The following is a 55,968-nucleotide window of genomic DNA, read 5'->3' as shown; positions in this document are numbered from 1 at the left end:
GCGACATGAAGCATGCCCGGAAGCACCACGTCATCCACGAACTGACCGCGCCCGGTCAGCAGGCGCGGGTCCTCCTTGCGGGGCACGCGCTTGCCGATCCAGCGACTGGCACCCAGACCATGGCCGGAGATCTCGGCGTTCATGCTTCCGTCCCTTGCCCGGAACCAACGGTTCTCTCCGCCAGGGCCTTCGCCGCCCGGCGGATCCCCTGATATCCGGTACAGCGACATATATGCCCGGACATGGCGGCGATCATTGCCTGCTCGTCCGCCCTTGCCGCGTCCGACGAGAGGGCGGCGAACGTCATCAGCACCCCCGGCGTACAGAACCCGCACTGCACGCCGTGCGCCTCTCGCATGGCCTGTTGAACGGTGTGAAGGGTACCGTCCGGCGCCGCGAGACCTTCCACCGTGGTAACGCATGCGCCGTCTGCCTGAACGGCCAGCATCAGACATGAGCGCACGGCCCTGCCATCGACGATCACCGTGCAGGCTCCGCATACGCCGTGCTCGCAACCGAGGTGGACGCCGGTGCAGCCAACCTCCAGCCTGAGGTGATCGGCCAGACTGGTTCGCGCCTCGACCCGGTCTCGGCGCGGGTGGGCGTTGACGGTCCATGCGATGGCATGTTCGCTCATACCGCCTCCTTCAGGCCGAGAGCCTCACGCAAGGTGCGGCGGAAAATGCGGTGACCGACCGTACGGCGATATTCCGCACTGACATGATGGTCATCGAATGGCGCAGCGTCTGCCACCGCCAGCCGGGCGACGGTGTCTGGATCGATATCGGTCAATGCTTGGCCCAGAAGCGCATTCTCGGCCTGCACCATGCGGATCGGCGTCGGCCCCATTCCGAACCAGGCCAGGCCGATCCGCGCCACGGCGCCGTCCTCCAGAACCGCCGCACCGGTCATCCCCAGCAGCGCGAAGTCCCCCGGCCGCCGCGCGACCTCACGGAACAGGACCAGATGCCCCTCGGGCCAGTGCGGATAGATCACACCGGTCAGAAGCTCATCCGGTTCGAGTGCCGTCATGTAAGGGCCGAGATAGAAATCGGCAGCGGCAACCTGACGGATACCGCGCAGGGAGGCGATTTCCATCGTTGCTCCCAAGGCGACTGCAGTGGCCGGCATTTCGGCAGCGGGTTCTCCCAGCGCGATGGAGCCGCCCACGGTCCCGCGATTGCGCGTCTGATGGTGGCCGACATGCTCCAGCGCCATGACCATCGCTGGAAGCCGGGCCGCAAGCAAGGCGTCGGTCAAGCCGTCGGCCTGCCGCGTCATCGCGCCGACCCGCAGCCCACCCGGCACGGCCGAAACGCCCTGAATGTCCTCAATTCCTGCAATGTCCACCAGAATGAACGGCTGGCTCATCCGCAAGTTCAGCAAGGGCATCAGCGTCTGCCCCCCGGCGATCACCGTAGCGCCGCCGCCCGCTTCGGCCAGAATGCCGCACGCTTCCCGCACGCTGGCAGGACGAACATAATCGAAAGGCGCGGGCTTCAACGCGATGCTCCGTCTCGAAGGCCCCGCGCCCCAAGACATTGCCGTCTTCCTGCCTCGAATGCCGCCGCTGCCGTCACGATCAGAAGGACCCCAACCGCTAGCATTTCCGTCTGCAATCCGCGCGCGCCGAGCAGGAAACCCGCTATCAACGCCATGACCAGCGCGGCCACCCAACCCCAGATACCTTGCGTTGATGCGACTTTGGGCAAGGCCGGCGCAACCGGTGCTGCGGAAGCGGCATGACCGGCGCCGGCTGCGTGCTCCCCCGCAACAACCGGCGCCGGGCCGTCCCCCGTGACGACCTCTCCGAACCGCATGAAGAACTTGCCAGCCAGATTTCGGGCCGTCGCATCGATGATCGGCCCGCCAAGCTGCGCCATGCGGCCGCCCACTTCCGCTTCGACCTCGTAGGCGACGAGCGTGCCGCCCTCGCTATCCTTGAGGCGCACTTTCGCACCGCCCTTGGCATTGCCGGCAATACCGCCATTGCCGGAACCGGTGATGGTGTAACCGTTGGGCGCGTCCAGTTCGGACAGTTGCACCTGCCCTTTGAAACGCGCGCCGATCGGGCCAATCCTGACCTCGGCCACGGCAACGAAGCGATCGTCTGCGGCCCTGTCGAGACTCTGGCAGCCGGGAATGCACTGCGCGAGAACCGCCGGATCGTTCAGGGCATCCCACACCTTTCGGCGCGGCGCCGCGACATGCTGCTCTCCCGTCATCAGCATTCCCGTTCTCCCGCCTGCCCGCCGTCGTGATCACGGCTCGCACAGCGAAGATGGAACGACGACGACGCGCAATGCAAGCACTATGAGCGACACTGTATCTTATTCCCCTGGGCGATGAGTCCGCTCAAGGGTAGCGGCTGGGCGGCGCTCCGGTTACCAACTCGCGGAATGCCGGATCACGGCACCTGAAGGAGAGGTCATGAGCGCCACCGTCATCGTCACGGGAGCGGCCGGAGGCATGGGCCGACCCGTCGCCGCCCGCTTCGCCGCGCAGGATCGCCCGCTGCTGCTTTGCGACGTGAATGCCGAGAGGCTGGAGGACATGGCCACCGAACTACGCGAAGGCGGCACGCGGGTCTCCACCCTTGCAGGCGATATCGCTGCACCCGAGTTTACCCGGCAACTGCTTGATTCGCTGGGCGACGCCCCGCTCTTCGCGCTGATCCACACCGCCGGTCTCTCGCCCACGATGGCCGAGGCGCAGCGCATTCTCGAGGTCAATTATTTCGCCACAGAACGGCTGGTTGCGGCCTTGTTGCCTCGGTTCGAGGAGGGCGGCTGCGCGGTGCTGGTTTCGTCCATGTCGGCCTATCTCATTCCCGACCCGGCGATGATTGCCGCCGTCGGCGATCTCGTCGCTGGCAAGGGCCGCGACGGAGTTGACCGGTTCGCGACCGATCCAGGCATGGGCTATACCCTGTCGAAGCGCGCCGTGATCGGGCTGGTCGGCCGTGAAGCCGCTGCATTCGGTGCGCGGGGCCTGCGCATCGTCTCGATTGCTCCCGGCTTCATCGACACCGAAATGAGCCGCGCCGAAGCCAAGGCAAGCGAGCAGATGGTGCGAATGATGGGCATGACGCCGCTAGGACGTCAGGGCACGGGCGACGAGATCGCCTCGGTCGCCGAATTCCTCTGCTCGCCGGGGGCATCCTATGTCAGCGGCTGCGACATCAAGGTGGATGGGGGAATTTTGGGGCGTCTCGCGCTCGGCTAAGTTCGCCGCGAGCCTGCTTGAAACCCGGCGCCCCGACACGCCGAAAAGGCGGGTGCCGGGGCGGTAAGGTCGCGAAACGGCAGGCTACCGTTCCACCGATGATGCAGGCTTGATTACTCCGCTTCGCTGAACTTGGCGGCGCTGGCGTCATTCGCCGGTGCATGCACTGGCGCGGCCACAGGTCCGGGCACTTGCACCGCACCCTGGACGAGACTGGCAAGCGAGGCTCCGTCCAGGCCAAGTTCCTTCATCAGCCCGTCGATCACCGGCGCCTGCGCGCGGTAAGCCAGTGCCGCGCTGACGGCGTCGTTGGCGAGATTGCCCGAACCGCCCCCGGAACCGCCCACCGACGCCGAAGCGGCCGAGCCGCCTTTCTGGGTAAGGCCGTCCACCTGCACGATCTTGATCGAGTCGATCGCTTCGAGCGGCCGAACGCTTTCGCGCACGACTTCCGGCAGCACCTTGAGCAGCGCCATCTTCATCTGGAGCGAGATCTGGTCGGACGAAAGCAGGTTCGCCGCTTCGTTGATCGCGCGCTGACCGGCGGCTTCCACCTCGAAGCGGACGCGCGCGGCTTCGGCGCGCAGCTTCTCTGCCTCGGCCTCGCCTTCGGCCTCCAGACGGGCGGCCTCGGCGCGGTTCGATGCCGCTTCCTTTTCCGCTTCGGCCTGCACCTTGACCGAAATAGCCTGCCGCTCGGCTTCCTTGGTGGCCTCGATCAGTTCGATACGCTTGGCGCGTTCGGCAATCTCGGTTTCGCGGCTAGTGACGACCTGTTCCTCGGCGGCGACGGCCTTGGCGCGGGCCTCGTCCGCCTCGGCCTTGGCCTGGCTTTCCTCGCGGCTCTTGTTCTGGATCGCGATCTGCTGGCCCTGACGTGCCAGTTCGACCGCCTGCGCCTGCGCGATCTTGGCCTGCTGGATAGTGCGGTCCGCCTCGATCTGCTGGGAATCGACCTGCTGCTTGGCGACGATCCGCGCTTCCTCCGCCTCGCGGCCGCGCAGCGCCTGTTCCCGCGCGACTTCGGCGGCCTGCTCGGCGCGGCGCATTTCCACTTCGCGCTCCTGGTCGAGGCGGGCGAACTCGTTCTCGCGCTGGATCGAAAGCGATTGGCGATCCGCTTCGAGGTTCTTTTGCTCGATCTGGACGCGGGTGTCCTGCTCGATGTCGTTGCGCGCCTTCTTGCGCAGTTCTATCTGCTCGGTCAGCTTGGTAAGGCCTTCGGCGTCGAAAGCGTTGTTGGCGTTGAAGTGCTCGATAGACGTCTGGTCGAGACCGGTCAGCGAAACCGATTCCAGCTCAAGCCCGTTCATCGCGAGGTCGGACGAGGAAACCTGCTGCACCTTCTGCACGAAATCCGCGCGCTGTTCGTGAAGCTGGTTCATGGTCATGCCCGCCGCAACCGAGCGCAGCGCGTCCACGAACTTGCCTTCGACCAGTTCCTTGAGCGCTTCCGGGTGCATGGTACGCGCGCCGAGCGTCTGGGCCGCCATGGCGATGGCGCCGGCATCGGGCCGGACGCGGACGTAGAATTCAGCCTTCACGTCGATGCGCAGACGGTCGAGCGTGATCAGCGCGTCCTGGTTCTTGCGCTCCACGGCAAGGCGCACGGTATTCATGTTCACCGGCATCGTTTCATGGAACACGGGCAGGACCAGCGCGCCGCCGTTCATCACCACCTTTTCGCCCCCGAATCCGGTACGGACGAAGCCGATTTCCTTCGATGCCCGCTTGTAGAGACGCGCCAGCATGAGCCCGAGCGCCAGAAACAGAACGAGTGCAATGCCGGCCAGTGTCGCAATACCGACGAGGTCTTGCATGTAGAAATACTCCCCCTTGCGCCGCGCGGTTTCCGCCGCTCGCAGACGCGTTCAAACCTGCCGGGGACGCTATCAGAACCGGCCGCATTCTCCCACAAAAACCGGCTCCAACCGCACCGATTTCAGAGCTTTAACCGCCTTTGTCACATGCCGATGGCGCCGGCTCTCAATCGAGCCGCGGCAGATAGTGGTCGCCCCTGGCGATAGCCTTAAAGAGCTCGCCCTCGCGCCGCACCAACAGGACCCTTTCGCCTTGTACGAAGCGCTGATCGGCCATGTCCGGCTCCACCATGACGTTATGGGGCTGCCCGTAATGGTCGAAGACGCGTCCCCGCGCCGGATTGCCTGCCGTCGCCGTCCCGACCAGGATTTCCGCCTCGCGCCCGACCAGGATCGCCACATCGATCGCGCTCGTCTCGTCCTGCGGGATGATCCGACCAAGCCCACGCGAAAGCGCGCCCGTGATCGGCAATGCCGCGAAACCGACGACAGGCGCCACCAGCCAGGCACTCCAGGTCTGTCCGGTCAGGGCCAGCAGCAGTTCCTGGACGGAAATGCCCAGAAGGCCGAACACGGTGAGCAGCACCATCAGCCACATCAGGAAGGGTACGCGGCCTATGCCAAGGATCGAAAGCAAACCGGCATCGACACTGGCATCGGCATGAACCCCGCCATGCACGTCCACATCGGCATCGCCGCCGAGGAAATCCCCCGCGCCCACGATCTGGAGCAGCGCGAACATCAGCATCAGCGCCAGAGCGACCGAAAAAGGCAGGCTTCCCGCCCGCGTCAGCAGCTCAAGCATCGTCGCGGGAATCGACGTACTTGGTTTCGAGGAAGCGCCCGCGCGTTGCCAGGGCATCGAGGTCGCCGCGCGAAAGGTCGTGGCTCATCGCCTCGATCTGCCCGGCGATCACGTCCAGTCCCTCGACCAGTTGCTGCGAAGGCGTGGTGCCGCCCGCGTGGGGCCGGTTGCGCAGTTCGGCGGGAATGCGGGTATAGCTGTCCACCAGCGAAGGGAGGTGCTCCGACAGCAGCTTGCGCACCTCGCGCGCGGCGGCGCCGGTTTCTTGCAGGGCGGCGAGTTGCGGCGCGATCTGCTCCAGCCGCACCCCGATCATGTCCACCGCATCGACGGCCGCGCTGGGCAGCGCGCGGCGGCGGCTTTCAAGCCAGAGCTCGGTCGATCCCGCCAGTTCCGGCAGAGTGGCATCGCCGAGCTGCTCGGCGCGCAGCTTCGGTGTGGACGGGTAGATCGAAAGCACGATGAATACCGCGAAGGCGAGCAGCGTGGTCAATACTGTCGTGGTGAACGACAGGCCGCCCAGGACCAGTCCGGCGGTCAGCGCCGCGATGAAGATGCCGAACAGCGCCAGGAACGCCCGGCGCAGACGCCGCCAGCGGAAGCTCCAGCGCTCCTTGCGAGCGTTGTAGAGCCGTGCCGCGCGCTGTCGGCGTGCGGCACGAATAATCTCCTGGTTCACGGCACTACGATTCCGGGGCGTAACGGGATTGGCCATCGGTCAGTCGAGCGCCTCCAGAAGCGCCTTGGCCGCCTTTCCATCGCCGGACGACGCGCCTTCGGCCTGCCCCTGCGCGCGGGCAATATAGGCCTTGGACTTTGTGACTTCGCCTTCCAGCGACTGCACCGTCTGCTTCATCGAATCGAGCGCCTGCATCTTGAAGGTGTCGATCGAATCCATCGTATCGTAGATGTTCTGGAACGCGCGGCTGAGCGTTTCGAGCGGGATCGTGGAGTTCGCCGCCTGCTCGTGAATGCGCGCGGTATTGTCCTTCAGCATCTGGCCGGTGCCGTCGATGATCCGCGCGGTGGTGGTGTTGAGCGCAGTGATCTGGTCCAGCACCAGCTTCTGGTTGGCCATCGCCTGCGCCACGGTCACCGCCGTGCGCAGCGCACCGACGGTAGTGGTGGAGGCGCGATCGACGCCCTTGATCAGTTCGACGTTGTTCTTCTTGACCAGATCGAGCGCGAGGTAGCCTTGCACCGAAACCGCCATCTGCGTCAGCAGGTCCTGCGTGCGCTGGCGCACGTAGAACAGCGCGCTTTCACGCACAGCTTTGGCCTTGGCCGGATCGACATGGTCGAGGTCGGCGGCCTTCTGCTCAAGCGTCTCGTCCAGCGCCTTCGACATGAAGATCATCTGTTCGAGCTTGCCCATCGCCGCCCAAAGGTTCTGGCGCTCCACGTCGATGGCGGCATTGTCCATCAGCAGCTCGTCCTTGCCGCCCTGCAGGCGGGCGAGGATCGCGCTGATGTGGCCCTGCGCGCTGGAGTAGCTGTCGAAGTAGTTGCGCAGCTTGCTGCCCATCGGGATGATCCCGAAGATCTTGCGGCGCGAGAGCAGGTCGCCCTTGGTCGAGGGGTCGAGGTCCTCCACCGTGCGGCGCAGTTCGGCAAGGTCGGCGCCGACACCAGCGTCCTTGTCCATCGCGCGCACCGGGCGGTCGAGGAAGCGGTTGGACTGGCCCGAGGCCTCGGCGATTTCCTTGCGGCCCATGTTGGTGATCTGGTCGACCCGGCGGCCGAATTCGGGCGAGTTCACGTCCTGCGTGACAAGATCGTCGACGAATTCATCAACGCGCACCTGCAACTTGGACTTCTGCTCATCGCCCACCGGCACGAGACCGGCGGCCCTTTCAGGCTGCACCACCGGCACCGGATCGGGAGGCGTCAGCTTCAGTTCACCTGAGGTCGCCTGATCGGTCGTCGTAGCCATCTAGGAAAATCCCGTCCTTCGAATGTAGTCGTCTCAGCCAAATCTAGGTCAGGCCGAAAAAACTACAAGCGAAACAGGAATGGCCGGGTTTACGGTTCGACGAGCGGCGTGGCTCTTTCGTCGGAAGGCTGGGTATCGCCCACCACCAACATGGCATCGTCGCGCGCCACGACGCAGAGCGAGAGGCCCGCCGCCCGCGCGCGCCTCACGGCAAGATCGGTGGGGGCGGAGATCGTCACCAATAGCGGAATACCCGCCCGCACGGTCTTCTCGACCAATTCGTAGGAACAGCGCGAGGTCATGACGACGAAGCCCTGCGCCGGGTCGATGCCGCCCCGAGCCCCACTGCGCGCCAGGGCGCCGATCAGCTTGTCGAGCGCGTTGTGGCGGCCGACATCCTCACGGATCGCCAGCAATTCCCCGTCCTCGTTGCAGAAAGCGGCGGCGTGAGTCGCGCGGGTTTCGCGGCCCAATAGCTGCATGCCGCCCATGGCATCGAGACCGCGCCGGATCGCCTCGGGGCTGGCCCCGCTTCGGCGTGATAGGGGCGGCAGGCGGCGCAAGGCGGCTTCCACGCCCTCGATGCCGCAAATGCCGCAGGAACTGTCGCCCGTGCGCCTGCGCGCGCGTTCGACGATCAGCGAGAGGCGTTCGGGCGGAAGGTTGACGCGCGCGACATAGCCCCTGCCCCATTCGCCATTCTCGACCGAATGGACGACCACTTCTCCGACCTCGTCCGCCGCCGCCAGCCCTTCGGACATGAGGAAGCCGGTTACGAAATCCTCGATCTCGACGGGCGTGGCCATCATTACGGCATAAGCGATACCGTTGGTCTCTATGGCCACGGGAGCCTCGACCGGCACGGCAAGCGTTTCGCCTGCATCCCGGCCCATGCCGTAATGGCTGCGGGAAACGGGGATGAGTTCGGCGCCGTCCATGCTTCCGATCTAGCCTAAGCCGTCCCCCAGGTCATTCAGATTTCGCCCTTGATCTGCGCATAGGCCAATAGCGCGAAAAGGCCGGTCCCGCCCACCACATTGCCGACAAGCGTGGGCAGTAGATGCGTCCCGAAGACCTCGCCCATCGCCATTTCGCCGTGGAACGCCAACAGGAACATCTCGGTGGACCCGGCCACGACATGGGTGAAGCCACCCGCCGCGATCAGCCAGGTGAATAGCGCGACGACGAAGATCTCGAAGCCTTTCGAACTGGGTAGCATCCAGACGAAGGCGGCAATGAAGAAGCCCGCCGGAATGCCGTCCAGCAGGGCCGCCGTACCGCTCGCCTCCGCCGCTTTGCGCGACACGGCGAGCATCCCGGCCAGCGTGGGATGCGCGGGATCGACCAGAACGTCAATCAGCAGTGCCGTCAGGAACGTGCCGAAGAGATTGGCCGCCAGCACCACCGCCCATAAGCGTGCCGTGCGCCATAGCCGCTCTCCGTTCGGCCCGGCGAGCAGCGGCAGTACCGCCGTCAGCGTATTCTCGGTGAAGAGTTGCAGGCGGGAAAGCACCACCAGCACGAAGCCCATGGCATAGCCGAAGGCGGCGATAAGCTCCCGGTGCGGATGCGTTTCGAAGGCGTTATGGAGCAGCCCTTGCGCAAAGACCGAGGTGGAAATGCCGATCCCGGCGGCCATGCCCGACCACCAGAGCGACATCGCCGGGCGGTGCAGTTCCTCCTCGCCCTCCCGCCGGATGACCGAGAAGACAGTGCGGGCGGAGAGCCGCAGGTTGTCCTTGATCTGCCCGCGTTCGTGGCGGGTAAGACCGGCCTCGTCCCGCTCGATCTCGCGGTCGCTTTCCTGGCGCTCGGGATCGTCGTGGGCCAGTTCCTCGGAAGGCTCGGGGTCGGTCGGGGCATCGTCCATGCCCTCAGAACCGACCCCGGAACCCTTGGTTCCGTCACCGCCTCAAACGTAGTCCTCAGTGTCGATGGTCGGCTTGATCATGTCCGGGTAACGATGACCGGCGATGGTCTGCTGGTTCATCAGTTCGCCCGCCTGCTCCAGAATGCCCGCGTCGATTTCCAGCGCGGCAGCGACGTGGTTGTCGTCGAAGTGGGCAATCGAGCGGGTACCGGGGATGGCATGGACATGCTCGGCCTGCGCGAGAACCCATGCCAACGCCAACTGCGCCGGGGTGACGCGGATCGACGAGGCGAGTGCGTTGAACTCCTCGATCAGCGCGAGGTTGTGCGCCCAGTTCTCGCCCATGAAGCGCGGGAATGCGCGGCGCAGGTCCTTTTCGGTGAGCGTGTTCACGTCAGTCAGTTCACCGCCCAGCGCCCCGCGCGCGACGGGCGAGAAGGCGACGAGCGCAATCCCGAGGTCTCGCGTGGCATCCAGCACGCCCAGCTCCACGTTGCGGGTCCAGAGCGAATATTCGGTCTGCACCGCCGCCACCGGATGCACCGCGTGGGCCTCGCGGATATGCGCGGTGGACCATTCGGACACGCCATAAGCGCCGATCTTGCCCGCCTCGATCGCGCGCACCATGGCGCCCACCGAGTCGGCAATCGGCACCTTCGGGTCGAAACGGTGCATGTAGAACAGATCGATGTGATCGGTGCCGAGCCGCTTCAGGCTGGCGTCGAGCGAGGCGGTGATGCTCTCCGGCGCGCAGTCGATGCCGCGGCGGGCGCCGTCGATCAGGATGCCGGTCTTGGAGGCCAGCACGAACTCGCCGCGCCGGTCCATGATCGCTTCGCCGAGGATCTCCTCGCTCAGCCCCATGCCATAGATATTGGCGGTGTCGAAGTGATCGCAGCCCGCGTCCAGCGCATGGCGGAACAGCGCGACCGCCTCCTCGCGAGACGGCGGATTGCCGTAGGCCCAGGCCACATTCATGCAACCGAGACCGACGGAGTGGACCGGACGGCCCGCGAGGAGGCGCTTTTCCATGATCAGGACCAGCCGTCCTGCGCTTCGAGGCTCTCGGCCAGTTCGCCGATCACGCGGTAGCAATCGAGCACCTTGCCGACCGACGAGTTGGGCTCACGCCCTTCGCGGATGGCGGCGACGAATTCGCGGTCCTGCAGTTCGATGCCGTTGTTCGACACGGTCACGCCGGTGAGGTCGATCGGCTCTTCACGGCCGTTCACCAGATCGTCGTAGCGCGCGATGTAGGTCTCGCTGTCGCCGATGTAGCGGAAGAAGGTGCCGAGCGGGCCGTTGTTGTTGAACGAGAGCGAGAGCGTGCAGATCGCGCCGGTCTCAGCCTTGAGCTGGATCGACATGTCCATGGCGATGCCCAGTTCCGGGTGCTTCGGGCCCTGCAGCACATTGGCGGCGACGATCTTGCCCGACTGGTAGGCGAAGAGGTCGATCGTGTGCGCGGCGTGATGCCACAGCAGGTGGTCCGTCCACGAGCGCGGCTGGCCCTTGGCGTTCATGTTCTTGCGGCGGAAGAAGTAGGTCTGCACGTCCATCTGCTGGACGTTGAACTCACCCGCGGTGATCTTGTTGTGCACGTACTGGTGCGAAGGATTGAAGCGGCGGGTGTGGCCGACCATGCAGACCAGGCCGGTTTCCTGCTGCTTCGCCACCACGGCTTCGGCATCGGCCCAGCTGTCCGACAGCGGAATCTCGACCTGGACATGCTTGCCGGCGTTCATGCAGGCGATGGCCTGTTCGGCGTGCATCTGCGTGGGGGTGCAGAGGATCACGGCATCGACATCGGGCATGGCCAGCACTTCGGCCAGATCGGTGCCGGAGTGCGGCGCGCCGTACTTGGCGGCGACTTCGGCAGCCTGCTCGGCATTGCGCGAAATGACCGAGGCGATCTCTACGCCGTCGATGTTCTTGAGGCCGTCGAGGTGCTTTTCACCGAAAGCGCCGGCGCCTACGAGGGCAATACGCATGGGAATCTCCTTGGGGTGTCTGTCAAAGACAAAGGGCGTGCCGGCGTCAACCACCGGCACGCGGAATCGATCAGTCGATCTGTTCTTGAGTGGCCGCGCCTTCGACCGTGGCCGAGGGCGGCACGTCACCGTTCACCGGCTCCAGCACGATATGGCCGACCGCCGTGTTGCTGGCGGGCACGTGGTAGAAACGCAGCAGTTCGCGCGTTTCCTTGCCCAGCGCGCCGCGCATGATCAGCCACATGACCATCTCGATGCCTTCGCTGCCGGTTTCGCGCAGGTATTCGATATGCGGAATGCACCGCAGTTCCTGCGTGTCGCCCGAAAGCTTGTCGAGGAACATGTTGTCCCACTCGGCATTGATCAGGCCCGCGCGCGGACCCTGAAGCTGATGGCTCATGCCGCCGGTGCCCCAGACCTGCACGTTAAGGTCTTCCGGGAAGCTTTCGACGGCGCGCGCGATCGCCTCGCCCAGTGCCCAGCAGCGGTTGCCCGACGGCGGCGGGTAGGTGACGACATTGACCGCCAGCGGGATCACCTTCACCGGCCACTTTGCCGGCTTGCCGAACATCATCGACAGGGGAACGGTAAGGCCGTGATCGACATCCATCTCATTGATGATGGTCATGTCGAATTCGTCGAGGATCAGACTCTGGGCGATGTGCCAGGCAAGATCCGGGTGGCCTTCCACGTCGGGCACTTCGCGCGGGCCCCAGCCCTCGTCCGCCGGCTTGTAGCTTTCGCCGCAGCCGATCGCGAAGGTCGGGATGATCTTCATGTCGAAAGCCGAGGCGTGATCGTTGTAGACCAGGATCACGACGTCCGGCAGGTTCTCCGCTTCCCACTTCTGGGTGGGCGCGAAGCCTTGCTGGATCGGCTTCCAGTAGGGATCTTCCCACTTGTCGAAGTCGGACGCGACGCCCAGCGCCGGGATGTGGCTGCAGGCGATGCCGTGCGTAATGCGGGCCATCTTAGCGGTGCTCCTTGATCGACCGCTGGCCCTCGGGCGAGCGGCCCCCGGCGATCATCATCGCCTGATAGTCTTCCAGCTTCATGCCGGTCATCGTCGAGACGGCCTGAAGGAAGCTCAGGCCATCGGTCGAGAAGACCTTGGCGAGGAAGTAGATGTTGCCGCCCAGATCAAGCAGGCGGTTGTAGTCGCGGGCGAGAACGCCCTGCTTCTGCTCCTCGGTCATCGGCCATTCGTCGAGATAGGCCCGCTCGTCCGCCTTCCAGCGCTCGCGGTTTTCGGCCTTCATCAGGCTCATCGCGAACTGGTTCAGGTGATAGCCCTGCCGCGCGCGCTTCGCCGTGTAGACGCGCGTGCCGGGAATATCGTCGAACTCACCGAGATAGGCATGGATGTCGATGGGTCCACCCGCGTTCTCGCAAGGGTTCTTGTCGGTCACAGGCCACGTTCCTTGAGCTTGGCGTCAAGGCGCGGGAAGACCTTGCGCACGTTGCCTTCGAAGATCGCGTGGCGCTCCTCATCGGAGATGTCGAGCGCGTCGACATAGCGCTTGGTATCGTCGAAGTAGAAGCCGGTCTGCGGGTCGATCCCGCGCACCGCGCCGACCATTTCGGAGCCGAACAGGATGTTCTTGTTGTCGATCACGTCGGCCAGCAGGTTCACGCCCGGCTGGTGGTAGACGCAAGTGTCGAAGAACACGTTGTTCATGATGTATTCGTCAAGCGAAGGCTTCTTCAGCATGTCCGCCAGACCGCGATAGCGGCCCCAGTGGTACGGCACCGCGCCGCCGCCGTGCGGGATGATGAAGCGCAGCTTGGGGAACCGGGCGAAGAGATCGCCCTGCATCAGCTGCATGAAGGCCACGGTGTCCGCCGCGATGTAGAAGCCGCCGGTGGCATGCATCGCCGGGTTGCACGATCCGGAAACGTGGATCATCGCCGGAACGTCCAGCTCGCTCATCGCCTCGTAGATCGGGAACCAGTATTCGTCGGTCAGCGGCGGATGCTCGAAGTGGCCGCCGCCCGGATCGGGATTGAGGTTGCAGCCGATGAAGCCCAGTTCCTCGACGCAGCGGCGCAGCTCCTTCACCGAGGCGGACAGGTCCGCCTTGGGGCTCTGCGGTAGCATGCATACGCCCACGAACGTCTCGGGGAACATGTTCACCACGCGGGCGATAAGATTGTTGCAGTGAACCGCCCAGGCCACTGACATGGCCTGATCGCCGACATGGTGCGCCATGGCGCTGGCGCGCGGGCTGAACACGGTAAGATCGGCGCCGCGCTCCTTGATGAGGCGAAGCTGGTTGTCCTCGATGGTCTGGCGGATCTCCGCGTCGGAAATCTCGGGGTACGGCGGCGCTTCCTCACCGGCCTTGAAAGCCGCGATCTGCGCCTCGCGCCAGGCGTCGTGCGCCTTGGGCAGGACGGTATAATGTCCGTGACAGTCGATGATGAGCGACATGCTCAATTCTCTCCCTTGAGTACGCCCGCCGCGACGGCTGCCGTCAGCTTGGCTTCGAATCCTTCGGGCGGCGGCGCAATGCCCAGCGCACCCAGCGCCTGCTGCCAGGCGACGGTATTTTCGGTCATGAGCGGCGGAATGCCCAGCGAACGGAGCATTTCCGCAGCCTCGTCCATCTCGGCGGCGCGGCGGCGGCCGTGGACCAGCATGCGGTCGAGATTGTAGTCCGCTCGCTCCGTCCAGGAAATGGCCTTCTCGCTGGCGTCGAGCGAGGCTAGCACTTCGTCCGCCACGCCTTCGGCATGGGCGGCCATCATCATCTCGGCGGTCAGCGCCTCAAGCCCCTTGACCATGACCGAGCGCACCAGCTTAATCGCCGAAGCCCGGCCAACATCGGCGCCCACGGTGCGGACATTGGTGAAGCCCACTGCCTCCAGCGCGGCTTGCGCCTCGGCGGCATCGGCGCCGGAAACCAGCAGCGGCACCTTCATCCGCGCGGGATTGACCGGGGCGAGCACGGCCACGTCCACATATCGCCCCTTGCCGGCAGCAATAGCCTTGGCGGCGGCCCGCTTGGTGCCCGGCGCAACGGAGTTCATGTCGCAGAACAGCGCGCCCTCGCCCAGGAGCGGCGCAACCTCTTCCGCCACCAGCGGCGCGGCATCTGCGGTAACGAGCGAAAGCACCAGCGAGGCGCCCGCAAGCGCTTGCTCCGCGCTGCCGCAGACGGTGATGCCGAGTTCGGCCATGACCTCGCGGCGCGCGGGAAGAATGTCGAAGGCGCGGGCTTGCCCGGCCCAGTCTACAGCTCCCGCGAACGTCGACCCGGCCTCTCCGAACCCGATAAGGGCGATCGATCTATCCATGCGGGCATCCTGCCCGCATCGCCGGGAATGCGCCAATCGGAACCGGCTTTTGGCTATAAGCTGAAGGTAATCGAGCAGAACGTCCGCGCCCCCGGCATCGATGGCCGGAGGCGCGGAAGACGCAGACTCAGAGCGTGGCGTTATCGATCACGAAGCGGTACTTTACGTCGCTGTTCTGCATGCGATCGTAGGCCTCGTTGATGTCCTTGATGTCGATCATCTCGATATCCGCGACGACACCCTTTTCCGCGCAGAAGTCGAGCATTTCCTGCGTTTCGGCGATCCCGCCGATCAGCGAACCGGCGATCGACCGGCGACGGAAGATCAGGGCCCCGACATTGGGCGAGGGATGCGGGTGCTCGGGCACGCCCACCAGGGTCATGGTCCCGTCCCGCTTCAACAGCGCGGTGAAGGCATCGAGATCGTGGCTAGCGGCCACGGTATTCAGGATGAAATCGAAGCTGTTGGCATGTGCCGCCATCTCGTCCGCGCTGCGCGACACGACCACTTCGTCGGCGCCCAGTGCCAGCGCGGCTTCGCGCTTGCTTTCCGAAGTCGTGAAGGCAACGACATGCGCGCCCAGCGCGTGCGCCAGCTTTACGCCCATATGGCCGAGACCACCGATGCCGACGATGCCGACCTTCTTGCCCGGACCCGCATTCCAGTGGCGCAGCGGCGACCAGGTGGTGATGCCCGCGCAGAGCAGCGGCGCCACCGCGGCAAGCTGCTCGGCGGAATGATTGATCTTCAGCACGAACTTGTCGTTGACGACGATGCCCTGGGAATAGCCGCCCAGAGTGTGGCCCGGCGCATCGGCGGTGGTGCCGTTGTAGGTGCCGACGAAGCCGTTGTCGCAATATTGCTCAAGCCCCTCGTCGCAGGCAGCGCAGTGCTGGCAGCTGTCGACCATGCAGCCGACGCCGACGGTGTCACCCACCTTGAAGGCCGTGACGTCGCTGCCGACCGCGCTGACGTGGCCGACGATCTCGTGCCCGGGAACGCAGGGATAGAGCGTACCGGCCCACTCGCCGCGCGCCTGGTGCAAGTCGGAGTGGCACACGCCGCAGAACGCGATGTCGATCGCAACGTCGTGCGCACCGGGCGCCCGGCGTTCGATGTCGAGCGCCACCAGCGGTGTCTTCTCGGTGACGGCACCGAAAGCTTTGGTCATGGTTGCTAATTCCCAAATTCTGAAAGGAGATGGCGAAAATTCGCCACGGACAGCAAATTAGGCGGCAATCGAATGCATATCACCCCCGCGCGCGTCGAACGCAGCGATGAGTGGAATTCATCATCGACCACAGGCCCTATAGCCCGAGCGGCCGAATCTCGCGAATGAGGTCCACCAGCAGGCGAAGGCCGGAGGGTACCTGTCTGCGGCTGGAATAATAGACATGAAACGCACCGCCCATGGAACCCCATTCGGACAGGACGACCCGAAGTTCCCCCGCTTCGACTTGGGCCGCGATCGATGGCTCCGCGGCATAGATCAGCGCCGCGCCGCTGAGCGCCATGTGCAGGCCGATCCGCGAATTGCCGATCGTGACGGGGCCGGGAACCGCGATCACGGCGGATTCCTCGCCCTTCTCGAATTCCCAGTGATAGATGCGGTCGTTGCCAAGCCTGATTTTCATGCAACGATGGCGCATCAGGTCCTCCGGCCTTTCCGGCACGCCGAAGCGTTCGAAATAGGCAGGCGAACCGGCCACGACCCAGCGCATCGGGGGGGACAGACGCTGGACGATCATGTCTTCCGGCACCGTACCACCATATCGAATCCCGGCATCGAAACCCTGTTCGATCACGTCGACCATGCGGTTGTCGATGGAGAGGTCGATCTCGATATCGGGATAGCGCTCGATGAAGACGGGCAGGACCGGCGCCAGCAGGAGTTCGGCGGCATCCTCGGGCACGTTCAGGCGGATTCTGCCGGCCGGCGCGTCCCGAAAGCGGTTCAGCACTTCGGCGGCGTGATCGATGGCGTCGAAATGCTCGGAGATCGCGTCCCGGAACGCCTCACCGGCTGCCGTCAGCGTGACGCTGCGGTTCGTGCGGTTGAGCAGGCGAACGCCGTGACGATCCTCCAGCCCCTTGATCGCATGGCTGAGAGCCGAAGCGCTTATGCCCAGTTCCAGACTGGCGCGGCGGAAACTGCGATTGCGCGCGATCGCCAGGAAATAGGCGAAATCCGCGAGATCGGATCGGCTGAATTTCATGATGTCCGTCTTTGGCGCCGGTTTCCGGCATGTCCAGCCCCTTCACCGGGGAGCGGGGCACCCAAGGACGGAAAAATGCCTGCCGGACCTGGGCGAACCGGAGTTCGCCGCAGGCCCGGCATCGGCTTCAGTTCTGCGGCGAAGGAGCCGCTGCCGCGCTTTGCGGATCGCCAAGCCCACCGCCCAGCGAACGGTAAAGCTCCACCAGATTGCTCGACTGCGAGAGGCGCGTGGTGACGAGCTGCTGTTCTGCGGCATAGGCTGTGCGCTGGGCATCGAGCGAGGTCAGGAACGAATCCACCCCGGCCTTGAAACGCGCATCGGAAAGCCGCGCGGCGACTTGCGCCGACTCCGCCCGGTTGGTCTGCGCGCGGATCTGGTCGCCGATCTTGCCGCGCTGGGCCAGAGCGTCCGACACTTCGCGGAAGGCCGTCTGGATGGCCTTTTCGTAAGTGGCCACCGCCGCCGCCTGCGATGCCTTGGCATAGGCCAGGTCACCCGAGCGCTGGCCGCCGTCGAACAGCGGAAGCGTGGCACCGGGCGAGCCGGTGTAAGTGAACGTGCCGCTCTTGAAGAGGCCCGACAGCGCCGTGCTGATCGTGCCGATCGTACCGGTAAGCGAGATCGTCGGGAAGAACGCGGCGCGCGCGGCGCCGATGTTCGCGTTTTCGGCGATCAGCTTGTGCTCGGCCTCCAGCACGTCGGGACGGCGCAGAAGGACATCGGAAGAGACGTCCGACGGCAGCGCATCGCGCGTGACGGGATCGGCGGACAGCCCGGCGGGAAGCTGCTCCTGCGGCACGGTGGTGCCGACCAGCAGGTTGAGCGCGTTCTGGTCCAGCGCGACACTGGCTTCGAGCGCGGCGATGTCGTTCACGGCGGCCTGATAGTTGGTGTCGGCCTGCCGCACCTCAAGCTCCGAACCCACGCCGATGCGGAACTGCTCACGGGTGAGCCGCAGGGTTTCCTCGAAGGTCTTCAGCGTTTCGCGCGAAAGCCGAAGCTGCTCGTTGTCCGAAGCCATGGTCAGCCAGGCCGTCGCGATTTCCGCGATCAGGCTGATCCTGGTGGAACGCTGCGCTTCCTCGCTGGCGAAGAACTGTTCCTGCGCCGCGCGGGTCAGGTTGCGGATACGACCGAAGAGATCGAGTTCGAAAGCCGAGACGCCGGCCGTTACCGAGTAGATCTCGACGTCCTGCCCGCCGACCACGCCAGCTCCGGTTCCGCCCGTGCCGCCGGTGGCGCCGGCGATATTGTTGGTGAAGGTCCCCGTCCCCCCCGCATTCACGGTGGGGAAGAGCGACGAACGCTGGACCTTCAGCTGCGCACGGGCCTGGAGCACATTGGCCGCCGCGATCCGAAGATCGCGGTTGTTGGCAAGGCCGGTCTCGATCACCTGACGCAGGCGCGGATCGAGGAAGAAGTCTTGCCAGCCGATACGGCTGACGTCGACGACGTCTGTGGCGGCCGCCGGGTAGACCCCGCCTTGCGGCAGAGCCGCCGGGACGGCGCCGACGGGCCGCTCATAACGCGGCGCGAGGTTGCACCCTGCCAGCATCGTCGTGCCGGCGATCAGGGCGATAAGGGACTTTTTCATGTTCAGATTCCCTGCGGCTCGGTGCCGTCGGAGGAGCGGGGACCGGCTTCGGTCTCGACATGGGCTTCTTCTTCATCATGCCGGTCGGTCTGGCCGTGCTTGAACAGGCGGCTGATCACCACGAAGAACATCGGGACCAGGAAGATCGCGAAGACCGTGGCGGAGAGCATGCCGCCCACGACCGCGCGGCCGATGGCGTTCTGCCCGCCCGCGCCCGCGCCGGTCGATACCGCCAGCGGCAGCACGCCGAACACGAAGGCCAGCGAGGTCATGAGGATCGGACGAAGGCGCAGCTTCGCCGCCTCGATGGCCGCACTGAAGGCATTCATGCCGGACTGGACGCGTTCCTCGGCGAATTCGACGATGAGGATCGCATTCTTGGCGGACACACCGATCGTCGTGATCAGGCCGACCTGGAGGTAGATGTCGTTATTGAGGCCCGTCAGCTTGGCGGCCAGCACCGCGCCGATGACGCCGAGCGGAACCACCAGAAGAACCGCGATCGGAACCGACCAGCTTTCGTAGAGCGCTGCAAGGCACAGGAACACCACGAAGAGCGAGAGGGCATAGAGCGCAGGAGCCTGGCCGCCCGAGAGGCGTTCCTCATAGGACAGACCGGTCCATTCCAGCGCGGTTCCCGGCGGCAGCTTCTGCTGCATCTCGGTAATGGCTTCCATCGCCGCACCGGTGCTGACGCCCTGGCCCGGCGCACCCTGAAGCTGCACGGCGGGACGGCCGTTGTAGCGGGTGAGGATCACCGGAGCCGTCTTCCACGACAGGGTCGAGAAAGCACCGAAGGGCGCCATCTGGCCGTCGCTGCCACGCACGAAGAAGTTCTCGATCCCCTCGGGAGAGGAACGATAGGGTTCGTCCGCCTGGATGTAGACGCGCTTGGTGCGTCCGCGATCGAGGAAGTCGTTGACGTAGGCACTGCCCCAGGCGGTCGATATCTCGCTGTTCACCGAACTGAGGTCGAGACCCAGCGCGCCGGCCTTGTCCTGATCGATCTGGACGTCGAGCTGAGGCGCGTCGTCCAGGCTGACCGGACGGACCTGCGCCACGCGCTGGTCCTGCGCGGCAAGGCCCAGGAGCTGGTTGCGCGCGGCGATCAGCTTGTCGTGGCCGATATTGTTCTGGTCCACCAGCCACAAGTCGAAGCCGGTGGCATTGCCCAGTTCCTGCACGGCCGGGGGAACCAGCGCGAAGATCGTGGCATCGCGATACTGCGAGAACTTCGCCATCGCCCGCCCGACCAGTGCCGGAGCGCGGTTTTCGGCGCCGCTACGGTCTTTCCAGTCCTTGAGCTTGACGAAGGCCATGCCCGCGTTCTGGCCCTGGCCGTTGAACGAGAAGCCGCTGATGGTGAAGACGGACGCGACGTTCGCCTTCTCGTCCTTGAGGAAGTGATCGCGCACGACATCAAGTCCGCGCTGGGTGCGCGGCAGCGTGGCACCCGGAGGCGCCTGGACCAGCGCGATCATGGTGCCCTGATCTTCGTCAGGAAGGAAGCCGCTGGGGAGACGCCAGAAGATCAGCGCCATGGCCCCCACGATCAGCAGGTAGACCAGGCCCGAACGCTTCCAGTTGCGCGCCGAACTGCGCACGCCCTTCTCGTACTTCTCCGTTCCGAGGTCGAACTTTTCGTTGAACCAGCGGAAGAAGCGGGCGAGCAGGCCCTTGCCTTCGTTCTTGCTGGGATCGTGCGGCTTGAGGATCGTGGCGCAGAGCGCCGGGGTCAGGATCAGCGCGACCATCACCGAGAGGGCCATCGACGACACGATCGTGATCGAGAACTGGCGGTAGATGACGCCGGTGGAGCCGCCGAAGAAAGCCATCGGCAGGAACACCGCGGAGAGCACCATGCCGATGCCGATCAGCGCGCCGCTGATCTCGTCCATCGACTTGCGCGCCGCTTCCTTGGGTTTCAGGTGCTCCGTCTGGATCAATCGTTCGACGTTTTCGACCACGACGATGGCGTCATCGACCAGCAGGCCGATCGCCAGCACCATGCCGAACAGGGTTAGCGTGTTGATGGAGTATCCAAGCGCCTGCATGACCCCGAAGGTGCCGAGCAGAACGACCGGAACCGCGATCGTCGGGATGATCGTCGCGCGCCAGTTCTGGAGGAACAGGAACATGACGAGGAAGACGAGCACGACCGCTTCGAACAGGGTGTGGACCACCTGCTCGACCGAGAGGCGAACGAAGGGCGTGGAATCGTAAGGGTACGAAACCTTCACGTCCTGTGGGAAGTTCTTGGCGATCCGTTCGACTTCGGCCTTCACGAGGTCGACTGTATCGAGCGCGTTCGCACCCGAAGCCAGCTTGACGCCGAAGCCGGATGCCGGCTTGCCGTTGTACTGGGTGTCGAAGCCGTAGATTTCCGCGCCGAGTTCGACCCGCGCAACGTCGCGCAGGCGCACGACGGCACCGTTCTGACCCTGGCGCAGGCGGATATTGCCGAACTGCTCGGGCGTCTGGAGGCGCGACTGTACGGAGACGGTGGCGTTGAGCTGCTGCTCCTTGGAGGCGGGAAGCTGGCCGATCTGACCGGCCGAAACCTGAGCGTTCTGCGCCTGAATGGCGGTGCTCACGTCGGAAATGGTCAGGTTGTAGCTGCGCAGCTTGAGCGGATCGACCCACACGCGCATGGCGTACTGGGTGCCGAAGATCTGCAGTTCGCCCACGCCGTTGATGCGGCTGACCGGGTCCTGGACCTGGCTGACGATATAGTCCGAGAGGTCGTTGGCGTTATGGCTGCCGTCCTCGGAATAGATCGCCGCGACCAACAGGAAGCTGGCCGCCGACTTGGCGACGGTAACGCCCTGGCGCTGCACTTCCTGCGGCAGGAGCGCGGTAGCGGCCTGCAGCTTGTTCTGCACCTGGACCTGGGCGATGTCGGGATCGGTGCCCTGCTCGAAGGTCAGGGTGATCGTGACGCGGCCCGCCGAGGAGGACTGCGCCGAGAAGTAGCGCAAGTGGTCGATGCCCTTGAGCTGCTGCTCGATGATCTGCGTGGTCGTGCGTTCCAGCGTTTCCGCATCGGCGCCGGGGTAAGTGGCGGCGATCGTCACGGTGGGCGGCGCGATCTCCGGGAACTGGGAGACCGGCAGGCTGCGGATCGCCAGCGCGCCGAACATCATCAGCACGATGGCGATGACCCATGCGAAGATGGGCCTGTCGATAAAATAGCGTGCCATGATCTGTTACTGATCCTGTTCCGCGTTTTGGCCCTGTTCCGCGGCTTGGCCTGCGACGGGCGCAGCGCCTCCTGCGGGCTTGGCCGCCTGCGGGGCCACCGGCTTCACCGGCATGCCGGGGCGCAGCATCTGCGCACCGTCGACCACGATCTTGTCGCCCGCCTTGAGGCCGGACGTCACCAGCCAGTTCGTCCCCACCGTGCGGGGCGCGGCGATCTTGCGGGTTTCCAGCTTGTTGCCGGCACCGACCACCAGAGTTGTCGGGTTGCCCTTTTCATCGCGGCTGACGGCCGACTGGGGAACGAGAATGCCGTTGTTCCTGGTGCCTTCGACCAGTTCCGCCCGGACATACATGCCGGGCAGCAGCAGGCCGCGCGCATTGCCGAACTGGACGCGAACGATCTGGCTGCCGGTCGAGGGATCGACGGTCACGTCGGTAAACTTGAGCGTGCCCTCTTCGGAGTAGGTCGTGCCGTCTTCCAGCTTCAGACGCACGCGGGCCGCAGCGGCGCCGCCTTGCGAGAGATCGCCCGAAAGCAGTTGCTGGCGCAGGCGGAGCACATCGGCGCTCGACTGCTGGATGTCGACGAAGATGGGATCGAGGCGCTGGATGGTGGTGAGCGCATCGGCCTGCGAAGCCGAGACGAGCGCGCCGACCGTGTAGGTCGAACGACCGATGCGGCCGGAGATCGGCGCGCGGATGGTCGTGCGGCCAAGATCGATCTGGGCGCTGCGCAGCGCGGCTTCCTGAGCGGCCACATCCGCCTTCGCCTGCGCGGCGCTGGCGACGGCGTTTTCGGCTTCCTGCCGCGAGATCGCGTTGATCTTGACCAATTCGCCGTAACGACGCGCCAGCGCAGCGGTATTTGCGATATTGGCGCGGGCACGCACGAGCGCGGCGCGCGCGCTGGCGACTTGCGCTTCATAAGGCGAGGGATCGATGCGGTAGAGCGGCTGACCGGCGCGCACCATGTCGCCTTCCTGGAACAGGCGCTGCAGGATCAGGCCGTTCACCTGCGGGCGGACATCGGCGCTTTCATAGGCCGTGGTCCGGCCCGGAAGCTCCGAGCTGAGCGTGACGGCGCCCTCCTTGACAGCGATGACCCCGACTTCCGGGGGACCGGCAGGAGCCTGCTGCTCACCTCCGCCGCCACAGGCGGACAGGAGCAAGGCAAAAGCCGGGGTGATCTTTTTCATGGAGCAAGCCCGCAATGAGAGTTAAAACGTGAGTGAATGTTCACTCATTGATTCGCGCGATGTGTATTGGGTCGCTACAACGTTTGCAAGGTGAGGAGGATGCAGTGAAAGATGACACAATTATGGATGGCTCGCGAGCGGCGCGTTCCGTCGCGCGGCGCGAACACCTTCTGGACACGGCCAGAAAGCTGTTCGTGGAACAGGGCTTCCATCGGACTGGCATGGCGCAGATCGCTCTCGCTTCCGGCATCAAGGTAGGCCAGATTTACCGAGACTTCGCGAACAAGGAAGCCATCATTGCCGCCATTTGCGAAGGTAATCTTGTCGCATGGCTGGAAGAGGATAAGCTGGAAAGGGCTGTGGCAGCGCGCGATACCGCTGCGATCAGCGCCTGGATCGAGCGCTTTTGCGCCGAAGAGCCGCCTCATGAGGATCGCCGCCTGATGGCGGAACTCCTCGCGGAAGTGGGCCGCAATCCCATCATCGCCGCCCTCAGCAAGCAGACCGACTGCCGCGTCCGTCGCCGCCTGGATGAAGCGCTCGAATCCCTGTCCCCGAACGCCCCCCGAGACAAGCGATCTTCGGTGGTCGATCTAGTGTTTCTGCTGTCCTGGGGCATGATGGCGATGATGGAAATGTCTCCAGATGAGAACTTCGCGCCCATCCGGGATCACATTGTTTCCGTGCTGCGCAAGGAAGTGGCAGCACTAAATGCTTGATCAATATGCGATATTGTTCCCGGAAAATCGCCTCACTGAGGGTTTCGCAAGACGGATCGCCTGATGGTCAATTCTCGCGCAATTCTGCCGTCTTTAGCTGGACATCATGCCGATTTCGTATCATTCTGGCTCTGACGCAGCGGATAAAAGTTGCGCGGAGGATGCCAACCATGATCGAAAAGAATGAAGTGGACTCGGGCGAAAAGGCGATGATCCTGTTGCAGAGCCTGATCTGCTACTTGCGCGAGAAGAACGTTCTCAGCCGCGCCGATATCGAAGAACTGCGTGAACGTGTGGAAGGCCGGATTGCCGATGCGGAAACGCACCTTCCGTGCGCCAGCTCCCTGGCGACAGCAGCGGCATCGGAGATGCGTCAGCTGGAACAGTTTTGCGGCAAGAAGTATGGCGGCAAGCACCGTCACCGGGTGAATTAATCACGCCACTTTGCTGGTTCGAGGTCGCCAAATCTCGACGGGCCGTGTATTTTTTGCAATCTTGCGTGCATTAATTGCCGGGAATTTTACCCCGGTTTGGTGCCGTAAGACGGTCGTTCGATGTCCCAACCGGCGCTTGAACGGTTCAGGGCTACGTCTGCTTGTGGGATACGGCACGCCGATTCACCAGTGGACGGTGGTAGGATGGATCGCTCTCATTTCGGCAGGACTGCCCGTTCACGCCGATATCCTGAACTTCGGCGAAGGGAAGTGCCATCGGCGGAGGCAGGCAGCTCCATTCTATGACGTTGATGCGTAGGGCGATTCGCCAGCGCCGTTCTCGCCGCTCGAAGCGATCCAGATAACGGCCGCCCGCCATCCAGAGGCTTTCGTCCCGATTTCTGCCGATGAACTGGTAATATGTTTCGACGTGGGCGCTATCGCCCGTCAGGTCGATGGTGCTTTGAAGCAGGGCGTGCTGCGTCAGTATCTGCCCGCTTTCATGCATCGGAACAGCCCAATCCCAGCAATCGGCTGCGCTGCCCACAAAAGGCCCTGCTGCGATCTGCGCGTCCTCATGGAAAGCCGACAAATAAGCGGCTCTGTCGAAGCGATCCATTCCGCGCGAAAAGCGGGCCAGGCACTCCTCTATATCCTGCTTGTCGAGCAGTGCGGACAGCCGGGCGTCGCGATCACTTTCCACGGTAGTCCACCTCGCGAATTGGCTTCCAGATCGGCGCCCCCCGTCGCGCCCGCGCGGATGCGATCACGGACCCATCCACATCCGTGATGCCGTATTCTTGTGCGAGTTCCGCGGTCACGAACTCGCCGCCCGACCGTTTCATGATGTCGGGATCGACTGCCAAGGCGGCGATCACCCGCCCGGGATGCTCCACCGAACTGCCCTGCATCGATGTGATCGAACTGGTCATCCGGTCCCCCATCCGTGCGAGATTGTCCTGCGCCTTTTCCGTCAGCGTCAGCCCCTGCCAGAGCGTGAGCGAGGCCACGCCATGCGGTTCCAGTTCTATGGCCATGTCGCGTGCCATGCGGTCGGCTGCGGACTTCGAAGTCCCGAACACCACGCCGTAAGTGTATGTAACGGCCGCAAAGCCCGAAATGGCCACGATCAGCCCGCCCCCCTGCGGCACCATCATGCGCGCCGCATGCCACGCCGCGACGTAATTGGACCGAACGCCGACGTCCCACATCTCCAGATTGGACAGCGGCTTCTCCCAGAAGCCTTTCGGTTCGAGCAGATCCTCGGAGATGGTGAAGGCATTGTTGACCAGGATATCGAGCCGTCCCTGCTCCCGCCGGATCCGATCGAACAGTGCGGCGACTTCCTCGTCCCTGCCATGATCGCAGGCGGCGGCAACGCCCCGTCCTCCACTGCCACGCCCCCTTTCATCGCATTCGGCAGCCGTACCGCCCACGGTTCCAGGCAGGTAATAGTCACCCTCTCGAACGGTTCGGCCCGTGACGTAAACGGTTGCTCCCTGCTCCGCCAGAACCAGGGCGATGCCTTTGCCGATGCCGCGACTGGCACCCGTGACGAGTGCGATCTTTCCTTTCAAAGGCGCGCTCATGCCATCTCTCCCGCAAACCAGTCTTCGCTGAAATCCCGATGGGCTCTTCCGGTAAAATGCGTGCCGGCAAAGGGATAGCCCATTACGCCTTTCGACCAATCCGCGGCATCGCCCCAATCCTGCTCCCAGTCATAGAGCATCACGCGATCGGCAATGCGCCACTCCGCGCCGCGTTTTTCGAGCCGGTCGAGATAGCGACCGCCGATGCAGGTATCCCTGTCGCCCGCGCCCAGATCGATACGATGATAGGAAAGCACATGGGTTTCCGCGCGCGCATGGCTTTCGGATAGCGCAATGACCGACTGGCCGATGAAATGCTGGGTGTTCCTGATCGTCGGGGATCCCGGAACCACCCAGCCGAGATAGGTTTCGAAATCGCCGCGATGGACACCGTAGTCGAAACGCGCCTCAGGCCACCAGCACCCCTGGATGATCTGCGCGCTTCGCCGGTCCTCACCTCTCGCGAGACGCGCGATGCAGTCCCGGATCGCCTCGCGATCGAGCATGTCACGAACGGCCACCGCCTCCGTCATCGTCCTCTCCGCTTCTGTTATCGCGAAAAGGTCTATCGCACTTTGGCGCAAGCGGGAGCGCTGATTGCCATGGCGCCGCTCTCATCGCAGGGACGAAGGCAGTGCGCGCTCCCGATATCTCTATATCATGGGTTGCCGATCAAGCGGTCCCATCGCACGAAGGGCAGGATCGACGCGTGGTCGTCCGTCCAGGGGTGTTCGGCGCGGTCGTCCAGCAGCGTCCAGGGCATATCGGAACTGCGCGCGACGAGCGCTTCGAGCACATCGGCATGCCGGGAAAGCGCGATCCAGCGGGAAGGCGTATAGCGTTCGGTGTCGGCCGGGCTATCCAGTCGCGAAATGGCGGACAGCCCGGTCGCTTCCGCATTCCTGCCGACGACCGGCGCCAGATCGATATAGCGGTTGGATATGTGGAGCAGCAGCAGCCCTCGCGGCGTCAGCGCGCGCGTATAGACCTGCAAGGCTTCCTTCGTGAGGAGATGCACCGGGATCGCGTCGCTTGAGAAGGCATCGATCACCAGAACGTCGAAGGAATTTTCAGGCAGCCTGGCCAGTTCCAGACGCGCATCGCCCAGCACGACGCGGGCATCGGGCGTGCAGTCTCGAAGGAACGTGAAGCGGCCGCTCGTCGAGAAGCGCAGGATCTCGGGATCGATTTCGAAGAAGGTCCACCTTTGCCCCGGCTGCGACCGGCAGGCCAGCGAACCCGTTCCCAATCCCACGACGCCCACTCTGGCGCGCGCGCCTTCCAGCTGCGGCACTGCCGCCAGAGCAAGCGCCACGCCCGAGGTCGGCCCATAATAGGTCAGTGCATCGCGCGACCGCCCCGGCTCCAGCGATTGTTCGCCGTGAAGCGTGGTGCCATGGGCCAGTGTGCGCAGCGTTCCGCCTGCCGCATCGCGCACGGTATAGATGCCGAAGTAGCTGCGCGTCCGCTCGTTCTTCAGCGTGGCGCGAATGGTCCAGATCCCGCCCTGCGCCACCATGGCGATGGCCAGGACCGCCATGAAAGCCCCGCGCCAGGCCATGACCATGACCCCGGTGCCGACCAGGAATACGGTGAGAAGCACGGCGGTCAGCCCTTCCTCGGGACGCAGGGCATGCTGGTCGAGTTGCCAGCCGAGGAATGCCGCCAGCCCGAGCAGCAAAGCCAGCGCGATCCTGGCCATGCCGGGTTCGATACCCTCTCCGCTGCGCCAGCGCAGCAGCGGATCGAGCGGCATGAGCAAGGCTCCGGCCAGAACCAGAAGCGGATGCTCCCAGGCCCAATCGAACACCAGCGGCGCGATCAGCGCCGTAAACATCCCTCCCAGGGCGCCGCCTGCCGACATCACCAGATAGAAGTGCGTCAGTTGCGCCGGGCCGGGCCGAAGGTCGTAGAGCCGACCATGCAGGGCCACGGCGATGCAGAACAGCATGAGGCAGGCGCCGCCCGCCACCCATAGTGTTCCCGATCCGTTGGACAGCATCGCATAGCTGCCCGCAAAGAGCACAACGACCGGAGCGACCAGCGTGGTCGCCCTGGCCGGTGCCCGGCGGTCCGCAAAAGCGACGACGAAGCTCAGGAGATAGAGCCCGAGTGGAATGACCCAAAGCAGCGGCATCGCGAAGATGTCTGTCGTGAGGTGCGTCGTCGTCGAGAGCATCAGCCCGGACGGCACCGCCGAGAGCGCAAGCCAGAGCGCCACCCTTCGCCAACCGACCCTCGCTGCTGCATCGGGATGCACTTCAGACCTGGGCGTGGAAGGCAGGTTTCGGCGGCTCGCCGCAGCCAGAACGACCAGCAGGACGAGCAGGCCGAAGCCGATCGACCATGCCAGGCTCTGACGATGCAAGGTCAGCAAAGGCTCTGCCAGCAGCGGATAGGCGAGCAATCCGGCAAAACTGCCGAGGTTGGAAGCGGCATAGAGCGCCCAGGGCTGACCGGCCGAAGGGTCGGCGGCAAACCAGCGCTGCATCAGCGGAGCCTGCGCGGAAACGGCAAAGAAAACGGGGCCGATGCTCAGGCCCAGCAGGAGGGGCACCCAGAGAACTTCCGAAAGGCCTTGAGGCTGTGTCAGACCTGCAAGGCCGACCGGCAGCGTCAGCCCCGCCAGCAGCAGGACACCAATGTGAACGAGAGCCTGCCTGCGCAGCGGCAAGCGGCCCAGCATGTGCGCGTAGGCATAGCCTGCAAGCAGCAGCGCCTGATAGACCAGCATCGCGCTGTTCCAGACGTTCGGCGCCCCTCCCAGCCGAGGCAAGGCCATGCGCGCGACCATGGGCTGGACAAGGAACAGGAGGAAACTGCCCACCAGCACGGTCGCGATGAACAGCCCGCGTGCGGCTGGGCGATTTCCACTGCCATTCAACTCGGTGATCACCCGTAATCCAATGTCAAAACTTCAAGCGCGAGGCTCTATCCCACGGAAGGAGCGGGATAAAGATGGCTGATGCCCTCGGTCATAGCCGCATGCGATCACAGCCAGAGGATTTTCCCGATCTTCCGCATGCGCTCCGCAGGTTAGACAAGCGCATGGCAAAACTGGAACAAGATCTCGCCTTGCCGCTTCGGCAAATGGTCAACCCCGTGCAACTGGGCCTGGGCACCGCCGTCGCGTGCCTTGGCACCGCACTCGCCCTGGGCCACCTTGCGGCTCTTCTCTAGCTGGCGTCCAAGGCCTGGGCCAGGTCCGCAACGATGTCATCCGGGTGCTCGATGCCGATCGACAGGCGGATGGTCGATTCCAGAACGCCGATCCGGTCGCGCACGTCGATCGGCACACCGGAATGGGTGGTCGTTGCCGGGTGGCTGGCCAGCGATTCAGTGCCGCCAAGGCTGACTGCCAGCTTGAATATCTGCAACGCATTGAGAAACCGGAATGCGGCAGGCTGGCCGCCGACGATGTCGAAGGCGAAGGTGGAACCCGCACCTGTGCATTGCGAGGCGAAGACTTCCGCCTGCCTGCTGCCCGTGGGATAGAAAGGGGGATAGGCGACGCCTGCCACCTTGGCGTGAGACCGCAGGAAGCCGGCAGCAGCGGCGGCATTGGCATTCGCGCGCTCCATGCGCAGGCCCAGCGTTTCGAGCGAGCGACCGAGCATCCAGCAACTGTGCGGATCGAGCTGCGTGCCGATGGCGCTGCGCAGCAGCCGCACCTGGCGCATCAGGCTTGCCGAGCCCAGCGCCGCACCGGCCACAAGGTCGGAATGGCCGCCGACATACTTGGTGAGCGAGTAAAGCGAGATATCGGCGCCCATGCGCAGCGGATGCTGGAACACCGGGCCGAGCAGCGTATTGTCGCAGACCAGCAGCGGACGATGCCCCTGCTCCTGTCCGATCTCGTCGCAGAGCCGCTTCAGAAGCGCGATATCGACCAGGCTGTTAGTCGGGTTCGCGGGCGTTTCCACCAGTACCACCGAGATCCGGCCAAGCGTGGCTGCATGCCGGGCAGCGTGGGCGATGGCTTGTTCGTCCAGGCCATCGCTGAACCCCACTGCCTTGATGCCGAGGTTCGCAAAAGTCCTGGCGAGCAAGGTTTCCGTCCCGCCGTAAAGCGGCTGCGAATGGAGGATGACGTCTCCCGGCCGCGCGAAAGTCAGCACCGTCGTGGTGATCGCGCCCATTCCAGAGGAGAACAGCACCCCCGCCTCGGCGCCCTCGTAGACCGCCATGCGGTCTTCCACGATCTCGCTGTTGGGGTGATTGAAGCGCGAATAGACCAGCCCCCGGCCCTGCCCCGGCGGCGGTTCCTTGCGACCGGCGACGTAGTCGAAGAAGTCCCGCCCTTCTTCGGCGCTCGGGAAAACGAAAGTGGAAGTGAGAAAGACTGGCGGCTTGACCGCACCTTCAGAAAGAAGGGGGTCGTAGCCGTAGTTCAGCATCAGGGTGTCCGGGTGGAGCCTGTGTTCGCCGATCGTCGTCTTGCTTTCGCGCGGAGCCGTCATATGCCTCTCCCTGCTATGGGCTCTGCAACGTAACGCACCTCATAAAGGTTGCAATTACCGTGCGTTCAGGCCGGGTTCCGGGTCCCAGGCGAACTGCGATCGGTGTTCGGGGTGAAACCCATCTGCTTCAGAAGATCGGCCAGCCGCTGTCCGTCGGACTTCACCCGGTCCAGCCAGTTCTCATGATCCATGTGTCCCAGCGCAGACCGCTGGAACTGCCCGGCAGCGCGTACTGCCTCCGCCAGAAGACGGACCTGAAGCACCGATCCCTCGCCCTTCTCGCGCCTTGCCGCCACTCTCTCTTCCGGCAACGCGACGCTTCGGATCTGAACTGCCGGTCTTGCGTAAATGCTCACTTTAGCCGCTCCCAACTGAAACGCGGGACGTCCGGTCTCTGAAACCCGGCGTCCCGAACTCTTCCATCACCTTGCGACAACGCAGCCGCGCGGTTCGAGTTTCGCGAAACCGCTGCATCAGACATCAAATATCGGCTTCATTTCTACATTTGCGCTGCCGCCTGCAGGCCATTCGCTTCACCGCAGGTTCATGGTCACTCATCGCCGGGGCGCCCATATTCGTGATCCACCGGCTTGACGAACAATTCTCAATTAAATAGGTTGAGAATGAAAGCCGATTACGAGCTTTCCGCAATGCCAGCGCCGCGCCATGCGGCAGATCGGGAATAATCGGCGGGATCGCGCGGATTTCCATCCAGCGGCCTCGCCTCATGAACGGGAAAGGAAAAGCGACCCATGCCCCAGAGCGATTTTCACGTCGTCCGCAAAGGCCTCGACTGGGCAGTGAGCCTCCACGGCGTATTCCTTGCCGCCTTCGAAAGCCAGCGGGCCGCGATCAACCGTGCGATCGATGCAGCCCATCAGGTCGGCATGAAAGGCCACCGCGCCCAGGTCCTGCTCTTCGGCGAAGATACCCGTCCGCAGACACAGTGGGTCTTCGGCCATCATCCTTATCCGCCCACCGCTTGATCCAGTTGCGGGCGCGCGCCTAACTGCGCGCTCGCGTCAAGCAACAAGGATGCCTGCATGTTCAAGCAACTTTTCGTCGAACACCCCCGCACGGTGAATGAAAGCTATGCCGAGCACTGGGTCGTGGCCAATCGCTTCGGCATCAGGATGGTCGTCGCCGGGCTCGGGACGATGCTGCACGGGTTCGTGCCCGGCTTGCTGACCCATGCGGGCAGCAACATGATTCGCAAGTTGCATGCGGAAATGACAAGCCGCCGCTCCGGCGCAGCGAACGCCGTCCGCGAACAACCTTCAAATGCCTGGCAGCTCGAATACGAAATCTGACGCGAGGACGTGTCCCGGAAACGGCGACCATGAACCTGGAAGCGGATCTTCGCGAAACGCTGCGTGAAGTGGCGCGGGCCATGGCAGACGCGAAGGGAGACTGGTGGATCATCGGCAGTGCCGCTGCCGCCCTTCACGGCGCGGGGCCGATCGTGGTCAAGGACGTGGATGTGCTGCTCGGCCTCGACGATGCGCGCCGCGTGCTTGCCCGTCTGGGCCTTCCTGCATCGCCCGGCCTCCCTGACGGAAAGTTTCATTCGGCACTGTTTGCAACCTGGCGCGACAATCCGCTGGACGTCGAATTCATGGCAGACCTGAAATTGTGCCATGACGGCAAGTGGTTGCCGGTAAGCCTGCGCACCCGGCAAGCCTTCGGGATCGCCGGGGAAGTGCTCCATGCCCCCGACCGTGAGGAACTGATGGCGCTGTTCGCAAGCTTCGGTCGCCCCAAGGATATCGCGCGCCTGCGCCTGCTGCACGCCCTCCCTTAGTGTCAGGACCCTAGCGACTAACCCGTATTACCCCCCAATAGCCCTGCACCCGGGCCCCGGTTCGAGCGACTATGCGGCAGATGTCGGGAGAAGGCCGATGCTGGAGGGTGCCGATACCGAGCTGTTTTCCGAACTGATCGCCACTTGCGACGGCATGCTGTCGGCGCGCGTCTATCAGCGCATCTACCAGACCGCGCAGCGCGGCGGACTGATCGTCGAAGTCGGCACCGCGCTCGGCGCCGCGACGGTCGCCCTCGCGCTGGGCCTGAAATCGTCGGGCAAGGCGGGTCATGTCTATACTTTCGATCCCATGACCGGAGGCCCCAGACGCTCCATCAAGTCCGTGGAACAACGCATTGCCTGGATTGAGAAAAATCTCTTGCGTTACGGCGTTGCGGACCTCGTCACGATCATGCCCTGCGATCTTGCGGGCGGCCTGGCCGAATTGCCGAGCGGAGAGCCGGTTGAGGTGCTTATGCTGGATGCCGATGGTCGAATCGATCGCGATCTCGAAGCGCTTCATGGCCACTGCGCGGCCGACTGCGCGCTGATCATCGACGATGTCGCGGATCTGGTGAGGGTGAGGCGGAAAGGCGCAACCTACCGCATCGACAGCAAGATGCGGCTGTCCTGGCTCCTCACCAACATGCTGGTCTCGACCGGCCGGATCAGCCCCGGTGAACGGCTGGTGAATACCTATTTCGGCGACCTGACCTGCGACCCGACGCGAATCGTCGATCATGCCGAAGTTCTGGCCATCTACCGGCAACTGGTATTCCAGTCCGCCTCGGCCAATCGCCTGCAAAGGATCCGCTCGCGCCTCATGGAATGGGGCCAGGAAGTCGCGCCGGATTTCGCGGCGCAATGTCGGCGCGTCTACAGGCGCGCGAAGTATCGCACGATCGGCACCGATACGGCCGGAGACAAGGCCGCCGCCTGACAGGATCTGCCCTCACCTCAGTCTTGTTTGACAGATCATTTTATGTAGTATACTACATATATCGAACAGCGCGCACCCGCCTGCGTGCCGAGGAGAGGATCAAATCATGCAATTTCACCTGAACGGTTTCCGAACCGGCGACCCCGCCCTTGCCGAATCAATCGACGCAGAATCCACGGATACCGAACCTGGCTCGAAGGCCAACGTCGATGTCCTAATCGTCGGTTGCGGCCCCGCCGGCCTTACCCTGGCCGCGCAGCTTGCCCGGTTCCCCTCCATCCGCACCCGGATCGTGGAACGCAAGGAAGGTCCGCTGGCGCTTGGCCAAGCAGACGGCATCGCCTGCCGGACGATGGAAATGTTCAATGCCTTCGGCTTCGCCGATCGCGTCGCCCGCGAAGCCTATTGGGTCAATGAAACCACCTTCTGGAAGCCGGACGAGACCGATTCCCGCCTGATCGCCCGCCACGGCCGCATTCCCGACACGGAAGACGGTCTCTCCGAATTTCCCCACGTCATCCTCAACCAGGCGCGGGTCCACGACTTCTATCTCGATGCCATGCGCAATGCGCCGCGCCGCCTCGTGCCGGACTACGGTATGGAGGTCGTTGACCTGAGCATTCCGAACGACCCGGCCGAGCCGGTCACCGTCAGGCTCCGGCCAGTCGGCACCGAGGGGTACGAGCACATCGAAGTCGTACGCGCCCGTTATGTCGTCGGCTGCGACGGCGCGCGCAGCCAGGTCCGCAGGGCCATGGGGCGCGAGCTTCACGGCGAATCCGCCAATCAGGCCTGGGGCGTCATGGACGTGCTGGCCTATAGCGATTTCCCCGATATCCGCCTCAAGACCGCGATCCATTCCGCTGATGAGGGCAATATCCTGATCATCCCGCGCGAAGGCGGCTATCTCGTGCGGCTCTACATCGAGCTGGACAAGCTCGGGCAAAACGAGCGCGTTGCGGCGAAGAACATCACGCAGGACCAGCTGATCGCCGCGGCCCGGCGCATACTCCATCCTTACGTGCTCGACGTGAAGGAAGTGGCCTGGTGGTCCGTCTACGAGATCGGCCAGCGCCTTTGCGACAAGTTCGACGATGTCCCGGCAGGCGAGGAATCGAACCGCGATCCCCGCGTGTTCATCGCTGGCGATGCCTGCCACACCCATAGTCCTAAGGCGGGCCAGGGCATGAACGTATCGATGCAGGATACTTTCAACCTCGGCTGGAAACTCGCCGCCGTGCTTCAGGGACAGGCCAAACCGGCATTGCTGCACACCTACTCGGCCGAGCGACAGGCGATCGCCGGGGAACTCATCGATTTCGACCGCGAATTCGCCAAGATGTTCAGCGCCAAGCCTAAAAGCTCCGAGGAAGAGGACGGCGTCGATCCCGCCGAGTTCCAGCGCTATTTCATCAAGCAGGGCCGCTTCACGGCCGGCACCGCTACGCGCTATTGCCCCTCGGCGCTGACCGGCAATGGGGCGCACCAGCATCTGGCACCCGGCCTGCCTGTCGGGATGCGCTTCCATTCCGCGCCGGTCGTGCGGCTCGCAGACGCCAGACCGATGCAGCTGGGTCATGTGGCGGAAGCTGACGGACGCTGGCGCATCTATCTGTTCGCCGGGAAAGACGGGCTGGCTTCGGGCGGATCCATCGACGCGCTGTGCCGCTTCTTGGAAACGGACCCTGCCTCGCCGCTGCGCCGCCACACGCCCGCAGGCGCCGACCGCGACGCCGTGTTCGACTTGCGCGCGGTATTCCAGCAATCGCACCAGTCCTTGTCGATGGACGAGCTTCCCGGCCTGCTCTGGCCGCGCAAGGGCAAGTTCGGCCTGCGCGACTATGAGAAGGCGTTCTGCGCGGATCCGAAGGCGGGCGACATTTACGCCATGCGCGGGATTGACCGCGAAGAGGGCTGCATGGTGATCGTCCGTCCCGATCAGTATATCGCGCAGGTCCTGCCGCTTGGTGCCCATGGCGAACTGGCCGCCTTCTTCGGCGCCATTCTCAACGATCAGGCCCCGCGGATCGCCGCCGAAACCTGCGAACAAGCCGTTCCCGCATAAGAGCATCTTGAGCAGGCGGCGGTTCTCGCGCTAGGTGGCTCCATGAGCGACCTAGAGACCATGCCCGGACACCTGATCCGCCGCCTGCAACAGATTTCCGTTGCCCGTTTCACGTCGCGCATGACCGAGGCCGGAATAGACCTCACCGCCGTCCAATATGCCGCCCTGCTGACTCTGCGCGACCATCCCGGACTGGACCAGCAGACCCTGGCGGGCATGATCGCCTATGACCGCGTGACGATCGGCGGCGTAATCGACAGGCTGGTGCAGAAAGGCCTGGTCGATCGCGAGGTCAGCCCGGCCGACCGGCGCGCGCGCGTGCTCATGCTGAGCGATCAGGGGCGCAGCGTGCTGGACGCGGCAAGCCCCTGGGTGGACAAGGTGCAGGACGATCTCATCTGCCATCTCACCGCAGAAGAGCGCGATATCTTCCTGACAATACTTCAGAAAACTACGCAAGCGGGGAATGAGATGAGCCGCGCCCCGCTACGCCGGACCGTCAAGGCCTGATCCTTCCAAGACCTCGGAAGTTCAGGCCGCAACCTTTTATTTCAACGCGATTTCGATCGTCTGAGAACGCGCTCGGCCCAGAGTCCGAAGGCCAGCCCGATCGTCGTCCAGAGCACCAGCTGCGTCCCGATCGAGGCCACACGGAACTTCCAGAGGAGCACGGCCGGGAAATCGGCGGGGACTTCGTTGATCGTCGGCAGCAGGAACTGACCCAGGCCGACCAGCCCCAGATAGATCACGATACCCAGCAGCGTTGCATCGAAGCCGCGACCGGGACGCGCCATGACGCCTCGAATTCGGGCAGCAACACCCGCCGCGCCAAGCGACAGCGCGATCATGCCGAAGTAGGCGGCCGTACGCAGCGCGACGGTCTCGTGCTTGCCTACCGCAGGCGGCGTCTGCGGATACTTGATGGCCGGCACCACGACTACGAGCACGAATGTGAGCGCCGCGAGAAGCAGCGCGAAACTGCGCGGCCCGAGATGGCCCATCCGGCCATAGCCATAGGCGAAGACGAGCGAGAAGATACCGCCGACGGCAGCGCCATAGAGCGCCAGCGCCGTCACCAGCCCCGCGCCCTTCTGGGTATCGCGACTGACGAGTTCCTCTTCCTCGGGCTCACCATGCGCCATTCCGGCATGCTCGGGAGCGGCCTGGGGAGCGGGCGCGGAATGGCTCTCCTCATAACCGATCGCAAGGTCGATTTGGGGTTCGGCAAAACCGCGCGCGAACAGCGTGGCCAGAAGGGCGCCCAGGATGCCGGCAAGCATCCCGCGCCACAGCAGATCTCTGGTCATGGGTTATCTCAGTGGCAGGGAAAACCGAGGAGATGGCGTCCGTCATGCACGAATTCGTGGACGTACATGCCCTGGAACAGCGAAAAGGCGCCCTGTTCGGTGCTGACGAAATAGATGAAGATCACCGCCAGCAGCGTGCCGAGCACGGCCCAGGGCGCGATATCCTCCAGCGGGATGGCGCCTGCGCCTTCGACCGGAATGAAGGTATCATCGAAAACTGCGGCGGAAACAGCCATTGTCATGCTCCTTGGCGGGATTGCGCGTCCCCGGAAAACCTGTTGCCAAGAAGGAAGGTCTGGCTCTCGACGGGATGGTTCCCGTGCGATTACAGTGGCGCGACCGCGCCGGATTCTCACCGGCTTCTTCGATACTCGACACTGCCTCCTTAGGACTGCGCGGGGCGCGGCGTCAACGATCTCACGGAATTTACGCTTGGCGACGACACTCCTGCTGATCTCCATCGCCGCCACGGCATCGAGCCGCGAGGGTCGCTTCCCGAACCCTGCGGAGCCGCTCGATCCCACCGGTGCCCGCGACGCCGTGCGCTCGGCTTTGCCGGACCGCTTTCGCATCGCAGTGCATCGCAGCCCCGCCCGCGCAGCTGCCGAGACCGCTGCCGCGATGGGGCTGGCGACGCAGGAACAGGCCGCCCTCGCCGATCTCTCTCACGGTGCCTGGACCGGCCGCAGTTTCGCGGACATCGAAAGCGCCGAACCGGGATCGATTGAACGCTGGCTGGCAGATCCGACCCAGGGCGTTCCCGGCGGCGATTCGATGGAACAGGCGCGCAGGCGCGTCGGCGCATGGTTGGACGAGGTTGCCGCCTTCGACGGGCCGGTCTGCGCCATCACCCATCCGATGATCGTCCGCGCCGCCCTCTCCCACGCGCTCGGCTTGCCCTTGCACGCGACGCTTGCCGTCGATGTGGCGCCGCTCTCGCGCACGGTGCTTTCCTTCAACCGCACCTGGCGATTGCAGTCGCTGGGGCTTGCGAGCGAAAGCATGCCCAGCTAATCGCCGGATGGCCGGAACGCGAAGGCGTTTCGGCAAAGATCGCGCCGGTGCCCCGCAAGGGGCTTAATACGGGAACACGGTAGAGCTTCTCCCTTCAGAGTTTGCTCGAATCCGGGGCTGTCCCTGCAACTGTAAGCGGCGAGCGCGATGCACATCGCGGCGAGACAAGGATCTCCGCCGCAGCCACTGGGCCGGACGCTAAGTCATGCGAGGCCTGGGAAGGCCGTGCATCACGCCCTGACCCGCGAGCCAGGAAACCTGCCTGCGCCGATGTCGCTCTTGCCCGGGTCCAGGGGATGGCCAAGGCACGGTAACTCTTCCGTCTGAGCGACGTGATGCATGCGGCCGGGGCCGCAGCGGCATGCCGTGTCGGGCGCCCGTGCGCCGGTCCGATCCGGCGCGCCGCCATCGCTGCATTCGCGGCGGAAAGCCCCGCCGTTTCAGGTCGCTGGCGCGCGGGAGACGATACATGAGCAAAGTTCCCACCACCGTCATCACCGGCTTCCTCGGCGCCGGCAAGACGACGCTGATCCGCCACCTCCTCCAGAATGCCAAGGGCCGCCGCCTGGCGCTGATCATCAACGAATTCGGCGATGTCGGCGTGGACGGCGAACTGGTGAAGGGCTGCAACGACGAGGCCTGCCCGGAAGACGACATCGTCGAACTGGCCAACGGCTGCATCTGCTGCACCGTCGCCGACGATTTCCTGCCGACCATGCAGAAGCTGCTGGACCGCGAAAACAAACCCGATCACATCATCATCGAGACCAGCGGCCTGGCCCTGCCAAAGCCGTTGGTAAAGGCCTTCCAGTGGCCCGACATCCGCACCCGCGCCACCGTTGACGGCGTGGTCGCGCTGATCGACGCCGATGCCGTCGCGGCGGGCCGTTTCGCCACCGATGAGGCCGCGCTGGCGGCAGCCCGCGCGGCGGACCCGATGCTGGACCACGAGAGCCCGCTGGAAGAACTGTTCGAGGAACAGCTGGGCTGCGCCGACATGGTGGTGCTCAACAAGACCGACCTCGTCGATGCCGATGCCCTCGCCCATGTCGAGACGCTGGTGCTAGCCGAGACGCGCCCCGGCGTGAAGATCGTGCGTGCCGATCACGGCGCCGTCGATATCGCCGCGCTGCTGGGCATCACTGCCGCGGCCGAGGACGACCTCGATTCCCGCCCCTCGCACATCGACGGGCTGGACGAGGATCACGACCATGACGATTTCGACAGCTTCGTGGTCTCTGGTGGCGATGTGGTCGATCTCGAAGCCCTTCTCGCCCGCCTGAAGGACCTGATAGCAGAGCATGACGTGCTGCGCATCAAGGGCATGGTCGCAGTCCGCGGCAAGCCCAGCCGCCTTGTCGTCCAGGCCGTTGGCCCGCGCATCCAGCACTTCTATGACCGCGCATGGCTGCCGCAGGAAGCGCGCCGCACGCAGTTGGTTATCATCGGCCAGAAGGGTCTGGACCGCGCTGCCATCGAGGCGGGGCTTGCCGGGGTTCTCGGTACTGTAGACGCCTGATGCACCTGCTCTCCGCCACGCCGGGGACGATCTCCAACGGCGAGGAGGCGATCGACCTCGACCAGTCTCCCGGCGACATGGTGATCCTCACCGTGGCGGACAGCGAACTCGCCTGCTTCGCGGGCGCGGCGGCGCGCATGCCCGAAGGCGCACCCAGCATTCGCCTCGCCAACCTGCTGCAACTGCGCCACCCCTATTCGATCGACCTCTATGTCGAAAAGGTGATCGCCAAGGCCAAGTTCGTCTGCGTGATCCTGCTCGGCGGCAAGAGCTACTGGGGCTACGGCATCGACGAGATCGCCCGCGTCGCGCGCGAGAACGGCATTGCCTTCGCCGCCATTGCCGACGGGCGAGAGGCTGACCCCGCACTCGACCGCGCCTCCACCCTGCCCTCCGACCTGCGCGAGCGGATGCGCGACTATTTGCGGCAGGGCGGCACCGCCAATGCCCTGTCGTTCCTGCGCACCGCTGCACGCACCATCGGCCATGACACGGGCGAGCCGGACGATCCGGTGCCGGTGGCCGATGCCGGGCTCTACCTTGCCGGCACCGAGCGCGCCGGGCTTGCCGAAGTTCAGGCAGGCTGGACCCAAGGCCGCCCGCTGGCATTGCTGGTGTTCTACCGCGCACTGATGATCGCGGGCACGCTGGACGCCGTGGATGCGATGATCGCGGCACTTCAGGAGCGCGGCTTCAACATTGCCGCCGTCCACGTCCGCGCCTTGCGGGAGCCTTTCGCGGTAGACTGGCTGGGCGGATTGCTGGGCGAGATCGCGCCCGATGTGATCGTCAACGCCACCAGCTTCGCCTCCTCCTCCGCAGGCGACGATCGCAAGCCGGGCATTCTGGAAAAGGCGGACTGCCCGATCCTGCAAGTCGCCTTCGCGGGCGTCGAGGAAAGCGAGTGGCAAGGCGCCGCACGCGGCCTTGGCCCGCGCGATCTCGCCATGAATGTGGCGCTGCCCGAAGTGGACGGCCGCCTGTTCACCCGCGCCGTCGCCTTCAAGGCCGCCGAGCGTTTCGACGAAGTGACCCAGTGCGGCATCGTCGTCCCCCGCGTCGCACCGGACCGGGTGGCCTTCGTTGCCGATCTCGCCGCCAACTGGGCGAGCCTGCGCCGCACGGCATCCGCTGAGCGCCGCGTCGCACTGGTGCTGGCGAACTACCCCAACCGCGACGGACGCATCGGCAATGGCGTCGGCCTCGACACCCCCGCCAGCACCGCCGCGATCATCGCCGCGCTGGCCGAGGCAGGCTATGACACCGGCGATGCTCCAAGGGACGGCGCCTCGCTGATGCGTGTGATGACCGGCGGCGTGACCAACGACCTGACATCGCTGGACCGCGCGGGTGAAGTTTCGCTGCCGCTTTCGGCCTACGAAGCCGCCTTCGCAGCGGTGCCCGATAGCGCGCGCAAAGCCATGTCCGAACGCTGGGGAGAGCCGTCTGCCGATCCCTTCGTGCGGGACGGCGCGTTCCGTCTGCCGGTCCACCGCTTCGGCAATCTCGCCGTCGCCGTGCAGCCCGCGCGCGGCTACAACATCGATCCCAAGGCCAGCTATCACGACCCGGCCCTGCCGCCGCCGCACGCCTATCTCGCCTTCCACGTCTGGCTCGCGCAGGACTTCCGCGCGCAGGCGGTGGTCCATGTCGGCAAGCACGGCAATCTGGAATGGCTACCCGGAAAGGCCATCTCGCTCTCGCGCGCGTGCTTCCCGGAGATTTGCGCCGGGCCGCTGCCGCAGCTTTACCCCTTCATCGTCAACGACCCCGGCGAAGGCACGCAGGCCAAGCGCCGCATCGGCGCGGTGGTCGTCGATCACCTCACCCCGCCGCTGACCCGCGCCGAGACTTACGGCCCGCTAAAGCAGCTTGAGGCGCTGGTGGACGAATACTACCTCGCCGCCGGGATGGACCCGCGCCGCCTCAACCGGCTGAGGCGGGACATTCTCGATCTGGCGCGCAGCCACGGCCTCGACCGTGACGCCGAGGCCAGCGGCGACGATGACGACGCGCTTTCGGCCATCGACAACTACCTCTGCGAGCTGAAGGAATTGCAGATCCGCGATGGGCTGCATGTCTTCACCCGGTCACCCGAGGGCCGCTTGCGGCGCGACCTGCTGGTCGCGCTGGCCCGTACGCCGCGCGGGTATGACCATGCCGGGCAGGCCTCGCTGCTGCGGGCGATGGCGGACGATTTCGGGCTGGACTTCGACCCGCTCGACTGCCGGATGGGTGATCGCTGGGACGGTACGCGGCCGGAAGCACTTGCGGCGGTTTCGGATGAACCCTGGCGCACGCACGGCGACACCGTCGAACGGCTCGAACTGCTGGCGGCCAATTTGCTCGACCGCCTCTCCGCTCATCGTCACCCTGAACTTGTTTCAGGGTCCATCTCGCCGATAGACCCACCGGTTGAGGGCGAGAAATGGATGCTGAAACAAGTTCAGCATGACGGCAGCCTATCAGGAAATGGGTTGGGCGAACGCACCGCAGCCGTTCTTGACGCCATCCGCACCGACCTCGCCCCCCGCATCGACCTTTGCGGCCTGCGCGAGGCCGAGGCCTTGCTTGCCGGTCTCGATGGCCGTTTCGTGCTGCCCGGCCCCTCCGGCGCGCCCACGCGCGGGCGGCCTGATGTGCTCCCCACGGGACGCAACTTCTATTCGGTCGATACCCGCGCCGTGCCCACCCCCGTAGCCTGGGAACTCGGCCGCAAGTCCGCCGATCTGCTGGTGGAGGACTATCTCCAGCGCGAGGGCGAGTACCCCAAGGCCGTGGCCCTTTCCGCATGGGGCACCGCCAACATGCGCACCGGCGGTGACGACATCGCGCAGGCTCTGGCACTGATGGGCGTGCGCCCGCGCTGGGACTGGACTTCGGGCCGCGTGGTCGGCTTCGAGGTGATGACCGTGGCCGAACTCGGCCGCCCGCGCGTAGACGTGACCTTGCGTGTCTCCGGCTTCTTCCGCGATGCCTTCCCTGAACAGATCGACCTGATCGACAGCGCCGCGCGCGCGGTGATGGCGCTCGACGAACCGCTGGGCGACAACCCCGCCGCCGAGCGCCACCGCGCCGAAACCGCAAAATTGGTCGAAGATGGCGAGGCCGAAACGCAGGCCACCCGCCGTGCCGGTGCGCGCGTGTTCGGATCGAAACCGGGTGCCTACGGCGCCGGGCTTCAGGCGATGATCGACGAGAAGATCTGGCACGAGCGCGGCGATCTCGCCGATGTCTATCTCGACTGGGGCAGCTACGCCTATGGCGGCGGTGTGGAGGGCGACAGCGAACGCCAGTTGTTCGCCAATCGCCTCGCCTCGGTCGATGCCGTGGTCCAGAACCAGGATAACCGCGAGCACGACCTGCTCGACAGCGACGATTACTACCAGTTCGAAGGCGGTATCGCCGCCGCCGTCGAGCATCTGAAAGGCCGCGCACCGATCAGCTATCACAACGACCACAGCCGCCCGGAACGCCCGGTCGTCCGCACGCTGGAGGATGAGATCGGCCGCATCGTGCGCGGGCGGGTCACCAATCCCAAGTGGATCGCCGGCGTCATGCGCCACGGCTACAAGGGCGCGTTCGAGATCGCCGCCTCGGTCGATTATCTCTTCGCCTTCGCCGCCACGACCCACGCGGTGAAGGACCACCATTTCGACGCCGTCCACGCCGCCTTCATCGAGGACGAGGCGGTGCGAGACTTCATGGCGCAGGCCAATCCCGCCGCCTTGCGCGAAACCGCCGCGCGCCTTGCCGAGGCGCTGGAGCGCGGCCTCTGGAAACCCCGATCTAACAGTGCGGGCCTGACGCTCGCGGCCCTCTCAGGAGCATGACCATGGTGCAACGTACCGACGAACAGCACGCCGAGAAGATGAAGAAGAAGCAGGCCGCGCATGACAAGATCATGGCCGGAAAGACGGTCGAAAAGGGCCTGCTGATCGTCCACACCGGCAAGGGCAAGGGCAAGACCACCGCCGCGCTGGGTATGGTGGTCCGCGCCATCGGTCACGGCAAGAAAGTGGGCGTCGTCCAGTTCGTGAAAGGCGCCATGACCACCGGCGAGAAAGTCGTCTTCGATGCCTTCCCCGATCAGGTCGAGTTCAAGCCGATGGGCGAAGGCTTCACCTGGAACACGCAAGACCGCGCCCGCGACATCGAACTCTCGCGCGAGGCGTGGGAAGAAGTGAAGCGCATGATCGCCGATCCGGCCTATGACATGGTGCTGGCGGACGAACTCAACATCGTGCTGCGCTACGACTATCTGCCCCTCGACGAAGTGCTGGAAGTGCTGACCGCGCGCGGCGAGATGAAGCATGTGCTCGTCACCGGCCGCAACGCGCCCGAGGCACTGATGGACGCGGCCGATCTGGTCACCGAAATGACGCTGGTAAAGCATCCGTTCCGCTCCGGCGTGAAGGCGCAGGCGGGCATCGAATTCTAGGCATGGCGCCGCAGTTCGGTCCCGAATTCCAGCACGAACTGGCCGAGCTGCTGGCCTGGCGCCGCGACGTGCGCCATTTCCGCCGCGATCCGCTGGGCGAAGAGCTGGTGGCCGAACTGCTGGAGGCGGCGCAGCTTGCGCCCTCGGTCGGCAATTCGCAGCCTTGGCGCTTCGTGCGGGTACGCTCGCCGGACTTGCGCGAAAAGTTGGCAGGCCATGCCGATAGCGAAATCGCGCGCGCCGGAGCCTCCATGCCCGCCGACCGCCGCGCCGCCTATGCCGCGCTGAAGCTCCACGGCATGCGCGAAGCCCCGGAAGTGATCGCGGTGTTCTGCGACGATGCCGCCAGTGCGGGAAGCGGCCTCGGCGCCGCGACGATGCCGGAAACGCGCGGCTTTTCGGTGGTACTGGCGATCCATACGCTGTGGCTGGCCGCTCGTGCGCGCGGCCTCGGCCTCGGCTGGGTTTCGGTGGTCGATCCCGCCCATGTTACCCGGCTGTTGGAAGCGCCTCGCAACTGGCGCCTGATCGCGCTGCTCTGCATCGGCCACCCGGAAGAGCCGGACGTGAGGCCGGAACTGGAACGAAAGGGATGGCAGGCCCGGCTGGACTGGCGCGCGCAGGTCAGCGAGCGTTGACTTGCGCCGCCATCGCTCTCGCCGCCTTCACATAGGCGGGACCGCCGCAGACCGTCCACGCCTGGGGAATGGCGATACGCGGAATGCCGCGCAGGATCGGGTGGTGCAGCATCTCTGTCCCCTGGTCGGTCACTTTCTGCGTCGCGCTGTCGATGACGATGAAGTCCGGCTGCGCCGCCGCCATTTCCTCCAGGCTCATCTGCGAAAGCGAAGGCTTTCCGAGCTTTCCGGCCAGATTGACGAGGCCGACGCGGGTCATCAGATCGTCGATCAGCGTGCCTGTGCCGGTGAGGTAGCCGCGCCGCTGGTAATAGGCCGCCACTTTGCCGCTACTGCCCTTCGGCAGGCGGGCAAGCTGCGCATTCATGCGCGCGATCAGCGCCTCGCCCCGCTCGGGATGGCCCACCGCACGGGCGACGTCGCGGATCGATTTCAGGATGCCCTCATAGTCATGCGCGGACTTGAGATCGAGGGAGCGATACTGCTGCTTCTTGAGAACGGCTATGGCCGGATTGCGGCGCGCGGGCATGCCGATCACCAGATCGGGATCGGCCGCCAGCACTTCTTCCGCCGCTCCCCCGAAGACGGGAAGGCTAGCCGCCGCCCCGGCCACGTCCGACATGTTCGGATCGGAGGCATAGCGGGTCAGGCCCGCGATCTGGCTGCGATCCGCCAGAGCCACCAGCAGCTGGTCCGCACAGAGATTGAGCGAGACGATTCTGCGGGGCGCGGCAACCTGCGCTGTATCGGCCCCTATCTCGGCAGACGGAGTATCCGCGGACGAGACCGAGCCGCCGATGGCCGCTAGCGCGATGCACGCCGCGAGACGGGGGACAAGACGAACATATCGATGGATTTTTCCGGTGCCCATGGCATGGGCTTCTTAACAACACGGACCCGGGACACAAGCGTGACGGGGCAACTGATCCCATGCGAGGTTTTCGTGCAGAGCCCCAATTCCGTTCCATCCAGGCCCGCCCCATCCCGCCATCCGGCGCTTGTCCCCCTTCTGCTTCTGGGTCTCGTGCTGGTGACGCTGGCCTCGTTCGGGCTCGGCCCGGTGGCGCTGGGGCCGGAGCGGATCGTCGCGGCGCTGTTCGGCTACGGAGGCGGAGGCGAAGACCGGGTCGCCCGCGCCATCCTGTTCGACTTGCGCCTGCCCCGCACCGTGATCGGGCTGATGGTCGGCGCCATGCTCGGCCTTTCGGGCGCCGTCCTGCAAGGCTACTTGCGCAATCCGCTGGCCGAACCCTCGGTGCTGGGTGCGTCGAACGCTTCGGCACTGGGCGCGGTGATCGCGCTCTATTTCGGGATTTCCGAATGGAGCCCGGTCATGCTGCCGATCCTGTCGATCCTCATGGGCCTTGTCGCCATCGGCCTGCTCTTCGCCCTGGCCGGACGTTCGGAAAGCCCGCTGAGCCTCATCCTCGCAGGCATCGCGGTTTCCACGCTGGCGGGCGCGGGAATCAGCCTGGCGCTCAATCTCTCGCCCAATCCCTTCGCGGCCATGGAGATCATGTCCTGGCTTCTCGGCTCGATCGAGAACCGCACGATAGACCACGTCTGGATCGCCCTGCCCTGCATCGTCGTCGGCGCGGCACTGCTGCTGGCCCATCCGCGCGCGCTGGACGCGCTTTCGCTGGGTGAGGACGGCGCGCGATCTTTGGGCGTGGACCTGCGCCGCACCCGGCGCCGCCTGATGCTGGGGGTGGCGATCGGCGTGGGCGGCGCGGTGGCGGTATCGGGTGCGATCGGGTTCGTCGGCCTGATCGTTCCGCATCTGGTGCGTCCCATGACCGACCGCAGCCCTTCCGCGCTACTGCTGCCCTCCATGCTGGGCGGCGCGGTCCTGCTGACCGGCGCCGATATCCTGGTGCGCCTCATTCCCAGCGATGCGGAACTCAAGCTGGGCGTCGTCACGGCCTTCCTCGGCGTTCCGGTCTTCCTCTTCCACCTGCTTCGGGAGCGCCGCCTGTGGTGACCATCGCCATCGAGAACCTTGAGGTCCGCCTGGCCCGCCGCGAAGTCTTGCGTCAGGTCACCGCGACCTTCAGGCCCGGAGAACTGGTGGGCGTGATCGGCCCCAACGGCGCCGGAAAATCCACGCTGGTTCGTGCCATGCTGGGTTTCGTCCCGGCATCGGGCGGCCATGTCACTATCGACGGCAAGGCGCTGACAGCGCTTCAGCCGCATGACCTTGCCCGCAAGGTGGCCTATCTGCCGCAAGGCCAGACCCTGCATTGGCCGCTCACGGTCGAGCGTCTGGTCGCGCTCGGGCGGCTGCCGCACCTTGGCCCGATGTCCCGGATTTCGGAAGCGGACCGGCTGGCCGTGCAGGAGGCCATGGCCCGCGCCGACGTGACCGGGCTTGCCGCGCGCGTGGCCACCGAACTTTCCGGCGGCGAGCGCGCGCGCGCCATGCTGGCCCGCGCGCTGGCGGTAGGCGCCCCGGCACTGGTGGTCGACGAACCATTGGCTTCGCTCGATCCGGGACACCAGATCGACGTCATGGACCTGCTCGCGCGCGAGGCGCATGACGGCAAGCTGGTGGTCGCCGTGCTGCACGATCTAACGATGGCCGCGCGCTACTGCGACCGGCTGCTGCTGGTGGATGACGGCAAGCTCGTTGCCGATGGCGCGCCTCGGGACGTGCTCACGGCGGAGCGCCTTCGCGCGGTCTACGGCGTGACCAGCCATGTCGACATGGCCGGACCGCTGCCTTTCGTGGTGCCGCTGAAGCGGGCGAAAGGCTGAAGGCGGGAGAGGATCGCGCGGGGGTCCCCTCTCCCGCCCGGCTTCAGGTAACCTGGAAACCGGCCCAGAAGGGGTCGGCCCGGTCGATCCAGATTGTGTTGAAGCCGGTGGCAATGGCGGAACCCTCGATCGAGGGAATGATCGCCAGCTTGTCGCCAAGCATGACTTCCTGCTCGACGCGGCCGATGAAGCGACTGCAGATGTAGCTTTCGTGGACGAAGCTCTCGCCCTGCTTCAGGCGGCCAGTGGCGTGAAGATGCGCGATACGCGCCGAGGTGCCGGTGCCGCAGGGACTGCGATCGATCGCCTTGTCGCCGTAGAACACCGCATTGCGGCCATCGGCGCCTTCATGCTTGGGCTTGTCGGCCCAGAGCACGTGGCTGACGCCGCGGATGGTCGAATCGAGCGGATGAACCGGCTCGTACTTCGCGCGCACAGCTTCGCGGATACGCCCGGAAAGCTCGATGATGCGCGAGGCACCGAAGTCGTCCAGACCCGTATAATTGCCCTGGGGCTCGACGATGGCGTAATAGTTGCCGCCATAGGACACGTCGATCGTGAGCGGGCCGATGCCTTCCACGTCCACCTCGATGCCGCGCTCGGCGACATAGGCGGGGACGTTGGTGATACGCACTGAAGTGACCTTCTGGCCCTCGGTCTCGTAGGCGATCTCGATCACGCCCGCCGGAACCTCGACGCGCAGCCTGCCCGGCGTCGCGGGCTGGATCAGGCCGTGTTCGAGCCCGAACGTCACCATGCCGATGGTGCCATGACCGCACATCGGCAGGCAGCCGGAAGTCTCGATGAACAGGATGCCGATATCGTTGGCAGGATCGCAGGGCGGATAGAGGAACCCGCCCGACATCATGTCGTGCCCACGCGGCTCGAAGCAGAGACCGGTACGGATCCAGTCGAAGCGCGACAGGAAATCCTGCCGCCGCTCTGACATCGAGGAGCCCTTCAACAGCGGAGCCCCGCCCGCCACGAGGCGGACGGGGTTACCTGCCGTATGACCGTCGATGCAGAAGAATGTGTGCCGCATCGACGCTCCCTCAGGCTGCTGCCGCGACCGTCAGGTCGGGACGGGTGGCGGCGGCCTTCTCGACCATCGCGATCACTTCCGCACGGCGCGCGCCTTCGAGCACGTAGCGCGGAGGCAGGACGCGTTCCGAACCGCGGCCCATGACCTGCTCGGCCAGCTTGATCGACTGGACGAGGTCATGCTCGGCATCGAGGTGGAGGAGCGGCATGAACCAGCGATAGATTTCCATGGCCTTGGCATGGTCGCCGCGCTCGAAGGCACGGACCAGTTCCACCGATTCCTTCGGGAAGGCGTTGGTGAGGCCCGAAACCCAGCCCTGCGCACCGAGGTAGAGACCTTCGAGCGCCACGTCGTCGAGGCCCGCGAACAGGGTGTAGCGATCGCCGAACTCGTTGCGGAAATCGGTGAAGCGGCGGGTATCGGGCGCCGATTCCTTGACCGCGACGATGTTCTTCACATCGACCAGAGCGGCAAGGACGTCCTTGTCGATCACGGTGCGGTAGGCGGGCGGGTTGTTGTAAAGCATGATCGGCAGGCCGGTCTGCTCGGCAACGCCCTTGAAGTGGGCGACAAGTTCATGCGCCTTGGTCACGTAGACCATCGGCGGCAGCAGCATGAGGCCGTCGGCACCGGCCTTCTCGGCAGCCTGCGCGTAGCGCACGGCGCGGCGGGTATCGAACTCGGAAACGCCGGTGACGACCGGAACGCGGCCGTTCACGGCTTCGACGATGGCCGAGAGAACCTGGACCTTCTCGTCATATTCGAGCGAATTGTTTTCACCCACGGTGCCGAGCGCGATGACGCCGGTGACGCCGTCGTTGATCAGATCGTCGACGACGCGCTGGGTGTCGGCGAGATCGATCGACAGATCCTCACGGAGCTGCGTGGTGACTGCCGGGAATACACCCTTCCAACCAATTGCCATGTAAATTTCTTCCTACTCTCTCTGAATTGAGATATCGTATACGATATTACGAAGTGTGCGACAATTGCAAAATTCGCATAGGTTCGATTTTTTGCGCATCCGTTCCTGGTGCACACAAGCGTGCCGAACGAAAATACAGGTCTATCGCTTGAAAATGGCGCAGCACCGGCTTCAGGCCGCCAAGGCCATGCACCATCACCCGTAGCCCGCTCAGGCGGATTGGCCGGTCAAGAAACCTTTATGCTCCAGCCGTGATACCGAGTCTCTCGCGATCGGCGCAACCGCGCCATTGATCAGGGTCACGCTCCGGCTCCGTCCATCGGCCTCCACCGAAGCGATTCCGCCATCTGCAATCCACCAGCTGCGATGCACCTGTTCGCCCGGCCGCCCTTCCATCTCGGCGATGGCGTCTCGCAGCCTCATCAGCACGAGCTCGCTGCCCGATGCCCCATGGACGCGGACGTAGTGATCTTCGCTCTGCAACGCGACGACGGGCCCGCGAAATCCCGGCGCGAGGCGGCGCAAGAGACGCGGAGAGTCCTCCTGCTCCGGCAGGGGCAGCGCTTCGGCATCGGGCTGGCGGGCAAGATTTTCGATCGGGTGGTGCGATACGCCTTCGGCGTCCTTTCTGACGAAGGCATGGCCAAGCTGGTCATCCACCCGCTGCGCCCAGACCGTCACGATCAGCACCCCGATCGCACTCAGGATGGCAAAGGGCAGGATGCCGGCGAAACCGTTCAGGCTGTGAAAGAAGGCATCCGCGCTCCAGCTCCACAAGAGGGCAAGGGGGAAACTGGACAGGAATACGCCCGAACAGACCATCGGCCGCAGCGGCAGTGCGGTGGCGATGGCAACGGTTCGCCAAAGCAGGATGGAGGGGCGGACGAGCACATAGGCCCCCATCAGCTGCATCCACCAGCGCCCGGTCCGGGCCGCGAAATCGCCGTCCATGTAGGTCCCGAAAGGCCCAAGGAAACCGATGATCGCCGCAAACACGACCATCGCCCACATTTCGATCAGGATGCGGCGCAACCAGATCACGCAAAGCATCCCCGTTCACGGTGCGCGAGCGGGCAATTTCCTGTTTTTCTGCCGATCTGGACCATTGCACGAAAAGCGTAACGTAAAACAGTTTGCCCGCCAATCGCGGCGCGTCACCTGAACGAGATCAGCGCCGGGGCGACGGATCACCTGCCCGGTGAAACTTCAGGAGACCGCCATGAACACCATTCGCCTCAACCCCGTGGCCTGCGCAGCGGCCCTTGCAATTCTTGCGCACGTTGCCGCCTTCACCGTCGCCCTGGTGTGATCAGAACCGATGGCAGGAACGTTTCTCAATGCTGATCACGCCCTCACCCTATGGATATGGGCGCTTGTCGCCAGCGGTGTGATCGCCGGGATCCTCAGCGGCTTTTTCAAGGCAAGAAAGATTCAACCGCGCGGATTCAAATGGAAGATCCTCCGTAACGAAGCCCTGATCGCCATCGTGACCCTTGCCATTTCAGGCAAGATCATCGGCTCCGCGACGGGCTGGCTCAAGGCCGGAGCGTGGATTTCCTTCCAGCACGGGCCTGCGGCATGGTGGGTCGTCGCGCTGGAGTTCACCGCCTATTTCTTCCTGTTCGACACCTACTTCTACTGGCTGCACCGCTGGATGCACAAGGAGCCCGTCTATGGCTGGGTTCACAAGCTCCATCACAAATCGACTTCGCCGAACCTGCTGACCACGCTTTCGGTCAACCCCCTGGAATCGATCATCAACGGCGGGTTCGTTCCACTGTTCCTGACCGTTTTCACGGTCCACGAAGCCACCCTGGCGCTGATCCTGCCGACCAACATCATAATGGGTCTCTACGTGCATTCGGGTTACGAATTCCTGCCGCGCTGGTGGAACCGCACATGGGCGACGAAATGGTTCATCACGGCGACCTTTCACGACCAGCACCACCGCTACTTCACCGGCAACTACGGGGGCTACACCACGATATGGGACCGGCTCTGCGGCACCATGCGCAACAAGTACGAAGCGGATTTCGATGCCGTGAAGGCGCGCGCGGCGGTACGCGCTCCTGAGGAGCCGCCGGCAGGAAAAGGCCTTTTCCGCCGGCGGCTCCCGATCAGAAATGCCAGTGCAAATTGGCCAGAACCCGCCGAGGCTGGCCATACCAGCCCGAATTGAAGAAGCCGACGTTGCGATAATAAGTCTTGTCGAACAGGTTCGTCGCATTGACGCCCAGGCTGACGTTCGGCGAAAGGTCGTAGCGTGCCAACACATCGATCAGGATATAGCTTCCCTGCCCGACGTTGCCGGTCGCGGTGACGGGCTGGCCGTTCGCCTGGAACGCCCCGGTCGGGATCGGCATGGCGCGATATATGCGGCTCTGCCAGGTCCCGCCGCCGCCGATCGTGAAAGCGCCGATCTTGTAGGTCGTGTTGAGCTTGGCCAGGTGCTGCGGCGTATCGGGCGAGAAGCGGCTACCGTCGGCATTTTCGCTGTGAACGTAAGTGTAGCCCCCGGCGATCCGCCAGTCCGGCGTCACCGAACCGGCGATCTCCAGTTCGGCGCCCCAGGTCTTTACCCCGCTGACCGCGCGATAGGGCGTGCTTCCGTCCGGCAGCGGCGCGGCACCCGAAAGCAGTTCCGCGACATTATCCTGCTGCATGTGGAAACCGCTGATCGCCGCATAGAGCCGCTTGTCGAAGAATTCGCCCTTGAAGCCGAATTCGTAGTTCGTGCCGGTAAGCGGCGCGAGCTGCTGGTTGTCGATGTCGCGCTGGGTCTGAACGGTGAAGACTTGCGCATAGCTCGCGAAGGCCGAAATCGATCGGGTCAGATCCCAGACGATACCGGCATAAGGCGAGAACTTGTTGTCTCCGCTCTTGGCCGTCCGGGTCAGGTCCCCGGCATTGGCCGCCAATGTGCTGTAGGTTCTGGTGGTAGTGTCCACATCCGTATAGCGGCCGCCCAGAATGACCTTCAGTCCGTCGAACGGGTTGAGGCGTACCGCACCGTAAAGGCTGGTCTGCCGGGTACGATCGGTGCTCGATGGGAAGCCGCGATCGATGGTCGTCGGCCGCGGTACGTCCCCGTCCCAGGAGAAGATGCTGGGAAAGGCGGTGTAGCGCGTGGTGCCCACGGTAAAGCTGGGCAGGCCATAGGCGGGCGTGAGCGTGGTCGCGACATTTTCCAGCTCGCGGTCGTAATGGTTCACGCCCAGGACCAGATCATGATCGCGTCCGAACAGCCGCAAGGGGCCGGTTGCATAGCCGTCGAAGGAATCCTCACGGGTATGGGATATTCCGTATGTATTGACGACATTGAGCCCAAGCCCCGTTTCGCGATCGGGAAAGAACGTGCTGTTTGAACCTGCCAGCAGCAGACTTTCGGTGTCGGTCCATCGGCGGTTGTAGGCAAGGCGCGCCACCCATCGGCCGATTTCCTGCTCGAACACGGCGAAGGCATTGGTATTCTCGCGCTGCCAGCGGTTCCAGCGGGCGGCGGCGCTGTAGGATCGCGGCAGGTCCGTCCGCGAACCGTCGCTGAAGAACAGCGGCACCGCGCTCCAGGAGCCGCCCTTGCTGTCGGTGCTCAGATAATCGACCCCGGCCCGCAGACGGGTCGTGTCCGTGATGTCCGCTTCCACGACGCCGTAGAGGCTGGGCGAGCTGTCGTGCTGGAAATCGATGTAGCTGTCGCGGCTGGTATAGGCTGCGACCGCGCGGGCACGAATCCGGCCGCTGGCGATGAGGGGGCCGCCTACGTCCGCTTCGGCACGGATATAGTCCCAGGAACCGTAGTTGAGGCTGACATTGGCCTTCAGGTCCTGCGTCGGGCGCTTGCGGACGAGGTTGATCGTCGCGGAAGGATCTCCCGTGCCCGTAACCAGCCCGGCCGCGCCGCGCACGACCTCGATACGCTCGAAAATCGAGGTGTCCGGCATCACGCTGTTGCCGCTGGCACCAACGTTGAAATTGGACGGTACGCCGTCCAGCTGGAAATTGGTGATCGTGAAGCCGCGCGCCTGAAAGCGGGTGCGATTGCTGTCATAGGACTGAACCGAGACGCCCGGCGTCTGTTCCAGCACGTCCTGCACGGTGATCAGGTTGAAGTCTTCGATCCGCTGGCGGGTAATGACCGTGACCGACTGCGGGGTTTCGCGCAGATTGAGCGGCAGCTTGGTGGCCGTATTGGTGTCGCCGGTCTGGTAACCGTCGGTTTGGCCGGTGACGAGGATCTCGTCGATATAACCGTCCTGCGGCTTTTCCGCGCGATCGGCGGCCTGGGCGCTTGCCGCAGCGAGCGCCATCCACGCGCAACCCGGCGCGATGACGCGCCTCATCGTTCTGGTCATTGGTCCTCCGCTGGAATTTCTTTAAGTTTACGGCGCCGCCGGGACCGCGAGAGGCTCGGAAGCTGTGAAGGCGCCCTTATTTGTCTTGCGAGGCATTCGCAATAATGTAACGGAGGTTTGGCCCGCTCGGCACCTCTTTGGCCCGTTCGGCAATTTCGAAATCATCGAGACGGCCCGTCATGACCCACACTGCCATCGCCGAACCGAACATGCCGCCGGTGGAGGTTCGAAGCCGCGATCTGCCGCAGCACGGCATGATCGTCCCCTTCCATGGCCGCCAGGCCAACGGTTATTACGACCCACCCCACGTCCACGACCGCGCGCAGTTCTCTTATCGGATCGAAGGCTATTCGGTCGTGCAGGCGGACGGTCGCAGGATCTTCCTGCCACCGGGGCGAGGTGTATGGATCCCCGCAGGCGTCGAACATGAAGTGACCTGCCGGGGGCCGGCCGCCTACAACGCCTTCTACGTCGATACCGGCGTCCGGCCCCAGCCCGAAACGGTGCGGGTCATATCGATATCGCCCTTGCTCCATGCCCTGGTCGAGACCCTGCTAGAAGAAACGGACAGCCCGGACGTGCCGCGGCGGCGGCGGCTTTCGGACCTGGTTCTGGAGGAGATCCTGCGCGCGCGGGACGTGGGCGCGATCGCACCGCTGATGCCGCGTTCGGCACGCCTGAGGATCATTTGCGATCGCCTCTACCGGGATCCGGCCAGCCCGGTCGATCTCGATGGCTGGGCTGCACTTGCCAGCATGAGCCGAAGGACGTTTACCCGCGCCTTTCGGGAGGAGACAGGCCTCTCACCGGCTGCATGGCATCAGCAGCTGCGCATACATCATGTCGACGGCTGGCTGGAGCAGGGCATGCCCTTGCAGAAAGTGGCCTACCGCCTCGGCTATGCCAGTGCCGCCAGCCTCACCCGCTCCTATGCGCGCATCTTCGGAACCCCGCCGCCGCGCCCCAATGCGGCCTGAGCGCGATGCCTGAAGGGTAGGGGCTAAGGGTAGGAGCTGGAGGGCAGGACCGAAATCCCGCCCTCCAATGAGTACTATCAGTGCCGGTCGAGGCCGGCCGCCGCGATCGCGCTCAGGTTCAGGATGCCGCGCGCGGTCACGCCGGGCGTCAGGACGTGGATCGGCTGGGCAAGGCCCATCAGGATCGGCCCGACCGTAGGCGAGCTGGACGAAGCCGACAGCGCCGTCAGCGTGATGTTCGCCGCATCGAGGTTCGGCATGACCAGCAGGTTCGCCGGTCCCTCGAACCGGGCATCCGGCACCAGCCGGTCGCGCAAGGCCTGGCTCAGCGCGGCGTCGGCGTGCATTTCGCCGTCCACCTGAAGGTCCGGGGCGGCGGCCTTCACGATGTCCAGCGCGGTGCGCATCTTGCGCGCGCTGGGGCTGTGCGAGGCGCCGAAATTGGAGTGCGAGAGCAGGGCCACGCGCGGACGCAGGCCGAAGTGCTTCAGCTGGGTCGCACCCAGCTGTGCCATTTCGGCAAGCTGCTCCGGCGTGGGATCGGGCACCATGTGCGTATCTGTGATGAACAGCGCACCGGCATCGAGGATCAGGCCCGAAAGCGCGTAGACGCGGCTGCTGCCCGGCGCGCGGTCGATCACGCGCAGGACATGTTCGATCTGGCCCCAGTACTCCGAACGCCCGCCGACCAGCGCCGCATCGACTCGTCCGGTACGCAGCATGAGCGCTGCCGTCAGGGTCGGCCGCCGATAGACGTGACGCAGGATCTCGTCAGAAGGCACACCCTTGCGCGAGGCGACTGCACGGTAGGCTTCCACGAGATCGCGCATCACTTCGTGGTCGGTCTCGGGGTCGATCACCTCGACGTCGCGGTCCAGTTCGAAGCCCAGGCCGAGGTTCGGCAGCTTGTCCTGCAGGATGCGGCGGCGGGCAACGATGGTGGGACGTGCGATCCCTTCGTCGAGCACGTCCTGGATGGCGCGCAGCACGCGCTCGTCCTCACCCTCACCATAGACGATACGGCTGCCCGACCCGCGCGCCGCCTCGAACACGGGCAGCATGAGCTGGCCGGAACGAGTGTTCTGACGGGTGAGCTTGCGCTTGTACTCGTCAAGGTCGATCGTCTTGCGGGCAACGCCGCTGGCCATCGCCGCCTTGGCCACGGCCGTGGCGATCTCGCCGATGAGGCGCGGATCGAAGGGGGTGGGAATGATGTATTCCGGCCCGAACACCAGCTTGCGGCCGCCATAGGCCTGCGCGACGCTGTCGTGCGCGGGAAGCCGTGCCAGCGCGGCGATGGCTTCGGCTGCGGCCGCCTTCATCTCCTCGTTGATGGCGGTGGCGCCCACGTCGAGCGCGCCGCGGAAGATGTAGGGGAAGCACAGGACATTGTTGACCTGGTTGGGATAGTCCGAGCGTCCCGTGGCGATGATCGCGTCCGGGCGCACTTCGCGCGCCAGTTCGGGGCGGATTTCCGGTTCGGGATTGGCCAGCGCGAAGATCAGCGGATTGGGCGCCATCAGCGGCAGCCACTCCTGCTTGAGCACGCCGGGCGCCGAAAGGCCGAGGAACAGGTTCGCGCCGGGAAGCACTTCGGGAAGCGAGCGCGCATTGGTCTCGCGGGCATAGCGCGCCATGTTCGGCAGCATGCCTTCGCGCCCGGAATGAATGACGCCGTCCTTGTCGGTCAGCGTGACGTTCTCGACCGGAAGGCCCATCGAGACCAGCAGGTCCACGCAGGCCAGGGCCGCGGCGCCCGCACCCGAAGTTACCAGCTTGGCTTCCGCCAGCGTCTTGCCCTGGAGGACAAGAGCATTGCGCACGGCGGCGGCAACGACGA

Annotated in this window: 56 protein-coding genes and 2 riboswitches (2 of these 58 running past the window's edge); of the genes, 20 read left to right on the top strand and 36 right to left on the bottom strand. The window is 64.8% G+C overall.

What is annotated here, in order from left to right; genetic code table 11:
* The 4 genes in view from NTCA1_RS12130 to NTCA1_RS12115 are tightly spaced (each overlapping or abutting the next) and all read right to left on the bottom strand, a layout consistent with a single transcriptional unit that may run on beyond the window.
* Positions 1–143: the start of a xanthine dehydrogenase family protein molybdopterin-binding subunit gene (locus NTCA1_RS12130; RefSeq protein ID WP_236549275.1), read on the bottom strand. 2,587 nt of this gene lie to the left of the window's left edge; only the first 143 of its 2,730 coding nucleotides appear in the window; it begins with the start codon at positions 141–143; its stop codon lies off the left edge, out of view.
* Positions 140–637 carry a (2Fe-2S)-binding protein gene (locus NTCA1_RS12125; RefSeq protein ID WP_159830712.1) on the bottom strand — a complete coding sequence of 166 codons (498 nt, stop codon included), beginning with the start codon at positions 635–637 and terminating at the stop codon, positions 140–142. The genes NTCA1_RS12130 and NTCA1_RS12125 overlap by 4 nt, the downstream gene beginning before the upstream one ends.
* Positions 634–1,503 carry a xanthine dehydrogenase family protein subunit M gene (locus tag NTCA1_RS12120; protein ID WP_159830711.1) on the bottom strand — a complete coding sequence of 290 codons (870 nt, stop codon included), beginning with the start codon at positions 1,501–1,503 and terminating at the stop codon, positions 634–636. The genes NTCA1_RS12125 and NTCA1_RS12120 overlap by 4 nt, the downstream gene beginning before the upstream one ends.
* Positions 1,500–2,231, bottom strand: a complete 732-nt coding sequence (locus NTCA1_RS12115) for a CoxG family protein (RefSeq protein ID WP_159830710.1) — start codon at positions 2,229–2,231, stop codon at positions 1,500–1,502. Before NTCA1_RS12115 ends, NTCA1_RS12120 begins: the two co-directional genes overlap by 4 nt.
* 199 nt (positions 2,232–2,430) lie before the next feature.
* On the opposite strand from NTCA1_RS12115, the gene NTCA1_RS12110 reads away from it, so the two are divergent.
* Positions 2,431–3,225 (top strand): SDR family NAD(P)-dependent oxidoreductase, encoded by a 795-nt coding sequence (locus tag NTCA1_RS12110; protein ID WP_159830709.1) that lies wholly within the window; start codon positions 2,431–2,433, stop codon positions 3,223–3,225.
* A gap of 113 nt (positions 3,226–3,338) precedes the next feature.
* On the opposite strand, the gene NTCA1_RS12105 is transcribed toward NTCA1_RS12110, so the two are convergent.
* The 17 genes from NTCA1_RS12105 to NTCA1_RS12025 form a co-directional block, all read right to left on the bottom strand.
* Positions 3,339–5,045 (bottom strand): flotillin family protein, encoded by a 1,707-nt coding sequence (locus NTCA1_RS12105; RefSeq protein WP_086491528.1) that lies wholly within the window; start codon positions 5,043–5,045, stop codon positions 3,339–3,341.
* A 166-nt stretch (positions 5,046–5,211) separates the two neighbouring features.
* Positions 5,212–5,850, bottom strand: coding sequence for a YqiJ family protein (locus tag NTCA1_RS12100; protein WP_159830708.1), 639 nt, complete (start codon positions 5,848–5,850; stop codon positions 5,212–5,214).
* Complete coding sequence (locus tag NTCA1_RS12095) at positions 5,843–6,529, bottom strand: hypothetical protein (protein ID WP_236549274.1); 687 nt, start codon at positions 6,527–6,529, stop codon at positions 5,843–5,845. The genes NTCA1_RS12100 and NTCA1_RS12095 overlap by 8 nt, the downstream gene beginning before the upstream one ends.
* Before the next feature lie 39 nt (positions 6,530–6,568).
* Positions 6,569–7,783: a toxic anion resistance protein gene (locus NTCA1_RS12090; protein WP_159830706.1), complete on the bottom strand. Its 1,215-nt coding sequence runs from the start codon at positions 7,781–7,783 to the stop codon at positions 6,569–6,571.
* Positions 7,784–7,872: 89 nt separating this feature from the next.
* Positions 7,873–8,721, bottom strand: coding sequence for a formate dehydrogenase accessory sulfurtransferase FdhD (gene fdhD / locus NTCA1_RS12085; protein ID WP_159830705.1), 849 nt, complete (start codon positions 8,719–8,721; stop codon positions 7,873–7,875).
* A 35-nt stretch (positions 8,722–8,756) separates the two neighbouring features.
* Complete coding sequence (locus NTCA1_RS12080) at positions 8,757–9,653, bottom strand: formate/nitrite transporter family protein (protein ID WP_133084568.1); 897 nt, start codon at positions 9,651–9,653, stop codon at positions 8,757–8,759.
* Positions 9,654–9,695: 42 nt separating this feature from the next.
* Entirely contained in the window at positions 9,696–10,685 is a 990-nt protein-coding gene (locus NTCA1_RS12075; RefSeq protein ID WP_159830704.1) for an aldo/keto reductase, read from the bottom strand.
* Between the two features lie 2 nt (positions 10,686–10,687).
* Positions 10,688–11,644: a Gfo/Idh/MocA family oxidoreductase gene (locus tag NTCA1_RS12070; RefSeq protein WP_159830703.1), complete on the bottom strand. Its 957-nt coding sequence runs from the start codon at positions 11,642–11,644 to the stop codon at positions 10,688–10,690.
* A 70-nt stretch (positions 11,645–11,714) separates the two neighbouring features.
* Positions 11,715–12,614: a class III extradiol dioxygenase subunit beta gene (locus NTCA1_RS12065; protein WP_159830702.1), complete on the bottom strand. Its 900-nt coding sequence runs from the start codon at positions 12,612–12,614 to the stop codon at positions 11,715–11,717.
* A gap of 1 nt (position 12,615) precedes the next feature.
* Positions 12,616–13,053 carry a protocatechuate 4,5-dioxygenase subunit alpha gene (gene ligA, locus NTCA1_RS12060; protein ID WP_236549273.1) on the bottom strand — a complete coding sequence of 146 codons (438 nt, stop codon included), beginning with the start codon at positions 13,051–13,053 and terminating at the stop codon, positions 12,616–12,618.
* Positions 13,050–14,075, bottom strand: a complete 1,026-nt coding sequence (locus NTCA1_RS12055; RefSeq protein ID WP_159830701.1) for an amidohydrolase family protein — start codon at positions 14,073–14,075, stop codon at positions 13,050–13,052. The genes ligA and NTCA1_RS12055 overlap by 4 nt, the downstream gene beginning before the upstream one ends.
* A 2-nt stretch (positions 14,076–14,077) precedes the next feature.
* Positions 14,078–14,941 (bottom strand): NAD(P)-dependent oxidoreductase, encoded by an 864-nt coding sequence (locus NTCA1_RS12050; RefSeq protein ID WP_159830700.1) that lies wholly within the window; start codon positions 14,939–14,941, stop codon positions 14,078–14,080.
* A gap of 127 nt (positions 14,942–15,068) precedes the next feature.
* Entirely contained in the window at positions 15,069–16,112 is a 1,044-nt protein-coding gene (locus NTCA1_RS12045) for an NAD(P)-dependent alcohol dehydrogenase (protein ID WP_159830699.1), read from the bottom strand.
* Between the two features lie 136 nt (positions 16,113–16,248).
* A complete protein-coding gene (locus tag NTCA1_RS12040) occupies positions 16,249–17,157 on the bottom strand; it encodes a LysR family transcriptional regulator (protein WP_159830698.1) in 909 nt (302 codons plus the stop codon).
* Between the two features lie 127 nt (positions 17,158–17,284).
* Complete coding sequence (locus NTCA1_RS12035) at positions 17,285–18,754, bottom strand: efflux transporter outer membrane subunit (protein ID WP_201282471.1); 1,470 nt, start codon at positions 18,752–18,754, stop codon at positions 17,285–17,287.
* 2 nt (positions 18,755–18,756) lie between these two features.
* Positions 18,757–21,954, bottom strand: coding sequence for an efflux RND transporter permease subunit (locus NTCA1_RS12030; RefSeq protein ID WP_159830697.1), 3,198 nt, complete (start codon positions 21,952–21,954; stop codon positions 18,757–18,759).
* 6 nt (positions 21,955–21,960) lie between these two features.
* Positions 21,961–23,151 (bottom strand): efflux RND transporter periplasmic adaptor subunit, encoded by a 1,191-nt coding sequence (locus NTCA1_RS12025; RefSeq protein ID WP_159830696.1) that lies wholly within the window; start codon positions 23,149–23,151, stop codon positions 21,961–21,963.
* 104 nt (positions 23,152–23,255) lie between these two features.
* Here NTCA1_RS12025 and NTCA1_RS12020 point away from each other — a divergent pair, with 104 nt between their 5' ends.
* Positions 23,256–23,870: a TetR/AcrR family transcriptional regulator gene (locus tag NTCA1_RS12020; RefSeq protein WP_236549272.1), complete on the top strand. Its 615-nt coding sequence runs from the start codon at positions 23,256–23,258 to the stop codon at positions 23,868–23,870.
* 170 nt (positions 23,871–24,040) lie between these two features.
* Entirely contained in the window at positions 24,041–24,304 is a 264-nt protein-coding gene (locus NTCA1_RS12015; protein WP_159830695.1) for a hypothetical protein, read from the top strand.
* A 151-nt stretch (positions 24,305–24,455) separates the two neighbouring features.
* Here NTCA1_RS12015 and NTCA1_RS12010 read toward each other — a convergent pair whose 3' ends face one another.
* From NTCA1_RS12010 to NTCA1_RS11995, 4 genes are all read right to left on the bottom strand, one after another.
* Positions 24,456–25,007, bottom strand: coding sequence for a nuclear transport factor 2 family protein (locus NTCA1_RS12010; protein WP_159830694.1), 552 nt, complete (start codon positions 25,005–25,007; stop codon positions 24,456–24,458).
* A complete protein-coding gene (locus tag NTCA1_RS12005; protein ID WP_159830693.1) occupies positions 24,997–25,893 on the bottom strand; it encodes an SDR family NAD(P)-dependent oxidoreductase in 897 nt (298 codons plus the stop codon). Before NTCA1_RS12005 ends, NTCA1_RS12010 begins: the two co-directional genes overlap by 11 nt.
* Positions 25,890–26,426, bottom strand: a complete 537-nt coding sequence (locus NTCA1_RS12000) for a nuclear transport factor 2 family protein (protein WP_159830692.1) — start codon at positions 26,424–26,426, stop codon at positions 25,890–25,892. The genes NTCA1_RS12005 and NTCA1_RS12000 overlap by 4 nt, the downstream gene beginning before the upstream one ends.
* Positions 26,427–26,551: 125 nt before the next feature.
* Complete coding sequence (locus NTCA1_RS11995; protein ID WP_236549271.1) at positions 26,552–28,789, bottom strand: fused MFS/spermidine synthase; 2,238 nt, start codon at positions 28,787–28,789, stop codon at positions 26,552–26,554.
* A gap of 62 nt (positions 28,790–28,851) precedes the next feature.
* Between NTCA1_RS11995 and NTCA1_RS11990 the strand changes: the two genes are divergently transcribed.
* Positions 28,852–29,073 (top strand): hypothetical protein, encoded by a 222-nt coding sequence (locus tag NTCA1_RS11990; protein ID WP_159830691.1) that lies wholly within the window; start codon positions 28,852–28,854, stop codon positions 29,071–29,073.
* Here the strand turns inward: NTCA1_RS11990 and NTCA1_RS11985 are convergent.
* The 3 genes from NTCA1_RS11985 to NTCA1_RS11975 form a co-directional block, all read right to left on the bottom strand.
* Positions 29,070–30,353 (bottom strand): cystathionine gamma-synthase family protein, encoded by a 1,284-nt coding sequence (locus tag NTCA1_RS11985; protein WP_159830690.1) that lies wholly within the window; start codon positions 30,351–30,353, stop codon positions 29,070–29,072. The two genes, NTCA1_RS11990 and NTCA1_RS11985, sit on opposite strands and share 4 nt — an antisense overlap.
* Before the next feature lie 65 nt (positions 30,354–30,418).
* On the bottom strand, positions 30,419–30,649 hold the full coding sequence (locus tag NTCA1_RS11980; protein WP_133084552.1) for a hypothetical protein: 231 nt from the start codon (positions 30,647–30,649) through the stop codon (positions 30,419–30,421).
* A gap of 184 nt (positions 30,650–30,833) precedes the next feature.
* Entirely contained in the window at positions 30,834–31,064 is a 231-nt protein-coding gene (locus tag NTCA1_RS11975; protein ID WP_159830689.1) for a hypothetical protein, read from the bottom strand.
* A gap of 41 nt (positions 31,065–31,105) precedes the next feature.
* On the opposite strand from NTCA1_RS11975, the gene NTCA1_RS11970 reads away from it, so the two are divergent.
* The 6 genes from NTCA1_RS11970 to NTCA1_RS11945 all read left to right on the top strand — a co-directional run bounded on the left by NTCA1_RS11970 (position 31,106) and on the right by NTCA1_RS11945 (position 35,669).
* Entirely contained in the window at positions 31,106–31,339 is a 234-nt protein-coding gene (locus NTCA1_RS11970; RefSeq protein ID WP_159830688.1) for a hypothetical protein, read from the top strand.
* A gap of 57 nt (positions 31,340–31,396) precedes the next feature.
* Positions 31,397–31,663 (top strand): DUF6356 family protein, encoded by a 267-nt coding sequence (locus NTCA1_RS11965; RefSeq protein ID WP_159830687.1) that lies wholly within the window; start codon positions 31,397–31,399, stop codon positions 31,661–31,663.
* Between the two features lie 29 nt (positions 31,664–31,692).
* Positions 31,693–32,154, top strand: coding sequence for a hypothetical protein (locus NTCA1_RS11960; protein ID WP_159830686.1), 462 nt, complete (start codon positions 31,693–31,695; stop codon positions 32,152–32,154).
* Positions 32,155–32,251: 97 nt separating this feature from the next.
* A complete protein-coding gene (locus NTCA1_RS11955) occupies positions 32,252–33,094 on the top strand; it encodes a class I SAM-dependent methyltransferase (protein WP_086491501.1) in 843 nt (280 codons plus the stop codon).
* Between the two features lie 106 nt (positions 33,095–33,200).
* Positions 33,201–35,159, top strand: a complete 1,959-nt coding sequence (locus NTCA1_RS11950) for an FAD-binding monooxygenase (RefSeq protein ID WP_159830685.1) — start codon at positions 33,201–33,203, stop codon at positions 35,157–35,159.
* 42 nt (positions 35,160–35,201) lie between these two features.
* Positions 35,202–35,669: a MarR family winged helix-turn-helix transcriptional regulator gene (locus NTCA1_RS11945; RefSeq protein ID WP_159830684.1), complete on the top strand. Its 468-nt coding sequence runs from the start codon at positions 35,202–35,204 to the stop codon at positions 35,667–35,669.
* 41 nt (positions 35,670–35,710) lie between these two features.
* Here the strand turns inward: NTCA1_RS11945 and NTCA1_RS11940 are convergent, their stop codons facing one another.
* Both NTCA1_RS11940 and NTCA1_RS11935 read right to left on the bottom strand, forming a co-directional pair.
* Positions 35,711–36,466 (bottom strand): CbtA family protein, encoded by a 756-nt coding sequence (locus NTCA1_RS11940; protein WP_159830683.1) that lies wholly within the window; start codon positions 36,464–36,466, stop codon positions 35,711–35,713.
* Between the two features lie 8 nt (positions 36,467–36,474).
* Complete coding sequence (locus NTCA1_RS11935; RefSeq protein ID WP_086491497.1) at positions 36,475–36,702, bottom strand: CbtB-domain containing protein; 228 nt, start codon at positions 36,700–36,702, stop codon at positions 36,475–36,477.
* A gap of 34 nt (positions 36,703–36,736) precedes the next feature.
* Positions 36,737–36,869: riboswitch (cobalamin riboswitch) on the bottom strand.
* A gap of 29 nt (positions 36,870–36,898) precedes the next feature.
* Here NTCA1_RS11935 and NTCA1_RS11930 point away from each other — a divergent pair.
* The 5 genes from NTCA1_RS11930 (at position 36,899) to bluB (ending at position 44,078) form a co-directional block, all read left to right on the top strand.
* On the top strand, positions 36,899–37,480 hold the full coding sequence (locus NTCA1_RS11930; RefSeq protein ID WP_159830682.1) for a histidine phosphatase family protein: 582 nt from the start codon (positions 36,899–36,901) through the stop codon (positions 37,478–37,480).
* Positions 37,481–37,508: 28 nt separating this feature from the next.
* A riboswitch (cobalamin riboswitch) is annotated at positions 37,509–37,761 on the top strand.
* Between the two features lie 188 nt (positions 37,762–37,949).
* On the top strand, positions 37,950–38,999 hold the full coding sequence (gene cobW / locus NTCA1_RS11925; RefSeq protein ID WP_159830681.1) for a cobalamin biosynthesis protein CobW: 1,050 nt from the start codon (positions 37,950–37,952) through the stop codon (positions 38,997–38,999).
* On the top strand, positions 38,999–42,832 hold the full coding sequence (gene cobN, locus NTCA1_RS11920; protein WP_159830680.1) for a cobaltochelatase subunit CobN: 3,834 nt from the start codon (positions 38,999–39,001) through the stop codon (positions 42,830–42,832). Before cobW ends, cobN begins: the two co-directional genes overlap by 1 nt.
* A gap of 2 nt (positions 42,833–42,834) precedes the next feature.
* A complete protein-coding gene (gene cobO, locus NTCA1_RS11915) occupies positions 42,835–43,440 on the top strand; it encodes a cob(I)yrinic acid a,c-diamide adenosyltransferase (protein ID WP_159830679.1) in 606 nt (201 codons plus the stop codon).
* A gap of 2 nt (positions 43,441–43,442) precedes the next feature.
* Positions 43,443–44,078: a 5,6-dimethylbenzimidazole synthase gene (gene bluB, locus NTCA1_RS11910; protein ID WP_159830678.1), complete on the top strand. Its 636-nt coding sequence runs from the start codon at positions 43,443–43,445 to the stop codon at positions 44,076–44,078.
* Here the strand turns inward: bluB and NTCA1_RS11905 are convergent.
* Entirely contained in the window at positions 44,065–44,949 is an 885-nt protein-coding gene (locus NTCA1_RS11905; RefSeq protein ID WP_159830677.1) for an ABC transporter substrate-binding protein, read from the bottom strand. The genes bluB and NTCA1_RS11905 overlap by 14 nt on opposite strands.
* Before the next feature lie 138 nt (positions 44,950–45,087).
* On the opposite strand from NTCA1_RS11905, the gene NTCA1_RS11900 reads away from it, so the two are divergent.
* On the top strand, positions 45,088–46,059 hold the full coding sequence (locus NTCA1_RS11900; RefSeq protein ID WP_374705184.1) for a FecCD family ABC transporter permease: 972 nt from the start codon (positions 45,088–45,090) through the stop codon (positions 46,057–46,059).
* The gene (locus NTCA1_RS11895) at positions 46,053–46,832 is read left to right on the top strand and encodes an ABC transporter ATP-binding protein (protein ID WP_159830676.1); all 780 of its coding nucleotides are present in this window, start codon (positions 46,053–46,055) and stop codon (positions 46,830–46,832) included. The genes NTCA1_RS11900 and NTCA1_RS11895 overlap by 7 nt, the downstream gene beginning before the upstream one ends.
* 43 nt (positions 46,833–46,875) lie before the next feature.
* Here the strand turns inward: NTCA1_RS11895 and NTCA1_RS11890 are convergent, their stop codons facing one another.
* The 3 genes from NTCA1_RS11890 to NTCA1_RS11880 form a co-directional block, all read right to left on the bottom strand.
* Positions 46,876–47,874, bottom strand: a complete 999-nt coding sequence (locus NTCA1_RS11890; RefSeq protein ID WP_159830675.1) for a 4-hydroxyproline epimerase — start codon at positions 47,872–47,874, stop codon at positions 46,876–46,878.
* A 10-nt stretch (positions 47,875–47,884) separates the two neighbouring features.
* A complete protein-coding gene (locus NTCA1_RS11885) occupies positions 47,885–48,799 on the bottom strand; it encodes a dihydrodipicolinate synthase family protein (protein ID WP_086491489.1) in 915 nt (304 codons plus the stop codon).
* Between the two features lie 210 nt (positions 48,800–49,009).
* Entirely contained in the window at positions 49,010–49,750 is a 741-nt protein-coding gene (locus NTCA1_RS11880; protein ID WP_236549270.1) for a LytTR family DNA-binding domain-containing protein, read from the bottom strand.
* Positions 49,751–49,778: 28 nt separating this feature from the next.
* Between NTCA1_RS11880 and NTCA1_RS28490 the strand changes: the two genes are divergently transcribed.
* Both NTCA1_RS28490 and NTCA1_RS11875 read left to right on the top strand, forming a co-directional pair.
* Complete coding sequence (locus NTCA1_RS28490) at positions 49,779–49,961, top strand: hypothetical protein (protein WP_201282478.1); 183 nt, start codon at positions 49,779–49,781, stop codon at positions 49,959–49,961.
* Between the two features lie 156 nt (positions 49,962–50,117).
* On the top strand, positions 50,118–50,978 hold the full coding sequence (locus NTCA1_RS11875) for a sterol desaturase family protein (protein WP_159830674.1): 861 nt from the start codon (positions 50,118–50,120) through the stop codon (positions 50,976–50,978).
* On the opposite strand, the gene NTCA1_RS11870 is transcribed toward NTCA1_RS11875, so the two are convergent.
* On the bottom strand, positions 50,917–53,151 hold the full coding sequence (locus NTCA1_RS11870) for a TonB-dependent siderophore receptor (RefSeq protein ID WP_159830673.1): 2,235 nt from the start codon (positions 53,149–53,151) through the stop codon (positions 50,917–50,919). The two genes, NTCA1_RS11875 and NTCA1_RS11870, sit on opposite strands and share 62 nt — an antisense overlap.
* 179 nt (positions 53,152–53,330) lie before the next feature.
* Between NTCA1_RS11870 and NTCA1_RS11865 the strand changes: the two genes are divergently transcribed.
* Positions 53,331–54,128 (top strand): helix-turn-helix domain-containing protein, encoded by a 798-nt coding sequence (locus tag NTCA1_RS11865; RefSeq protein WP_159830672.1) that lies wholly within the window; start codon positions 53,331–53,333, stop codon positions 54,126–54,128.
* A 77-nt stretch (positions 54,129–54,205) separates the two neighbouring features.
* Here the strand turns inward: NTCA1_RS11865 and NTCA1_RS11860 are convergent, their stop codons facing one another.
* Positions 54,206–55,968, bottom strand: the 3' portion of a protein-coding gene (locus NTCA1_RS11860) for an NADP-dependent malic enzyme (RefSeq protein ID WP_159830671.1). Its footprint extends 502 nt past the window's final position; only the last 1,763 of its 2,265 coding nucleotides appear in the window; its start codon lies off the right edge, out of view; it ends in the stop codon at positions 54,206–54,208.

Origin of the sequence: Novosphingobium sp. TCA1, from assembly GCF_009811895.1 — a bacterium.
Classification (GTDB): Bacteria; Pseudomonadota; Alphaproteobacteria; order Sphingomonadales; family Sphingomonadaceae; genus Novosphingobium; species Novosphingobium panipatense_A.
The sequence above is the reverse complement of the archived record's forward strand: the minus strand, read 5'-3'. Positions and strand labels throughout refer to the sequence as shown.

Bases quoted from the DNA above. Each gene is read 5' to 3' on its own strand.
- NTCA1_RS11885 (WP_086491489.1), bottom strand. From the start codon at position 48,799: ATGGCAATTGGTTGGAAGGGTGTATTCCCGGCAGTCACCACGCAGCTC.
- NTCA1_RS12100 (WP_159830708.1), bottom strand. From the start codon at position 5,850: ATGCTTGAGCTGCTGACGCGGGCGGGAAGCCTGCCTTTTTCGGTCGCT.
- NTCA1_RS11960 (WP_159830686.1), top strand. From the start codon at position 31,693: ATGAACCTGGAAGCGGATCTTCGCGAAACGCTGCGTGAAGTGGCGCGG.
- NTCA1_RS12115 (WP_159830710.1), bottom strand. From the start codon at position 2,231: ATGCTGATGACGGGAGAGCAGCATGTCGCGGCGCCGCGCCGAAAGGTG.
- NTCA1_RS11870 (WP_159830673.1), bottom strand. From the start codon at position 53,151: ATGACCAGAACGATGAGGCGCGTCATCGCGCCGGGTTGCGCGTGGATG.
- fdhD (WP_159830705.1), bottom strand. From the start codon at position 8,721: ATGGACGGCGCCGAACTCATCCCCGTTTCCCGCAGCCATTACGGCATG.
- NTCA1_RS11985 (WP_159830690.1), bottom strand. From the start codon at position 30,353: ATGACGGCTCCGCGCGAAAGCAAGACGACGATCGGCGAACACAGGCTC.
- NTCA1_RS12105 (WP_086491528.1), bottom strand. From the start codon at position 5,045: ATGCAAGACCTCGTCGGTATTGCGACACTGGCCGGCATTGCACTCGTT.
- NTCA1_RS12075 (WP_159830704.1), bottom strand. From the start codon at position 10,685: ATGGAAAAGCGCCTCCTCGCGGGCCGTCCGGTCCACTCCGTCGGTCTC.
- NTCA1_RS12030 (WP_159830697.1), bottom strand. From the start codon at position 21,954: ATGGCACGCTATTTTATCGACAGGCCCATCTTCGCATGGGTCATCGCC.
- NTCA1_RS12005 (WP_159830693.1), bottom strand. From the start codon at position 25,893: ATGAGCGCGCCTTTGAAAGGAAAGATCGCACTCGTCACGGGTGCCAGT.
- NTCA1_RS11865 (WP_159830672.1), top strand. From the start codon at position 53,331: ATGACCCACACTGCCATCGCCGAACCGAACATGCCGCCGGTGGAGGTT.
- NTCA1_RS11965 (WP_159830687.1), top strand. From the start codon at position 31,397: ATGTTCAAGCAACTTTTCGTCGAACACCCCCGCACGGTGAATGAAAGC.
- NTCA1_RS11945 (WP_159830684.1), top strand. From the start codon at position 35,202: ATGAGCGACCTAGAGACCATGCCCGGACACCTGATCCGCCGCCTGCAA.
- NTCA1_RS11940 (WP_159830683.1), bottom strand. From the start codon at position 36,466: ATGACCAGAGATCTGCTGTGGCGCGGGATGCTTGCCGGCATCCTGGGC.
- NTCA1_RS11890 (WP_159830675.1), bottom strand. From the start codon at position 47,874: ATGCGGCACACATTCTTCTGCATCGACGGTCATACGGCAGGTAACCCC.
- NTCA1_RS12125 (WP_159830712.1), bottom strand. From the start codon at position 637: ATGAGCGAACATGCCATCGCATGGACCGTCAACGCCCACCCGCGCCGA.
- NTCA1_RS11875 (WP_159830674.1), top strand. From the start codon at position 50,118: ATGGCAGGAACGTTTCTCAATGCTGATCACGCCCTCACCCTATGGATA.
- NTCA1_RS12070 (WP_159830703.1), bottom strand. From the start codon at position 11,644: ATGCGTATTGCCCTCGTAGGCGCCGGCGCTTTCGGTGAAAAGCACCTC.
- NTCA1_RS11880 (WP_236549270.1), bottom strand. From the start codon at position 49,750: ATGGACGGCGATTTCGCGGCCCGGACCGGGCGCTGGTGGATGCAGCTG.
- NTCA1_RS11935 (WP_086491497.1), bottom strand. From the start codon at position 36,702: ATGGCTGTTTCCGCCGCAGTTTTCGATGATACCTTCATTCCGGTCGAA.
- NTCA1_RS12080 (WP_133084568.1), bottom strand. From the start codon at position 9,653: ATGGACGATGCCCCGACCGACCCCGAGCCTTCCGAGGAACTGGCCCAC.
- NTCA1_RS12045 (WP_159830699.1), bottom strand. From the start codon at position 16,112: ATGACCAAAGCTTTCGGTGCCGTCACCGAGAAGACACCGCTGGTGGCG.
- NTCA1_RS11950 (WP_159830685.1), top strand. From the start codon at position 33,201: ATGCAATTTCACCTGAACGGTTTCCGAACCGGCGACCCCGCCCTTGCC.
- NTCA1_RS12050 (WP_159830700.1), bottom strand. From the start codon at position 14,941: ATGGATAGATCGATCGCCCTTATCGGGTTCGGAGAGGCCGGGTCGACG.
- NTCA1_RS12055 (WP_159830701.1), bottom strand. From the start codon at position 14,075: ATGTCGCTCATCATCGACTGTCACGGACATTATACCGTCCTGCCCAAG.
- cobW (WP_159830681.1), top strand. From the start codon at position 37,950: ATGAGCAAAGTTCCCACCACCGTCATCACCGGCTTCCTCGGCGCCGGC.
- NTCA1_RS12015 (WP_159830695.1), top strand. From the start codon at position 24,041: ATGATCGAAAAGAATGAAGTGGACTCGGGCGAAAAGGCGATGATCCTG.
- NTCA1_RS12000 (WP_159830692.1), bottom strand. From the start codon at position 26,426: ATGACGGAGGCGGTGGCCGTTCGTGACATGCTCGATCGCGAGGCGATC.
- cobN (WP_159830680.1), top strand. From the start codon at position 38,999: ATGCACCTGCTCTCCGCCACGCCGGGGACGATCTCCAACGGCGAGGAG.
- NTCA1_RS12065 (WP_159830702.1), bottom strand. From the start codon at position 12,614: ATGGCCCGCATTACGCACGGCATCGCCTGCAGCCACATCCCGGCGCTG.
- NTCA1_RS11975 (WP_159830689.1), bottom strand. From the start codon at position 31,064: ATGGAAATCCGCGCGATCCCGCCGATTATTCCCGATCTGCCGCATGGC.
- NTCA1_RS11905 (WP_159830677.1), bottom strand. From the start codon at position 44,949: ATGGGCACCGGAAAAATCCATCGATATGTTCGTCTTGTCCCCCGTCTC.
- NTCA1_RS12040 (WP_159830698.1), bottom strand. From the start codon at position 17,157: ATGAAATTCAGCCGATCCGATCTCGCGGATTTCGCCTATTTCCTGGCG.
- NTCA1_RS28490 (WP_201282478.1), top strand. From the start codon at position 49,779: ATGATCGCCGCAAACACGACCATCGCCCACATTTCGATCAGGATGCGG.
- cobO (WP_159830679.1), top strand. From the start codon at position 42,835: ATGGTGCAACGTACCGACGAACAGCACGCCGAGAAGATGAAGAAGAAG.
- NTCA1_RS12090 (WP_159830706.1), bottom strand. From the start codon at position 7,783: ATGGCTACGACGACCGATCAGGCGACCTCAGGTGAACTGAAGCTGACG.
- NTCA1_RS11970 (WP_159830688.1), top strand. From the start codon at position 31,106: ATGCCCCAGAGCGATTTTCACGTCGTCCGCAAAGGCCTCGACTGGGCA.
- NTCA1_RS12110 (WP_159830709.1), top strand. From the start codon at position 2,431: ATGAGCGCCACCGTCATCGTCACGGGAGCGGCCGGAGGCATGGGCCGA.
- NTCA1_RS12035 (WP_201282471.1), bottom strand. From the start codon at position 18,754: ATGAAAAAGTCCCTTATCGCCCTGATCGCCGGCACGACGATGCTGGCA.
- NTCA1_RS11990 (WP_159830691.1), top strand. From the start codon at position 28,852: ATGGCTGATGCCCTCGGTCATAGCCGCATGCGATCACAGCCAGAGGAT.
- NTCA1_RS12025 (WP_159830696.1), bottom strand. From the start codon at position 23,151: ATGAAAAAGATCACCCCGGCTTTTGCCTTGCTCCTGTCCGCCTGTGGC.
- NTCA1_RS11955 (WP_086491501.1), top strand. From the start codon at position 32,252: ATGCTGGAGGGTGCCGATACCGAGCTGTTTTCCGAACTGATCGCCACT.
- bluB (WP_159830678.1), top strand. From the start codon at position 43,443: ATGGCGCCGCAGTTCGGTCCCGAATTCCAGCACGAACTGGCCGAGCTG.